The organism is Lysinibacillus sp. FJAT-14745 (assembly GCF_001275675.1).
Classification (GTDB): domain Bacteria; phylum Bacillota; class Bacilli; order Bacillales_A; family Planococcaceae; genus Lysinibacillus.
Genome location: NZ_LITM01000007.1, coordinates 70,539 through 127,446, shown reverse-complemented (window position 1 = coordinate 127,446; position 56,908 = coordinate 70,539). Strand labels below are relative to the sequence as shown.

Below are 56,908 nucleotides of genomic sequence, written 5' to 3'. Positions count from 1 at the left end.
ATCCTATTGAAATTGTAAAGAACCAAACAAGCTCAATGATTAAGCCGATTTATATTGGTGCGAAGTTTGAGTAAATATTGTTATACCCAAAAAAATGCAGCAATCTTCGAATGAAGCTCGCTGCATTTTCTTGTTATAAACCTTTTTCAAAAAAGTCTAAATCCATACGCTTTATTGTAAAAGTTTGAACATTCGACACACCTACATTGTATAAAAACATTAACTCAGTAAGTTTCATTCCATCAATAAAAATTAATGATTTATCAATACTCTTGGAATATTCAATTGCTTCTTTTGTAAAACGAGATTTAGTGATAATAATCCCTTTGTTTTGATTTCTCGCGCTTTTTAAGGTTTTGACCAGTTTTGTTCCAACCTCTCATTAAAATCAAACTTTATACCAAAAGCTACAAAAGTTTTGAGTATCCATCCAAATTTAAATGACCTCAGACAATAGCCGAGGTCATCTCTATTAGATTATTTTAAATTGTTTCACTCTATTATTTAAGTCATCTGATAGCTGACGTAATGCGGTAATTTTCTCGACAACTATTTGAATAGCATGCGTTTGTTCATTTGTTGAAGCGGTTATTTCCTCTGTACCTGCCACATTTTCTTCTAGCATGTGATTTACAGTTTCTACATGTTCAAGGACTTGTTCACCTAATCCTTTTGAATGCTTCATACCTTGGGCTACTTCTTGAAGCTCACTCATGATGCTTCGAACTTCCGTTTCAATGCTTTCAAATGCTGAAGTTGTTTCATACATTGACGTTTTTTGTTTTTCTGCTATTTCAACACCTTGGCGTACTGAATTAGACATATTTTGTACGCCTGTTTGGATGGCACCAACAATTCCGAAAATTTTCTCTGTTGATTTGCCTGTAGCTTCGGATAAATTACGTACTTCTTCAGCTACTACTGCAAAGCCTTTGCCATGATCACCGGCACGAGCTGCTTCAATAGAAGCATTGAGCGCCAGTAAATTCGTCTGCGCTGAAATATTGGCAACAACTCCAGCCATTTCTTCGATTCGTGCCGTATGTTCCATAAAGGTATTTGCTACATCATGAATGACTTTTACCGTTTTAATATTTTCTTCGATCATTTCTTGTTGAGCGGAAATGACTTCTTTTCCTTTATCAATCGCACCAACAGCCAGCTTACCATGATCAACAGAAACTGTTGAGCGCTGTACGTTTTGATTGAAATCGGTATCCATTGTCTCGACAAGTTGCACAGTATGATGGAGTGAATTTGAAACGGATAGGGAATCACTCGAAATTTTTTCTGTGGCACCTGCGACGTGTTCACTGATTTCAGCGAATAGTTTATTTTCACGATCTAAATCATTTGTAAATGTATCTATGTGTCCACTCACGTCACGAATCGCATATAGCAACTGTTTTAATTGGTTCGTCATCGTATCAAATGAACGATTTAACACACCAACTTCATCATTCGATTTATAATGAATAGGCTCCACCATAAGATTTCCAGACGCAATTTCATTGGCATTATGGGCCAGTTTACGAAGTGGTTTCGTAATATTTCTAATAATTAACACTGTAAAGACACTTCCAAATAAAACGAGCAGAATAATGCCAACTAATGAAGTTGTAATAACAAATGTAATTTGCTGTGCTACATCTTTTTGTATATCTTGGTAATGTTCATTGGCATACAAACCTAGCACATGCACATCATTTAAAATGCCTACAATACGTAATCCTTGTGTACGGACATCTGTAACGTTTTTATTGGTTACTGCTTGATTGGCTGCAGTTAAAAAGTCTGTAAATTTTCCTTGCATTTTAGTGAAGATTTCTTCACTCTCTTTGTTATGTAGCAAAGGTTGGATAATTGCTAATTTATCGTTAATCGTACCTTCTAATTTTTTCAATGATTCTAGTTGTTTATCTGTCACACTCTGTGGTTGTGCGACACCAATGGCTGTTGCATAGCTACTTAGCTCATTTTGTGTATTTTTTAACTCGGATTCAATCACTTGAATATTGATAATTTTTGGTAAAATATCTTTGTTCGATGATTGGATGCGTATCATCGCCATTATGACAATGGCTATAAGAGCAATCGAAACCGCAATAAGCGTAAACGAGTTGAATAATATTTTTTTAGTTAATGACATTTTCTTAACTCCTTATTGGCCAAATTGTTGCTGCGATAGTTTGTTTAGTTCATCTTCAATTCTGGTTGCATGATCAATCACGCGCACAGGTGCAAGTTTCATTGCTTTTTCTTTCATACCTAAAGCGATATGCTGCTTTCCGGTTGGTTTCTCTTTCGTATAATTTTCTATAAATTCATAAACGGCTACATCAATATTTTTTAACATAGAAGATACGACTGCTTTTTCTGCATATGTATATTGATCTGTATCAACCCCAATTGCTAAAACGCCACTATCTTGCGCTTGTTGCAATAGGCCAACACCTGTATATCCCGCAGCTGCGTAAAGGACATCTGCTCCTTGAGTAATCATGTCAGCAGCCATGGCTTTTCCAACCTTATCATCTGAAAATGTATCTGCATAAGTCACAATCACTTCAATATTGGGATTGGTTGCCTTTGCTCCTTCAGCAAAACCTTTCTCAAACTTTTCGATTATTGGGTCCACCATTCCACCTAGAAAACCTACTTTTCCTGTTTTTGACGTCATTGCGGCTAATGCACCTGCCAAATAGCTACCTTCATTTTCTTTAAACGTAATAGAGTGAATATTTTCAACGTCTGATTCTGAATCAACTAGAACGAATTGTTGTTCTGGATTTGCCTTTGCAACCTTTTCCAAATCCTCTTGTAGTGAGTAACCTACTGCAATTACTAGATCATTACCCTCTTCCACTAACTCCTTAATTCCTTTTTCATAGTTCGGCTCACTGCCAAGCTCACGGTAATCAAACACGATCCCAAGCTCATCGCGTGCCTTGACTAGACCTGCAACTGCTAAATCTCCAAATGACTGATCACCGAGTCCAACGTCTGGCAACATAATCCCAACTTTAAATCTATCTTCCACACGTAATTCACTTGAATCTTCATTTTGCGCCGTGTTGTTCCCACAAGATGCTAATAGTCCTGCTGTTATAATTAAGGCGAATAAACTCTTTTTCATAAATCGCAACCTCATTCATACTTATTTTTTCCTATACAATTGCACCTGAAAATACATATTTACCTAATTAAGTATATATTAATTTGGGATAATGTGCTTAATAACTATTTTTGATTTATAACAGTATTAAATTATTTTCACACTGGAAATTTTTGTTTCACTCAAATTCGTCCATATTCACCAGCAATCGCTATTGGTTTTTAACGCACAGGGAGGATGAAGGAAAACTAGCTTAATGACAGTGACGCAACAAAGGCGAGATGATCGGGGTCATGGGAGCAGATATGAAATTATCTTCCATTCAAGAGATAGTAGAGAATTTTGCTTCAAATACTGAAGACACATCATTGATAACGAAGATACCGCTGTCATATACCTGGGTAGAAGAAAAGTCCATAAGGAAAAATGCAGCAATCTTAGAATGAAGCTCGCTGCATTTTCTTTTGGGTTATAAACCTTCTAAATCCATACGCTTTATTGTACAGATTGAACGTTCGATACACCTACATTGTATAAAAACATTAACTCAGTAAGTTTCATCCCATCAATTAAAATTAATGATCTATCAATACTCTCGGAATATTCAATTGCTTCTTTTGTAAAACGAGAGGTAGTGATGAAAATCCCTTTGTTTTCTTTGAAGGCTACCAAACTTCCTACAAATGCTTGGATATCGGGTCTTGAAACTGGATTGGCCCAACGTTTTTCTTGTAAGTAGATTTTATCTAATCATAGGACGTCTTCTTTTTTTCTTTTACTCATAAATTCAGCTCCAAAACTAATTAAATTGATATTTAATTAATTTTGATTTTTTTATCAAAATTCTCTGAAGCATTTGCTTTACAAATGAAAACTAGATATTAGGGTTCATTAATACACCTGTTTATCTGACTTACTAAATTTATTAAAAAGAAGTTGAATACTTCCACCTAAAAGACCAACTATAATTACACCTGTCCATGGTACGTTTGCTTTAAATACATTATCTTGTATATGAACATAAACAAGTTCCTGACCAAAAATCGTAGGTTGAAAACTAAAAGATTCTACTTTAAATAACATAATAGCAATGGTTCCTAAAAATGTAATTAAAGTAAAGGCAATAATACTAAATAGAATAGCAACAACAATTTTATATGATTTTTTCATCTCTACTCTATACCTCCTAATTTCTTCTAAATCATTTTGATAATCCTTCTATCAGGGGTAAAACAGGAAAATATTAAGAGTACTTATGATAGGTAAATATTGTACCCCTCAAAAATAAATAAAAATCACAACTAAATTAGCAGTCTCTAAACATGCTATTCGCCCATGGATTTGGAAAGAAATTTTATCAATCCATACACTAATCAATGCTAAATTTAACTTGAAATCAAAAATCCCTCTCTTAAGTAGTACCATACCATTATCCATAAAGGTTTCAAAATCAAGTTTTGTTGAAAATTAAACAAAACTTGATAAAAGTCAGAAAAATAAACTCTACTTTCTAAAATATGAATTTACATTAGGGTGTTTTGCACATAAATGCAGCAGGTATTGAAGTGTGCGATTAGGTGGAGAATGGAGAGGGGTATTTCCAATTTAATTTTCGAGGTAAGATGCTATTAAATATGACAAACTGTCTCATATTTCCAATTCAAAAGGCATCGATACTTTTATTGTTGGGATTAATTTTTCTTTGAAAGAATTAATAGGTTCATCGTATAACTAATAACCAAAATGGAATAGATAGTAAATAAATAATCAATTTTTATAGTAGTGAGCTGTGATATGAGATATAGGATGAAAATCGACAAAAATAAGATAAGGACCGTATGATATGCGGCCTTATTTTGCAGTACCTTCATTCTTTCATCATCAGACTTACTTTCTTCAAAGAGAACAAAATAGGTGAAGGAATAAAAAGATAGAGTAAACAAGTAACTTACTATAGATTGCTTAATAAACATGTCTAGAATACTAAAGATCAATAATACAAAACCCAAAAATAGATATGATTTTTCATGAAAATTACTCCATTTCATAGTCAAATTCCTCCTCGAAAAAATATCTTTAATCTATAGAAAAGATGGATTTACCTACTTCTCTGCTCTTTTCTCAGTTGGATTAAACTCTTTCAAATGTTTGTTAACATATGCTATTTTTGCTGTCCTTCTTCTTAATTTTTTCTTTACCATATCACGATCTATTAAAGTTTTAAAATATCCAACAGGAGCAGACGGTGCTATAAAGGATACTTTAAAAATTCATTTGTTAATTTCCCAATAAATAAGGCATACCTAATAAAGCCATTACTACACCAATTGCAAACACACGAAATAGCTGATAAATTAGGCATTCATAAGTCCAATGTTTCTCGTTATTTAAAGCTTTAACAAAAAGTTGCGTGAAATAGGTCTTTAAATAGATGGGTATATGAGCAGACCTTCACCTTGTGCAAAGATTACTGTTGTCCCTGTAGGAGAAAACCTTTATAACTCTTTTGTCGTTTAAGTAGTATGAAAACAAAAAAAGTAAAAGGAGTGAGAAAATGTATAAACACAAAAATTCGTTCATTGTAGCAACTACAAATATTATTGTTATTTGTTTAGTTCCAATCATTTATGAACTAATCCTTAAAAACACCATTAATCCACCACTTTTTAACCTTGTGATTTTCCCTTTAATTATTGCATTTATTAATATTGTCCTTTGGTTTAGTAAATTCAAACTTAAATTTGAGTACCATATGCTTTGGGCTTATGTAGCTCTCTTTTTGTCTTTTATTGTTTCCTTTGTTTTGATTATAGACCCTACTAAAGAAAAGCCTCCCGGTGAAACTTTGGTAGTACACGCAGATTTTTTAATGATTATATACATCGCAATCGTGCAGTGGATTGTTTTACTAGTATTAACAGGCATTCTTTATATAGTGAAGGTACTTTTTACAAAAAAAAATAAAAAAATTATTTTAGAAGAAGGTTGTTAAACGGTAGTAAATCTCCCTTTACAGAATAGAAGGCAACGACAACTTGCTTTCAAAAAAAATAATTCATTTTAAGGAGAGATTTACATGGCAATTTGGAAAGAAGATGTAACTGGTTTTGATTACGCAAAGAATGGATACGCTATCTACGATAAGTTAACTATCGGTGATGTCAAAAATGCTCGTATCAATACTAAACACCAACGAGCAATCACAATTTCTTTACTACATGGTAATACATTAAGTGAGTGTACAAAATCACTTAAAACATGCTACGACGTGGCTGTTAAGGCTCGAAGCCTATATGCAGGAGCATACCATCAAAACTTCCCTGTTTCAGTATCAGTCACTATATCACTAGCAGACTTACTCAAGTTGGATACTGCAATGGCTTATGCTAAAAAATATTTAGGAACTAATACCTCAGTGGATGATATGGCAAAAGCTATGTCGGGCACAAATATGGCTGGGGCTTTAGGGGACGTCTTTGGTGAACAAATGCTACAACGGTTGCAAATCGTATAGCAAAGGTTTGGCCAGAGACTTCCGTGAAAGATGAACTTGCAAAAGGAGCGAATACGGGCTCTGCTAATATGAGCGCTATTGTTAATAAGGCTGATAATGGTGGGTTTAAATCTGTCACAGTAACGATGACTCGCAAAGAAGCCTACAATTTGGCATCGAAAAGTACTGTTTTGTCAGTCGTTGATTCTGTAACGGCTATTAAGTAAAATAAATAATTTGTACAAATTAAAAACCTGCTTATAACAGCAGGTTTTTTTGTTATTGAATGTCCTTTAAAGCATCGAAAAATTCATCACCGTTTAGAATCGTGTAGTAATAAAGATATTCATCATCTATTTCAGTTGAGTCGTTATTTAAGTCTAGCAACTGTATTTGTTTTTTCTTTTCAAATACGTGTAACGCATATTCTTTATTCAATTTTATGTTGATAAGATAATCAACATCTTTTAACGGAGTGGCATCGTTTGTTTTTTTTAATTGCAAGTTGTTTATTGCATCCATTATTCGTTTTTGCTGTTCTTCGTTCTCGACATTTATTATAGGATGAGGCTCTAGTAGCGTTGATACAACTGCACGGATGTTTAAAGTTGGTTTTTCATTGAAATCTGCATCTTTTAAAATGTCTGATACTGTATAAATTCTTTCAGATTCAGTTTTAGCAATGGCTTCTTGTTTTTTATTTTCATATACATCTAGCCCCATTAAGGCAATGGACGTAATAAGAACAACTGTTATAAAAATATTGCGTTTACGCATATTTCCCACCTTATTTCCCTTTTTTGTTAATTAAAGTATATCAAAATTTGTATTAATTAGGTTGTTAAAAGACTGCTTTTTTCCCTTTATATAGTAAAAAGGAGAAAGGAGAGGATATGATGGGAGATGAATATCAATTTTTAATAGGTTTAATTGGCAGCACAGGATTCCCGATTGTCCTTTTTTACTGATCTTTTGGAAGTTCGATAAATCACTTGGATTGCAAAATCCACGTTAGAAAAATTCAATAACTTAGTTATTTTTCCCATGTTTTGTATTTTGAATCTCAAAGATATGACAAACAAATCCGTCATAATAACCAAGTTAATCGGTTAACGTTAGATAAAGGCATTAACGATGGTGAGAACAAATTTATTGTACAAACTTTGAGAAAAAATAAAAGTATCACAACCATATCTAAATATGAACCCTCTTAATTACAAAAGAAACTACTGGAGCAACACTTAGGGTGTTCTGCACAAATAACACGGCAAGTATTGATGTATGTAACAATCGCTGAGGAATAGATTTTAAAGTATTGCACAACAGACAGGTTGTTAGTAAAGTGAATAGAGAGTGGTTCACTTTGAGAATAGCTACAAAGTAGAAATAATTAATGAAGAGATGAAGCAAGTGATTTTTGCACTTGTGGTAAATTTAGTTTAAGCCGTAGCTCATCAGCATCGCTTTAACAAATAGAAGACGGAGGGTAAATAATGATACAGTTGCATATTGAAAGTAAGAAAAAACCGGAGATTTATCGAAAGTTATTGTTACCGAAGAACAGTAGTTTTTCTATGCTAGATGAAATTATATTACTAATTTTTGATTTGGATGTTTCGGACTATTTTGATTTTGAAATTGTTAAAAAAGATGGACGAGTATCTAAAAAAAAGATTTGTTTTTTGCCTAAAAATGACACGGACTTAGATACGGATGAAGAGTTGGTCGATGAATGGCTTCGCAAATCTGGTGATGAAGCCATTGCGCATGTGATTGATAATAGTGAATCATTTACGATTCGATTAGAGAGCTATGAGGAATTACCGAGTAACTCGGAAACTCCTTTATGTATTGCTGGAGCTGGTAATATTCATACAGGTAAAATGGACAACATTGATTTGGAGGAAATTAATGAACTGATACGGGAGGATGAAGAGGCAAATAGTTTTCTTGAAAGCCTAGAGCCAGATTATCTTACTTTATTGGAGCTTACTAATGAGCTGAAAAAATTAAAGCCATGGCAATATTTAAAGGATGATGAAGTCGTTGCCATTCACTTTGAAGATGTAGATTACAAAGTACTTGTTTCTGTTATGGGAGCTGGTGGTGAAGAGTTTGGATTAATGATTTTTGACATGGAACTTGGCTATAATAGCTTAGCGAAGATTCTCTATGAGAAAAATTTATCGAGCGATTTCTACTTTGGTTTAAATGCTTTAACTGTAAATTTTGTTGATAGAGAAGAGTTAGATACAGCAGATTATCTGCTTATTAAAGATTGTGGGCTGTCATATAGAGGGAAGAAGAACTGGATTCAATTCCGTAGCTATCTGGAGGGAACGCATTCTGAAAGACCAAATTATTTAGAGGTAGAGCTATTAATTGATGTTATAAGTAGGATGATTAATATTACAGAAGCTCGGAAGGCTGGTTGGGAATATCCACAGCTAGCTGAACATCAATATCCAACGTTTAAAGTGCAAATGGATGGTGAGTTACAAGAAATCTATATTTTGCAAATAAATATGGCAAAGCCAACGTATGAGTGCTACGAGGAAATTTCGATGTTTGAAAAAGCAAAATATAAGAAAAAGCCTAAAAGCGCATTGCAATTAGAATATGATTTATTTTATATGCCTTTTGGCGTAGAGATGGAAGAAACGGACCGCACTGTTTATCCGATTGCTGGTATGCTTATTGAACGAGGAAGCAATTTGGTTATTGAACACGAAATGTTCCCTATGCCTAAAACGCCACCGATTGCACAAGGCATGTTATGGGCATTTTTACAAGGCTTAGAGGTAAGACCAAGTAAAATATTTGTCTCTAAAGAGTTAAGACCGATGCTTCAACCACTAGCAAAAATTATCGGGGTAGAGCTTGTAGAAAGTGAACTTCCTGGCATTCGAGATGTGAGAGAATTTATGAAAACCATGCCAATGGATTTATTTGAAGAATAGTGAATAACGAGACCACACATTTCTGTGATTTTAGCACAGTTAAATGTGTGGTTTTTAAAATGAACTTTTTTCTTTGCATTTATTCTATCCCACGATGTACGATTCCAAGATCATGATGAGCATTCGGAAGATACCTTGAATAGTGAGCAGTTAAGTTTGTTTAATAATAAACATACTCATTGTTGTTTAAAATGCCTGTATTTAATTGTAATTAGAAAAAATCGTTGCGCCTGAAGGATTAGGGCGTAATGCGAAGTGGAAGAAGATATAGCGATATAAAATACTAGTATAATAAGCGATGTTGAAAATGTTTATAACCAAATAACTTTCATCATGGCGTGTAGACTAGGTTTGCATGCCATTTTTTATGTTAAATAGACACTCACAAGAAATAATGAACATGGTTTAAGTCGAGTAGTTTCAGCAGTTGATCTTATACATAAGAAAGACGGGAGGGTATTATAAACGGAAGATAAGGGCAATTACAAAATTCCATGGAACATAACAGATGGGATGTATAGCAAGGCAGAAGAACAATTCACTGTAGAAGAAGCGGGATTCAAGGTTTCGATTTAAACTAAGTGGATGTAATATTAGGACCATCTATTTGAATGTATTAAAATCGACTACAGCTATACTTAAGCAAATAGTAGATAATAGATTGTCACCTAACTGATAATAGACTTGTTATGAACATCAAGGGTACACATTTTTTCGATATAATAATAATTCCTATTTTAATAAAATGTTTATTAAGCAAGAGCGGAATTCCAATAAATTGTTAATAAAAAACAGTAAAAAAATACTCATAGCGAGTAAATTTTTACTGTTTTTTTTGCTATTTAAAGATAAATGAAAAAAATGGAGAACTTTTTAAAATTTATGTAGACAAAAAGTCTGGAATCATTTAGTATTTGTTCAGCGGTCTACTTTGTAATGATTATAAAGTGAGATTTATTATTAAAGGAGAGGTGAAAATAGGGCCTATACATGCCATTTTGTCCTATGCTTTGAAGAATTTATTAGAAAGTATTCATTTATGACAAGAAGTGAATTGAAGGATAGAGGTACCAACTTATTGTTTGTGACATCCTTTCCGACATATGAATGTATGAAAGTCGTCAGCAAACACCAATATGTATCTCTCAGAATTTAGAAAGGAGAAAAACATGAAAAAATTAAACATAGTAGTAATCTTATTACTGATCGTATTACAAACAGTACTATCACCGATCTCAGTATTTGCGAGCGAAGCGGATGCTAATGTAGGAGTACCTGCAACAACTGAAACAAAAGAAGAACCAGCAGTACAAGGAAACGGAGCGAATGCCACTGAAGGCGCTAGTGTAAGTGGTGGGGCAGTAGACAAAGAAAACAGTGTTGTTTCTGATAAACAATTAGAAAATCCAAGTGCCCCTATAGACAATTCAAGTACTCAAACAGAAAATCCAAGTGCTTCTATAGACAACTCAGGCTCTCTAGCAGACAGCCCAAGTGCTCCTATAGACAACTCAAGCACTCTAACAGATAGCCCCAATGCTTCTACAGACAAGTCAAGTACTCTTGCAGAAGAATCTAAAACTGTCGGAGAAGATAGTAACTCAGTAAAATCCGAACAAACTCAAACAAATACACCTCCAGTAGGAAAAGCACGAGAACTAAGCAATACAGGCTTTCTTGATAGTGTGAAAATTGCAAAAACAGATTTATTATACGGTGAACAAACAGGTGTCCATGTAACATTTAGTGAAAAGCCTGGTATCAAATTAAAAACGGGCGATACAATTACGATGACATTACCACCTGAATTAAAAGGTTTCAAGACGACTATTAATCTAGAAGATTATGGTTCGTGTGATGTGACTAGCGGACAAGTTGTATGTACGTTCAATAGCAAAGTAGAGGATCGTGAAAATATTACAGGCTTCTTTAATTTCTCTATATTAGGAACAAATGTACAATATGGAATTACAAAAACGATTAATACGAGCTTTGGAACAGATTTAAGTGAGCAAGCTGTAACAGTTACTCACCCAACTAGTGATGGTTCAAGAATCTTTTTCTATAAAGCAGGCGATATTATGCCAGAAAATGCTGATGAAGTTCGGTGGTTTTTAGTCTTTAACGGAAAGCTGGAATCTCTTGATAGTAATATCGAGTTAAAAGATTCTTCAAAAGGCGGTCAACAAATACAGAAAGATAGTCTTTATATCCAAACAAGTGGCTACTTAGGTAATCATAGATTCACACCTGAAGAGTTTGAAAGTAAAGGGTATGGATATGTGCATTTTACGAGTGATAATTCATTTGATGTAATGATTTATCAAGAGGCCGCAAGCAATACATCGGTTATTGTAGGTTATAAAACGACTATTACAGCTGAAGGGTTAAATGAAAAATATCTGAAGAATGAATATGATTTGAGTTACAAACTCATCAACCAATCGTCAGTACAAGAGAACAATGTGGTTCAAGTGAAAAATATTTCAGCCGCTGGTTGGGCTGAAGGGATTTTGCCAGCCAAAGGTACATTAAGAATACTGAAACATATAGATGGCCATAAAGAACAAGTCATTCCAGGTGTTCAATTTAAAGTCTTTTCATCGGATGGTCAACAAATTGGCGATTATTATACAACCGATGGCAAAGGAATTGTAGAAGTACCAAACTTGAAATCTGGTGACTACTATGTACAAGAAGTATCAGCTCCTGAATATGTAACATTTGACAAAAATAATAAAATTCCATTTAAAATAGAAGCCGGCGCTTCAGAAGGTATTGAATTACCAATTGGTAACAGTTTGAAAAAAACTTCGATTGCAGGAACGAAAACTTGGAGCAACGATCGTGAACAAGATCGTCCTTTAGAAATCAAAGTAGATTTACTAAAAGACGGTGCGGTTATTGCTACAAAAACAGTAACAGCAGAAAATGGTTGGAAATATCAATTCGATAACTTAGACCAATACACAATAGACGGTAAAGAAATTAAATATGCTGTGAAAGAGCAACCGGTAGATGGCTATGAGTCTAAAGTTGAGGGTTATGATATTTTAAATACAAAAATTTCTAAAGGTTCAATTGTTTTAACGAAAGTAGATGCTGATACTAAAGAAAAATTAGCGGGCGTTGAATTTACGTTAATGAACAATGAAGGCAAAGTAATTGTAGAAAAAATAGTAACTGACAAAGACGGTCAGATTAAAGTAGATAACCTACGTCCGGGTAAATATACGTTTGTAGAAACAAAAGCATTAAAAGGATATAAAGCTGTACATGAAAAAACGGAATTTACAATTGAGCACGATCAAAAAGAAGATGTTCAAATAATCGTAGAAAATTCCTATAACAAGACAACTGTAGTGTTGATAAAGCATGCTAAAGATGGGCAAGGTCCAGTATTACCTGATGCAGAATTCAAACTCATTAATCAAGAGGGTAAAGTAGTAGTCATAAAATTAGTAACAGATAAGGACGGTCAAATTAAAGTAGATAACTTACGTCCGGGTAAATATGCGTTTGTGGAAACAAAAGCACCAAAAGGTTACCAACTTGATATAAAACCAATCGATTTTGAAATTGGTTGGGTAGACGAAGAATCTCTTATTCAGTTAAATGTAATTAATCAAGCTGAACCAGGTGAAAAACCGATAACTCCAATAAAACCAGTGGAACCAGGTGAAAAACCGACAACACCAGAAAAACCAGTGGGACCAGGTGAAAAACCGACAACACCAGAAAAACCGGTGGAACCGGGTGAAAAACCGACAACACCAGAAAAACCGGTGGGNGACCAGGTGAAAAACCGACAACACCAGAAAAACCAGTGGGACCAGGTGAAAAACCGACAACACCAGAAAAACCAGTGGAACCAGGCGAAAAACCGACAACACCAGTAAAACCGGTAGAGAGTGAAAAAACATATGAACCAAAAAATGAGGGTACTGTAGTAGAGGAACCGAAGACTCAAGAGAAACCAGAAAAACCGGTGGAACAGAATGAAACACCGAAAGACTCAAAAAATGAGAGTAGTGTAGTGGAAGAACCAAAAACTCAAGAGAAGTCAGAAAAACCGGTGGAACTTAGTGAAAAACCAAATGACTCAAAAAATGAAGGTAATGTAGTAGAAATGTCATCAAAAGAGCAAACTAACAAAGTTGTTCAAAATCAAAAAGTTGACAAAAAGGATCAAAATACTCCAAATCAAGCTAAACGCTTACCTCAAACAGGAGAAAGTAATACAATCCTATACCAAGTACTTGGTCTTGTTTTAGTAGCGCTAGCATACTTGTTATTACGACGTAGTAGAAGAGAAATTTAAAATATAATCCCCCTGTTTTGAACGAACAGGGGGATTATTATGTCTAAATAATGGGTTCGTATAAAGTATAAACCTTTTAAAGGTTTTTCTAAACGCTTTTTTGAATTAAGAACGTTCAATGTAAATATATAAAAAAATAAGTGTTAGCTTGGTAGAGTTACGTCGAATATAAGATTGTTGGCTATAAGTACCTGCGGCTAAAAATGTTGTATGCGCAGCACCAAAACGCAAAATAGCTCTTATCCCATATAAACACCATCACATGTATCAGGTGCTGGTTCATAGAAGCAATGATTTTTAAATTGACCAGCAAAAGGTTGACCGTACCATGTTGGAGGACATGGAGCAAATGGATTGAAGTACCAAAGTGCGTATTTCGCTGGATGATCTCGCCAATAATCCAGATTCATTTTTGCTAATCTTTTTTCATTAGATCGAGCTCTTTGGTAAAATAAATTCCCTTTTTGAACAGCTTCAAAAGAATAATTTCCTCCCTGTACCTGATAAATGACATCTTCTACTGTTCTTAAATCTGTAAAGTCTAAACAATTTGCTACAAGACGATTCACAATGACGTTGCCAACATATAACATTCCTTGATTTCCTTCACCTTCAGCTTCCGCTCTCATCATCCTTGCCATTAAATCAACGTCAGCATCTCGATATTTTGCTCTTGGCATTTTTCACCTCCAACATATAGTACGGAAAAATTGCCAACAGTAGTTCATTCGAATTTCTCCCCCCTAAGGTGTTTTTAGGGTTTTGAGGTTTTCCCAACCGATAACTGTTATTTACGGAGAATGAATATTGTTCGCTGGAAGTACCTGCGACTAAAAATGTTGTATTCGCAGCATAAAAACGCAAAACGGCTACCTATCCTTGATAAACACTTTCACATGTATCAGGTGCTGGTTCATAGAAGCAATGATTTTTAAATTGACCAGTAAAAGGTTGACCGTACCATGTTGGAGGACATGGTGCGTATGGATTGAAGTACCAAAGTGCGTATTTCGCTGGATGATCTCGCCAATAATCCAGAGTCAGTTTTGCTAATCTTCTTTCATTAGGTCGCGCTCTTTGGTAAAACATATTCCCTTTTTGAACAGCTTCAAAAGAATAATTTCCTCCCTGTACCTGATAAATGACATCATTAATTGTTCTTAAATCTCTAAAGTCTGGACATTCTGCTATAACACGATTCACAATGACGTTGCCAACATATAGCATTCCTTGGTTTCCTTCACCTTCCGCTTCCGCTCTCATCATCCTTGCCACTAAGCCAATGTCAGAATCTATATATTTTACTCTTGGCATTTTTTCACCTCCACCATATAGTATGAAAAAAAGCCTTCATTATTGAAAATCAAAATTACTAGTTCAGAAAAGATTGAAAAGTCATTTCGAAATACTTTTGTTGAAAGTGAGGTAACAATTCACTTTAGTTTAGATGTTACATTCTATATCGAAAATGCCAAGCACAAGCAGTTATATGTAAAAAAATCATGTGCTTTATAACACATGATTTTTTAATGCTTTTTAACGAACGTATAAATATTTAAAATAACTCCTACAACGAACATAATAATTGCATTTAATGCAAGGATCAACGCCATAAATCCTCCTGCAAAAGCAATTCCTTCTCTTGTGTTATCTGGTTCAAAAGCTTTAGCATAACTGACCCCTAAATATACAAAGCTACCGACTATTACTGGAATTAAAAGTGCCATGCCAATTGCAGAAGCCCATAAAGGGATCTTCTTATTTTTGTATAAATAGGATGCTAAATAATCACAAATTACAATAGATAGTAATAAAACGATCCAAATGATAGCATCCCCGTTCATTACCAACCACCCCTTTGAATACAGGTTAAATTAAATTGTAATTTTTATCAATTTGAGGGATTTTTAACTTCTGTTTTTTACTCATGGCATTTTCGCCCTAAAGATATAGTATGGAAAAAAACTACATTATTGCACCTTGAAATTTTAAATGAAACACCAATCAAAAAAACACGCCATCTATGCTGTCAGCAAAACAACAAGATGGCGTGTTTTTTATTAGAAATTCTTTTTGAAGTACGGTGTTTTTTTCATCACGATACATACCGGAATTGCGATAATTAAACCGACAACGTTTTGGATTACGTCTCCTGGAATAGATGCCATAGGGGCAACCCAGCTGTTGTACATAATCGCTTGCCCGATATAGTAGACCGCAATCATCACGGGCATTGAAACAACTGCCGCTAAAATGTTTAATCGAATGTCGTCGCCTCTATGTCCTTTAGACCAAGCGATTTTTCCGACGATAGCGCCTTGTAATGCGCGGGAGATTATTGTGGTTGGCGCCCAAATTAACCAACCACTTACGATATCGAATAAGCCCATTCCGATAGCCCCTGCAAGTGCCCCTTTTTTAGGACCAAATAAAATCGACGTGATTAAAAGCATGGATGTCCCTAAGTGAATAAGCCCACCTTGCCCGAATGGTAGTTTAATATTGATGAACATTGTTGCGACGAAAACAAGTGCTGCAAGAATTGATGTAATCACTAAATCAAATGTTTTCGTGCGTGATTTTGTATACGATTGACCTTGTATATTTTGCATTTGTATGTCCTCACTATGATGAATTTTTCGATAATTTTAACTTTAGCAAAGGACTGACTATCGTAAAAGTGCCAATTTGATAAAAATATTAAAGGTCAGTTTGTTTTTCTATTCGTGAGTGCATTTTCGCATCTATCTAATTATGATACGATGAAGAGAATACAAGCAGGATTAGTTAGGTGGAGAGTATGATGAAAAAAGTTGCTGTAATTCAGGATATGTCATCCTTTGGGAAGTGCTCGTTAACGGCTGCGATGCCTGTGCTGTCAGTGATGGGTGTTCAGGCGGTGCCATTACCAACTGCGATTTTAACGGCGCAAACAGGGTATTCGAGTTTTTATTGTGAGGATTTAACGTCAAAGATGGACTATTTTGTGGATGAGTGGAGCAAGCTTGGAGCGACCTTTGATGGTATTCATACAGGCTTTGTGACAGGGGAGGAACAAATCGATAACATCTTTCGGTTTTTAAACGTGTTTCACTCAAGCGAAACGACGCTTCTTGTCGATCCGGTAATGGGCGATTTGGGCGAGGTGTATAAAATGTATACAGGCGAGTTGCTTGATCGGATGAAAGCGCTAGTGAAGTGTGCAGACATTATTACGCCTAATATTACAGAATGCTGCTTACTTACAGGTTTGTCGTATGAGAAGCTACAGGGCTATCAAGACGATGCAGATTATCTTCAGGCGGTAGAGGAAGCGGGTCATCAGCTGCAGCAGACGACCGGGGCGAACGTCATTATTACTGGTTTGAATCCGCCGCCAGCAGATCCGAACAAGCGCTATGTAGGCAATATGTATGTCGATGCAGAGCGTTCATTTTCTAGCATCCGAGAATACAACGGCGAGAGCTATTCAGGGACAGGTGATTTGTTTGCATCCGTCATTATGGGTGGCATGATGCGTGGGCAGGATTTAGTTGAATCAATGAAGCTTGCTGAGACGTTTTTAGCCGCTTCAATTGAAGCTACGTCAAAGGAGCAAATTCCGCGCGAAGCAGGCGTGAATTTTGAAAAGTTTTTACGAATGTTACTTTAGAATTCTTAGAGTTTTCATCACACTTTGAGCATGTTACGATGTTGCATGGGTATTCATCAGTTTATTAAGGAAATAATTAATATCATGAATTGGGGAGGTGTATAATGGATTCAATTAGATATTACGTAGTGCAAGTAGATGAGCGCTATTACCAGGGGGAAATAGACCTTCATACATTCACAGATGATGAAGAACAGGCCTTTGCGTTTACGGATATTGTAGCTGCAAACCAGTTGGCTAATGAGGTCAATGGAATCGTCCTGACAAGAGAAGTCAGTTATAAGGAGTTAGAAGACTTTTCAGCACAATATCTGGTTGAGTACGAAGCATTGCCAAAAGAAGAGCGGGACACGATAGAATCATTTTGTAGGGAGCTCAGCATAGGAATGTATGAATAAATGCCGAATCGAATCTTTTCGGCTCTTTTTTATGCAGTTTTCGACTGAGCTTAAGCATTCTATCCCTATGCGTGTAGAACTAATATGAGGTGAGGAAATTGAAACTACTAGATGAACTTGCGGAAGTATTTTTAAATGGAAATGATGATGAAATGTCTTATGTGTTAAACAGTCGAACAGGTGAAATTCTTTTGGATGCGCCAGAAGCTTTAACTGGCGAGCCTGAGATTGATTGGGATGATGAGGAAGTGACTGCGGATTTAGTAATGATTCCAAATGTTTCATCGTCTGAAATGTATGATGTCATGGCTAGTTTTGCTAAAAAGCAATCAGATCCGATTACGATTCATTTAATCAACGTACTTAACGGAAAAAAGCCTTTTCGAATGTTTAAGGAAAAAATTAATGAACTAGGCGTCGAAAATCATTGGTACCAATTTGAACAGGATTATGCTAAGAGTAGAATGACAGAGTGGCTAGAAGAGCTTTCCGAAATAGAAGTCAGATAAGCAATGAAGTGAGGTAGGGAAAGGTTTTAATCCTTGATCAACAGCTTTCGCATCCTCGATTATGAAAAAAGATTTAATCCAAATAGTGATTAAATCTTTTTTATTAAATTTTTCAGTATTTCGCAGAATCAGAATGAGATATCCCAGTGCTCTTAACTTTACCTTTCGCATATGATATTTTGTACTTCCATTTGTATATCTGAGAACTTCGAGAAGCCCTAGTTAAGACTCACCACCAGGGAAAGTAATAGTACTAGGATAGTTTTCAGTTTCGAAAGATTCCCAATCCTTATCCCAATCAACTGCATCATTCGATTCATTAAAATTACTTGTTTCAGCAAAAGAATTACTTCCGGCTGATAATACAAAACCTGCAATTAAGAATGGTGTTAACACTTTTTTGATTTTCATTTAACCACTCTTTTTCTTTTTTATGTGAATACCATACTACTTGCTATAAAACTTTCAAAATCAACTTCTGTAAAGAGTTTAGAAAATTTTGATAAAACTAAAATTCTCGGATATAAGATATATAGACTGTGTATCATTTATATTAATGAAATGATTACTAAAAATCTTATGACATAAGGCATTATAAAGGTATGGTGTAATATGGGAGGTTTTAAAAAGATGAATCAGACAACAAATTGGCGACCTAGAGGTTTTCTTCAGTGGCTGCTCACAATCCTCTCTGTAATAGTAGGTTGTTTTATCATTATAGTGGCATACTATATTTTTAATCCAAGTAATATGGATAAAATAATGAGTCTGCTTGCATGGGGGGCTTCTATATTTCCAAGTATTCTAGTAGTTACAACATTAATAATAATAGTTTTATTAGCTCTTTCTTTTTGGAAGAAAACTTTAATTGCTCTTACAGTTCTAATTCCTATTTTGTTGTTATTAATTTTTTTAATTGTGCAGCCAATTAGTAATATGAAAAGCTATGCCAAAAGCGAGAATGTATCGGTTTCTCTTAGCTCACTTTTTTTCTATAAACAAGATACCTCAACAAAGCCTAGTGTAGATGTGGTGTATGGGAAGACTACGGACGGCATTGAATTAAAGCTTGATGTCTGGCCAGCAAAGAAAAAATCAGAGGATGTTTTAACACCTGTCATTGTTCAAGTGCATGGGGGTGGTTGGGTAAGTGGAGATAAAGGCCAAGTTCAAGACTGGAATCAGTGGATGAATGAGCAAGGGTACACTGTTTTTGATGTCCAATACCGTATGCCTCCTGAAGCAGGTTGGAAAGATGAAGTAGGGGATGTTAAATCGGCATTAGGTTGGATTGTGCAAAATGCAGATACGTATAAGATTGATCCGAACAGAATCATTTTAATGGGAGAGTCTGCTGGGGGGAATCTAGCTATGCTTGCTGCATATAGTATGGGAGATAAGCATTTACCACCATCAACGGATGTTCCGGATGTCCCGATCAAGGCGGTGATTAACATGTATGGACCGTCAGATATGACTGAGTTTTACAAGAACAATCCAAGTAAGCGTTATGTCCAAGATGTTATGAATCAGTACATTGGAGGTTCACCAACTGAATACCCTGAGCGTTATAAAATGCTTTCCCCTATAAGCTATATCCAGAAAAATACACCACCAACAATTACGTTTTTAGGAACGAGCGACCGTATTGTTCCCGTAGAGCAGGCGAACGTATTGGATGAGAAACTGACTAAGAGTGGTGTAGCACATGAACTTTATCTTCTTCCAAAGGTCGATCATGGCTTTGATGCAAATCCAGGTAGTTTGAGCACACAATTTGCCAAGGAGAAAGTAAAAGCATTTCTTCAAACATATAATAAATAATCATTACGCATAGCTCCTAATAGGAAACCTTTGAAGGCATTAACCCTTCAAAGGCTATTCTATTTAGAAAGTACATGTAGAATTGTTATCCGTCTCAAAGTATATATGAAAATGCTTACTGCAATTTGGATTAAAAAGAGTAGCACAATGCTTACAATTTGTGCTATTCATATATTCACGAATCGTTAATTCCTTTTTACATACGCCACAAAATATTGCCTTTTCATCAAAATCCTTGTTCTTCCATGGCTGAATTTTATGATTTGCATTTTCCTCATGACATTTATAGCAAGGATAATACTCTCCACAACATTTAAATTTAATCGAAATAGTATCTACCTTACTAAAATAGTGTTTACATCTTCCTTGAGCATCAATAACATTTCCTAGAATCTTCATATTTCAAACCTCTTTTCATAAATGAAATCTACTTATATGGACATAGTTTTTTCATTTTAAAATGCTAAATTAAAACTTCGCTAGACGTAATCAATCGATTATATTGCTCCGTCATTATTCTAAAATGATGCTTTTCATGGATCGCAAGTAGCTGGATAGATTGAATAAGGTTAGGATAGTGAGCAAGAGGATCTGGAAAAACAATATGCCCGGCAATATCCTCCTCAATATTTTTTACTAATTCTTGCATTGTGCTCGTTTCGTTCACTAGTAATTGTTCAATTTCGTCACTGCTCAACGTAAAACGTATTTTTGAGGGAGGTACTAATATTCCGGGAGCTCTCATGCCTCGTCCTTTTTTGTTTTTATATTCCTCGTAAATATCATGTATTTCAGTGGCGAATGGCTTGTTTCTTCGCATTTTCGCGTAAGGCGTCAGTAGTAAGGAAAACTTTGTTGCTGTTTTAAGCATTTTTAGGATTAGATAAAGGTGATAGAAATGTTCACCGATAGACCATTTTCCTTCTTTCTCCGGATGCCATAGTTGTTCCTGTGAGAGTGAATGTATGCAAGGGAGGTAGTGAGATCGCTGCTCCTGTAATGTATGAAAATGATGCGCCATACTGTTGGATTTCATATTTTTCATTCTCCTTTATGCTGTTATTACCATTTTAGGAAACTATCTTGTGAAAGTACATAAAACACTATTAGGAATTGTCGATAAAAATGAAAAGTATCGTAGGAGGGATAAGAATGAACAGTAGATTTTTAACAGCTGCAGATGCTGAAGCCTATCGGAATTTAAGATTAGAAGGGCTACAAAATAATCCCGAGGCATTTGGCTCTAGCTTCGAGGAGGAGAAGGATTATCCGATCAAGCAGTTTGCCAGCAGATTTGAATCACAGGGTTCTTATACGTTAGGGGTATTTGATCATGAAGAATTAGTAGGCGTTGCGACGTTAGTGCAGGAAAGTAAGCTTAAGTTAAAACATAAAGCGAGTATCTTTGCTGTTTATGTTTCTTCGAAAAAGCGCGGACTTGGCATTGGCAAGCGTTTAATGGTTGATGCAATTAACAAGGCAAAAGAGTTAAAGGAAGTTGAGCAGCTTACTTTAACGGTTGTATCAACGAATGCTGCAGCGAAAAGACTGTATTCTTCTTTAGGATTTGAGCTTTTTGGAACAGAGAAGAGGGCATTAAAAATAGGTCAGGAATATTTTGATGAGGATTATATGGCTTTGTTTCTATAACTTATTTCAGTAGTTCCCGGACGCAATTATGTCGAGGCATAATTGATTGATAAAAACTCCAATAGCTTATTAGCCTTTGGAGTTTGTTGTTTTTTATGGCGAGCCCCAATGAAATAATGAAAACAAGGCAAAGATTAAAATAATGACAGCAATCATAAAAGTGACGTAGCTACAAGCGGTTGCCCGTTTTATTTTTCAGTAGCTTTATACTCAGTACTATATTGATTATTGATAATAGGAATGCTAGCCAAAACCCTAAATGACCTAAGCGTTCAATTTGAATGGGTGATTGATTGTAAAAATAATTATAGGTGATACCAAGAACAAGTAAAATTGCCAGCACAATATTAGTCGTTGCAATTTTATTGTTGCTAATCATAATTGCCTCCAATCGATCCGTTTATTGCTGTATAGTATGCTTGAAAAAATAATGTGCTAAAGAATTTCTAATTCATGGTTTTCATTATTTTAGTAAATGAGGGAGGGACCTAACGCTGTTTATTTCAATTGAATAAAGCCATTTCCAACTTGATTGATTGAGAAGTTTTCCAATGGAAGAGCATGCGACAATAAGTAATCATACACATACATAGGAATCAAATGTGGCTCAGTACGATTTATTATTTTTATAATAAGTGCAGCTGCACCAGCAACAAAAGGCGCTGCCATAGAGGTTCCGGTCAACTCTACATAATCACTGTTTAAATGTGTAGATAAAATATTTTCACCAGGCCCAACAAAATCTAAATTTACATTCGTAAATAAATTACCAAATGTCTTTGGATTAGCTTCTTTATAAATGGAATTACTGAAGAGGAACTAAGAAGGATTAGAAACAATCCGATAAAGGGTATTCGAGGAAACATTGAACTTAATGACAACAGAATCAGTCTATATGTAGCTCAAGTAGGAAAATGTGGGATAAGCGGAGTAAAACTAGCCCCGCGTCAAATGCACGTCCATCACAAAGTTATGTGGAGCGAGACTAAGGATGATAGTTATAGAAATCTGATAATAATTCATCCTTTAATACATCGGATGGTACACGCAACTAACTCAGAAACAATTCGGAAAATCATGAAACAATTTTAATCTCATGGATAAACAGATTGATAGACTTAATAAGCTAGGCGAGTTAGTAGGAAATGTAAGCGTAAGTCAATTACCTGCCAATAATAAATATAAGCGTCAAATGAAATTCATATGAAAAGCAATAAAAGCTGTTACGCATCCGTTGGCTTAATAGATTTAGCTTTCCCTTTTTTAAAAATTCCTAAAAGAAGAAGCACAAGTCCAGTTAAAAATAGAAGTGGAAACATGACCATCATTAGTGCGACCGCCGCAAACCCCTCACCTTCATATCTCCCATACAGAATAGAAACAACCCCTGAGAATAAAGGAGCAATTACTAACATCATAGTTATTCCCCAAATTATATATTTCTTTTTATTCGATTTACCAAGACTTATCATAAAAGCTACTCCTAGTACCAATACTAATCCCAAAGCAACTAATCCAATTCCCAATTTAGACCCTCCCACCCTTCATTTAAATTTCAGCAGATGTTTGAACACCCGCTGACGCCTCGCTTTAAGTACAAAAAATGCTTGCTGATAGAAGTTAAATGTCATGGAATTAATTAGAACCTGGATAGATGAGCCAAAGTTAGAAGGTGCTCTGTCTTTTTTGTACTATTCTGAATTTATTTACTACAATAAAAAATTTGTATTTTATTGAACAAGCGCCCCAGTTCAACATTCGATATTAAGATATATATTTACTTCACTTCCATACAAGAAAAAGCCAGTACAATTAGAATTCGTTGTCTTCTAACAAATTCATCTTCACTAAGTTTGCACGCTTTGATTTGCTAAAGCCTTTTCAACTAGATTATTAACCTCTTCTTGCGTAAACTCTTTAACTTCTGATGTTACTTGTTTTTCAGACATTGTATTCTCTCCCTTTAAAGTATTTGAAGCAACAATTAGTTATGATGTGCTTCATTACTATGTAAAGTGAAATACAACTAAGGTCTAACATTTTCGAGGCAGAACAGTTAGAGTGTTTCTTTATTTTGTTTTGGAAAAAATTAATTTTTAGGACCTATTCGCCCACCTTTTGTTAACCAACTCCAAAACATCTCGAAAAACTTCACCTTTTTTTGTAATAAATAAGGAAGGCCAATAAACAACAAATACAAAAAAGCAAGAACCAACAATCCATTTAATATACTGTTCATCTGTGTAGCAATAAATATACTAAGGATTATTATAAGAAGATATAGTATAGCTATTCTCTTGTAGGCTATCATAAAATTCCCCTCCTGTTCATACAATCATACATTAATTGGATGGAAGATGTAAGGAAATCAGCAATGGAATATTCCGTTAAAAATTAAAACCCACCAAATAAAATTAGGTAGTCTATAACCTAAATTATTTGGTGGGTAAAAAGATCATATTTCATCAGTATGCTGACAATATTCACGCAATAAATTAGAAGAAGTACTGGCATTTTTAATAAGATTTATTAGTAAATCGCGTTCTTTAGGAGAAAGATGGTCATTCGTTAAACAATTTGTATAAAATGATTGAACTTCTCTTGCTTTACAGTAACAAGCCATTAATTTTTCAATTTCCATGTGGATCACCCTCCTTTTTTGTAATTAAGAGATTTTATAACTTCAGATAACTCCATGATGACAGCTTCTAATTTATCTATTTTCTTTTCAAAGCGAATGAACAGATAGACTGTTATGGCAATGGGGAACCCAAAATTTCCTATTAAGCTAATCCACATTGGAACATTTTCCGGTGTCATAATGTAAATCACCCTCCTTCTTACTCCAAAATCGTAATATAAGGTGATACTCGGATTCGAACTGAGGATAAAGGTTTTGCAGACCCTTGCCTTACCGCTTGGCTATATCACCAAAATTTAAACTGTAATATGTAAAGAGGATCCTTCCTTAAAAAAAACAACCTTACAGTTAAAAAATTTTATTTGTAATGGTTTCATTTCTTGTGTTGATCCTCTTTATAGATAAGAGGAGGTCTTTAAGATGAAGTATGCTATAACTGTGTATTCAAGCGATGGATGTCAATTTTGTGTTAAGTTAAAAGAGTGGTTAAGAGAAAATAATATTACTTATATCAATAAGGATATTAATGATGAGCACGTATTAAAGGAGTTCAAGCAATATAATAGTAGCGCAATCCCATTTATTTTATTAATTACAGATAATAAAGAAGAGAGAATTATAGGTTATCAGCCAGAAAAAATAAAAGCTATCTTAGATATTTGAAACAGTTGGATTAAATCACCTTTTTTGTATAAAAGGTGATTTTTTTTATCCTCTTTAAGAACATTTGTTCTTATTTTGGTTTATAATATAGATACTACATTCACTTTATATAGAAAGAAGGCGGATATATAGGAGGGATAATTAAATGGAAAAAGATAATCAAAAAATTGAGGAATTCTTCTATAGAAATAATAAGCAGGTTAACAATCCAATCATAAAAAGCTTTTTGTCAGATTCCAAAAATCTCTATTTGGTGCAAAAAGCGATCTTATATCCAACTGATCGTAATAAGAAACTAGTTGATGAATCATTCCAATCTCACTATAAAAATGTTAGGAAGATCAAATACGTCAGTAATTTAATTTATTTCTTTAGCTTAGATTTTGATAAAAAAAGGAGAAGGCTGCAAAATCGCACTTTATTAATATTAGATAAGGGCTTATCAGAAGAAGGTGGTACGACCGCAAAAGAACAAATAGAAGACGCAAGCAATGAAAAGGAGTTTGAAAATATAGTTGGAGAAAGGTTATTAGACAATATTGAGGATGAACAGCTTTTGAAGTCCTTACAAAAACTAACGGTTAAACAGCTTCAAATTTTAGAGATGATTTATGTAAAAGAGCTATCTATAAAAGAAATCGCTCAAATATTACAAACAACACCACAAAATATATCAAACCTTCACAGAAAGGCTTTAAATAAACTCAATAATACACTCAGAAAAAAGGAGGAATGACTTATGGCGAATTTCGGAAATCAACATAGCGAAGAGGCTCTAACAATTATAGAGAATTTCATACCTAAAATTAAACATTGTTTACACAATACAGACTATCAAGAAAGAGAAGACTTGGAACAAGAAATTAAACTAAAAATTATAGAAAAGCTTGCAACAGTAGAGTTTCAGGATGCGCCTAGCTTTTGGGATTATTTCTACTGAACTGTATCCCTAAGTGGCTCGAGTTGGAAACCTAATCAGTTTGAATTAAAAGCTGATCACATTCTTGGTAAACCCGAGCTTATCGAGTAGCCACCTGATCACTTTCACTGCAAAGCGGAGCGGATCTAGATACAACCCGATCAAATTCTTGTCCAACCCGAGCAGTTTGAGTAGTCACCCGATCACTTTCATAGCCTATCTGATCAGATTGAGTAACAACCCTATTAAATCAAGTAGCCACCTAATTACTTTCGTGACATACCCGGTCAATTTGCAACTCATTGTCGACACCTCAAAAAAATTAAAAAACGATGCACATAGCGAAGACACTATGTACATCGTTTTATTGATTAATATTAGCCTTTTAGGAAATCAGGCTTTGCGAAGTTTGGGTTTGGATATTTATAGAAGCCTTCGCCTGTTGCGCGGCCTAGTTTGCCTTTTTCGATATACTCTGTTTTTAAGAGGTTGGTTAGTTTATTCAAGTTTCCATCACCAGTAGCAGCGGCTTTTACTTCTACAATGTTGAAAGCAGTATTAATACCGACAATGTCAAGGATGGCGAATGGACCTAGTGGTGCTCCTCCACTTTTTTAAAAATACACATTAATTTATACGTGACATTTAATTTTCTATAGCTGCTAATGCTTTATCCATTTGGCGTTCATTATATTTTATTGCATTACTATTAGTGGATTCGAGTCCCTTAAAAGTATATGTAGAATTTTGATAAAACCCAAAGACAAAATCATTAATAGGCGTTTCTTCTTCACCATAGTATCTATTCACTACATATGCCTTGAAAATATTTTCTAGCATATATTCATCATTTTGTACGTCTGCTAAATATTTTTTATTTTTATATTCGGCAATGATGTAATCCTCGAATTCTTTGATTTCAGCCTTTGTAGCTGGATACTTTTTAGCGTAGGCTACAATTGTATCGAACTTTTTAGGAGAAGGGCTATCAAGAGAAGCAACCTCTTTTACTTTCTCCTGCCAAGTTACATCTTCTATTGACTCTACTTTAGCTACTGGTTTTTCTTCATACTTCTCTTTCTTAGGAGATTCCTCTTGGCTTACTATATTAGACTCAGGTAGAAATTCACTAGCACCTAAAGCAGAAAGACATAAAATAATAATAGAAATTCCCGTAAACTTCAGCATTTTAATTGCTTTTATTCTGTCCAATTTTATGAAATTGAAAATTGCAAGAAGAAGGGAAATCACTCCCGTTATACCACTCAATAAAAATATGCCAGAAAGTATTTTAAACAAGTATAAAGCCCCCTTTCTATTTATCAAATATTTTAATATATAAACCAAAATAGAACTACAGTCAGCAGAAAATTTTCCCACAAAAAAAGCCCTTTCAAATAAAATGAGCCTGAATTCGTAGTAAGTATTTCTCAAAAAGACTACAAAAAACTTGATATTTTCGAACAGTCCTTCATATTGGGTATCCGCTACTATCTACTTTATACCTACTAAAGAAAAAACAGATTTACTATTTTTTCTACATAAATATAAAGAGAGATAAAGCAAATTTATAATAGGATATTTATTCAAAGTGAGAAATAATGATACATTTGGTAAGATTTATTAAAAAAACAACCTAATATATCGTAGAAATAATGTGATGTATTTTCTGGGTTAACATGAAGATTTAGTAATTTTTTGTGTTAAGGAATATAGGACTTTCTTATAATTTTGAATAACTTACATAATTTTATAGATTTACTAACGGTTGTTTTAGTACACTAAATTTAGATTTGAAAGGGGAAAGAAGAATGAAAAAGACACTTTTAGCTGGCGCACTTAGTATTGCATGTTTTACAGGAGGTTTCGGGTTACAAGCAAATGCCCAAGAAAATGTAGAACTTGATAGATTTATCCATCCAAAACAGGTAGTTGCAGCGACTGATCAAGTGAAATTAATGACCTACCAAGATGTTTATAAATCTTTTTTACTTGCTAAGTTAGCATATGATGATAAAGATATGTCATTAGTAACAACAAAAGATAGTATTACAGTAAAGATAACCTTAAAAGGACTAATGCAATTTTCTGAAGTGAGTGCACAGGAGCAAAAAGAATTTAAAGAGCTTTTCGGTGACGCTATGCAAATGAAATTTATGCCATCTGGAAATTCATTCAAAACAGAGGTTTTTTCTGAAGGAAAATGGAGATCTTTTAGTAAAAAAGATATGAATTCTTTTATAGTAGGACTTAGTGAAGAAGCTGTAGACTTAAAACCGGGTGGTTACTTCACTGATACTATCGGGCATTGGGCTGAGAGCTATATCCAATTCCTTTACCAAGCTGACATTATAAATGGTACATCTGCTACAACATTTAATCCAAATGGACAAGTAACACGCGGACAATTAGTTTCTATGATTTTCCGTGCTTCTGGTTTAGATGTAAATGAAGATTATGAAGGTCCTGCTACATATAAAGATTTAGCAAATTACAAGGGTGCAAAGGAAGTAGCAATTTTAGAGGAATATGGCTTTATCGATATTTTTGATGGTGTTAATTTTGAGCCAAACAAACCTATTACACGTGAGGAAATGGCATATGTAACAGCAAGATACTTAGAAGGAATGAACTTTGATGTAAGTAAGGTTAGCAAAAATAACCCATTTACTGACAAAAACCAAATGCGTCCGGAAACTGTTGAAGCAATCGGATTATTAAAGCAATTGGGTGTTATTGATGGAGCAAACGGTCAATTTAATCCAAAAGGTAATCTTACACGTGCACAGTTCTCTAAAATACTAACACTTACAATATTGTCACTTCATGACGATAAGAGTAATTAAAAAAGAAGCAATCCACAATATTGGGTGGATTGCTTTTTTATTCGACCAGCATATGAAATGCGTGACTTAATAAATAACCTAATAAAATATAGGCTATAAAGGATTTTCGTGATACTGAACGAATATGATGCAAAATAAATTCTGAAATACTGGCGGTTGCGATTAACGCAATCGATATGCCCATTAGTACTCCTTGTGCCTTATCAGATAACTCCCAATATTGGCCGATCTGTATAAAAATACTAAAGAAAATCGAAAATGCTATAAAATAAATAAAGAGTCTCCATAGCCGTTCTCCTTGCGATAATAATGCTGTTGAAAGGGCAAAGCCTTCTGGTAGATGATGTAGAATAATGGAAGCTGTTATTGCAATACTTAGTGCGGAGTTCCCTAGTAATTGTCCGACAGTAAGACTCATTGGAATAGTATGGATAATTATAGCGATTGCAAGTAGTGATACAGAGGGATTTTGTGTATGGGAAGTGTGAAATAAACTATTAAGTATTTGAAACATTAAATAGCCCATCAAAATTCCAAGAAAAAGGCCGACTGATTTGTACATTTGAAAAGAAGAAGGAATGACATCTACTACAAGTAAGCCAACTAAAAATCCACCACATAGTAATGATAATCCATGAGTTGTATGCTGAAATAGCTTAGAGAATACCCAAGCTAGGGCTCCTCCTATGCTAGCACTAAAAAAAAGAAAACCACCAAGTATCATTGCACTCAACTGCGAAATTCCTCCACCCTATATATTCTTTAAGCCGTTTTAACTTCTTTCAGCGGGTGTCTAAACACCGCTGAAATAGAGGGAACTCAGTCTAAGAACGCCACGTCCTGTGGCAACGACTGAGTGACCAACATCGTGTTGCTGACGCTACGTTGCACTGCGCTTTCGCACAAAAAACATCGTGTTGCTGACGCTACGTTGCACTGCGCTTTCGCACAAAAAACATTTGTTGGCCTAAAGCCTTCGGTGAATGTCACGGAATCTAAAAGGATGTTAGCCTAAAATCATCGCATCCATGCGATAACGGCTAACTGACCTGCATCGGTAAAAACGCCACGTCCTGTGGCATTACCGAAATGACCGACATCGTGTCGGCCCTCGGTAAAAACGCCACGTCCTGTGGCATTACCGAAATGACCGACATCGTGTCGGCCCTCGGTAAAAACGCCACGTCCTGTGGCATTACCGAAATGACCAACATCGTGTTGGCCCTCACGCAGGCCTAAGCACAAAGCTGATTCCGGACGCAATTATGCCGAGGCATAGTTGATAAAATATATGCTAAGTAGAAACGAATATGATAATCGCAAGTTTTAGAAAAATGTCCATTGTATTAATTACTAAAAAGTAAAAGTTTATTTTATCGATAAATCTATTTTTAGGGGTTTTATGATCGAAATTTGCGGTACGGTTTAAATTGACTGAATATTGTTTGAATTCTATACTTTTTAGTAGTAATACCAGATTCATTGATTTAGTAACTACTAATGAAGGTGAGGAATGTAAGTTGAAATGGGATGCGAGTTATGATGTGGTAGTAGTAGGTTCGGGGGCGGCAGGGTTAACAGCAGGTCTGACAGCAAAGCTACAGGGTATGAAATCATTAGTCATTGAAAAGACAGAGCGTTATGGTGGGGCATCGGCCTTGTCCGGCGGAGCACTATGGATTCCAAATAATCATGTGATTAAGGGTGAGGGTGTTCCTGATACACATAAACTAGCGCGTTTATACTTAGATTCAACCATTGGTGATCGTGTACCAGTGGCTTTAAAGGAGGCTTATATTACACGGGGACCAGAAATGTTAAGGTTTTTAAATAATCATACTAGGCATATGCGTTTCCAGTATGCTAAAGGTTATTCAGATTATTATCCTGAAAAACCAGGTGGCTTACCTCAAGGACGGTCAATTGAGCCGCTTATTTTTGATTTGAAGAAAATGGGATCATTAGTAGATACGATGCGTCGTTCAACAATGTCTACTAAAGGCTTTACGATGAATAGCTTTGAATTTCATAAGGTAAATATGGTTAGACGCACAACAAAGGGGAAAACAACTGCGTTAAAATTAGGTGTACGATTAGTGAAGTCGAAAGTTACAGGAAGTCTGCCTGTTGCATTAGGAGAAGCACTAATAGCTCGTTTACGGATGTCACTTGCAGAAGCGAATGGAGAACTGTGGATCTCAACTGCATTTAAAGATTTTATCGTTGAAAATAATCGAGTGACTGGTATCGTAGTTGAACGAGATGGGCAGGAGATGCGGATCGAGGCGAAGCGTGGGGTAGTCCTTTCTTCAGGTGGTTTCTCTCATAATCAAGCATATCGTGAAAAATATTTGCCAGCACCAACAAACGCAAAATGGACTTCTACACCAGAAGGACAAACAGGAGATATTATCGAGCCAAGCGTGAAAATAGGGGCGACACTAGATTTAATGGATAAAGTATGGGGAGCACCTTCTGTTATTGATCCACAAGGGCAGCCTTTCTTCCTTGTTGCAGACCGCGGAGTTCCTAATATGATGGTGGTAGATAGTGCTGGGAAACGTTATTTAAATGAAGCGGCACCTTATCATGAATTTGTAGACAATATGCATATTCACCATCAAAAAACAAACAATGCAATACCTTCTTGGATATTGATCGATGCAACGGCAAAAAGTCGTTATATTTTCACAGGATTATTCCCAGGACAAGCTTTTCCAAAAAGTTGGTTTGATAACGGCATAGTGAAAAGTGCACAAACACTTGAAGAGCTTGCAGAACAAATGAATGTTCCCCCAGGAAACTTAGTGGAAACTGTAGAGCGCTTCAATGCCTTTGCTCGTAATGGTCGTGATGAAGATTTCCACCGAGGAGATAGTGCCTATGATAATTATTATGGAGATCCTACATTGAAGAATCCGAACTTAGCAGAGCTTAATAATGCACCATTTTATGCACTTCGTTTATATCCGGGAGATATTGGGACTAAGGGAGGCTTAGTGGTGGATGAGCATGCTCGTGTTGTAAAGGCAGACGGTACGGCAATTGAAGGGTTGTATGCATCGGGGAATTGTTCAGCCTCTATAATGGGCGAAACGTATCCAGGACCAGGTGCAACATTAGGACCTGGTATGACATTAAGCTATATTGCTACAACGCATATGGCAAATGTAGTTAAGGAAGAATCAACCTTGTTAAATGTATAAAGAGTATTTTTGAATGGTTTTGCGAGATAGAGTTGGAGGTCAATTAACGAATAATGACAAGCTCATAACATTGATATCTTCAATCACAAGGGAAAAATATTGAACATCTAATTAGCACACTAACTTTTGTTTATTAAAAAAATCCTCAGCGTCAATGCAACGACGCTGAGGATTCTTTATGATTAAAAGTGTACACCTGGTTTATCAGTTAGCTTGCAGCCTGTGCCATACTTTGCTTTTAAGGCACCTTTAAAGTTAGTTTGTTCAAGTTCTGGGTATGCCTGTTTCCAAAGTTCAAATACATTGTGACTTGAAGCAGTACCTTCTTTTGTTAGTCGCACAATATGGAAACCATATTCATCGTTGCATCGAGCTAATGGGCGATTTTCACGCACTGTAATGATTCGACCGCTCGCTGTAACATCATATAAGCCCTCGTAACTTGAAATAGCACGTCTTTCTTCATCGAAGTCAGCTGCTTTTTCTACTTTTTCTTTCTTTGCTTCTTTGACTTCATTTTTTTCTACAGGCTTAGCAGCTTCTTTCATTTCATCTTTTTCTACAGACTCAGTTACTTCTTTGACTTCATCTTTCACTACAGATGTAGCCCCTTCTTTATTTAGAGTCTCCACAATGACAAAATCCTTATTAGAAGCTTTGTCGCTCATTGTCGACATCACGTTCATAATGGAACCTACATAGCGCACAGGTTTATCTTTGCCCTCTTCAAATACGAAAATATTATAATCGGTTTTATTCATTTTTTTCATAATAATATTTCCTGTTTTAATAGTAAAACCGATAAATTTGTTCTTTTTAAGTGCTTGTATTGCTTGTTGCTTTGTTAAAATCATTTTTTTAAAATCTCCTAAAGAATTGTTTTTTCTATTTTACCATAAAATCAGTGTTCCTGTTTTTCTTAAATATTGGATGTTTCATTATTGCCCTGATAATACTATAGCCGTGGGAAGAAAGGTGTTGTTTAACTATATAAAACAATCAATCTCTTAAATTTTAAAATGGTAAAATTAGAGTATTATTTAATTATGTAAGTACTAATTGTTTTTTATGGTAAATACCTCATCGTCATAACGTGGGGGTGATGAATTCCATTTTGACTGAGGAGTGATTGGGTAGAGCGTAGAGTTGCTCCGGTAACCCCATAAACTGCTCGGGTAGGGTGAAGAACTGCTCGGGTAGCTCCAAAAACTGCTCGGGTAACCCCGAAAACTGCTCGGGTAGCCCCGAAAACTGCTCGGGTAACCCCGAAAACAGCTCGGGTAACCCCGAAAACTGCTCGGGTGGCCCCGAAAACTGCTCGGGTAGCCCCGAAAACTGCTCGGGTAGCCCCGAAAACTGCTCGGGTAACCCCGAAAACTGCTCGGGTAACCCCGAAAACAGCTCGGGTAGCCCCGAAAACAGCTCGGGTAACTCCGAAAACAGCTCGGGTAGCCCCGAAAACAGCTCGGGTAGCCCCGAGAACAGCTCGGGTAACCCCGAAAACTGCTCGGGTAACCCCGAAAACTGCTCGGGTCCCCCTGGGCAACCGCTCTAACCCTAACTACATAATAAAAAGGAGGATTTAATGATGGCTCAACATTTATTTAATATGAATTTACAATGGTCGGAGGGGAGAAATGGGACAGGTAATATTATAGCGGACAATCTAAATACGAAAATTTCGATTCCCCAAGAAATGAATGGACCAGGGATTGGGACAAATCCTGATGAAATGCTGCTTGGAGCGGCAGCAACCTGTTATTTGATTACATTGGCTACGTTACTTGAAAATTCGAAGATTACTGTGTTGGATTTGTCTATGCAAGCTGAAGGATTTGTGGACGTCACGAATGGTGTTTTTACTTATGAGAAAATCGTACATAAGCCAAGAATTGTTGTACAAAATTTATCTGAGCGAGAACAAAAAAGAATCAATCGACTAGCTGTGAAGGCAGAACAAACGTGTATGATTAGTAAGGCATTAAAAGGAAATGTTGAAATTACATGCGATGTGCAAATTGTACAAGGATAAAAATGAACATTCCCATTAATGGCTGAATATATTTTAAAGATAGGAGTTATTCAAAAATGATTTTGAAATAACTCCTTTTTTATATTTTTTATAGTGGAATACTTCTTAAAAGTAGTTCTATAAATGTCCCAAATGAATATATAAAGTTAAGTGCTAAAAAAATGCAAAGGATGATGTATTGCGCGAGCAGTCAGCTCAGACTATTAATTTGTATAGCCAGTATGGAAAAAGAATTTTTGATATTGCGGGGGCACTCCTATTACTTTTCATTTCCATTCCTCTTATGTTGGTAGTATTCCTCATTTTACTTATTAGCACAGGTCGCCCTGTTTTGTTTAAACAAATCCGTACCGGACAGGATCATCAGCGCTTTATTATTTGGAAGCTACGGACAATGACTATACAGGCAGTTCCAGTGAATATGCCTACTATGTGTGCAGAAGGAATTCCAGACGATTACTTTTTTAAAACTGAACAGGATACACGAATCACGAAGGTTGGGGCCGTTCTTCGGAAGCTAAGTATTGATGAAATTCCACAGCTTATTAATGTCTTAAAAGGAGATATGAGTATTGTTGGACCACGACCAGAAGTGCCAGCCATCACAAATGCTTATAACACTTTACAGGCACGGCGTTTAGAAGTAAAGCCAGGTTTAACAGGGCTTGCTCAAATTAACGGGCGCTCTAATATTTCTCACGGGCAAAAAATTTCATATGACCTAGAATACGTTGAAAATCATTCCTTTTGGATGGATCTTAAAATTATCATCAAAACACTTTACGTAGTGTTAGCGAGAACAGGTGCTTATTAAAAATTAAGGAGTGTTAGGTTCTGAAGATCGTTCAGCTTATTACACGTATGGATAAGATTGGAGGAGCGCAAAAGCATGTAGAGGCACTTGCCCTAAAATTAAAGCAAGATAATCACGAGGTTACTATTGTGACAGGCCTTTATGATCCATCACTGTGGCGCTTTCAAGAAGAAAAAATTGATGTGATCAGTATCCCAGCCATGCAGCGGGCGATTCACCTAAAAAAAGATTTACAGACCTTTTGGCAATTAAGAGCAACATTTAAAAAAATACAACCAGATATTATTGCTGCGCATTCATCGAAGGCGGGCGCAATTGGTCGTGTAGTAGGAAGTCTTTTACGCATTCCAACTGTTTTTACGGCTCATAGCTGGAGTTTTACAGAAGGCGTACCGCACAAAAAAAAGCGGATGTATAGTCGAATGGAAAAATCCGTTCAGCCGTTAACAGCTAAAATTATTACGGTATCTGAATATGATCGCAAGCTAGCATTAACGAAAAAAATTGCACCTGCTCATAAAATGCAGACGATTCATAATGGGATCTACCAAATAGAGAAGCGAGTAGCACCTATTAAAAAGACTGAGGAGCATCCATTAATCGTGATGGTTGCTCGTTTTGAAGTGCCAAAAAGACAGGATTTATTGCTAGAGGCTTTAGCGGAGCTTTCTGATGTACCTTGGCGCCTGCAATTGATAGGTGATGGCTCACTTCGCCCTAGTTTAGAAAAATTCGTTGCCGATCAAGGCTTAATGGATCGTGTCTCATTTTTGGGCAATCAATTAGATGTCACATCTTTACTTGAGGAAAGTCATTTATTTGTCTTGCTATCAGATTGGGAGGGCTTACCGATTTCCATTATTGAAGCTATGCGAGCAGGACTTCCGATTATCGCCACGAATGTAGGTGGTGTCAATGAGTTAGTGTCTGATAATGAGAATGGATTTTTAATTAACCGAGATGATAAGGACTTATTAGAGAAAAGGCTTAAACAATTGTTAATGGATGAGAGCTTACGTCAAAAAATGGGGGACGCAAGTGAACGTCGCTTTTTAAGGAATTTTACGTTTCTACCAATGTATCAGAAAACTCTATTTGTCTACGAACAGGCTGTATTAAAGTCGGCTAAGAAAGGTGATTAATTTGCAATTAATTCGCATTCGAACTGATGATGAGCTTATGTGGTACAAGGATATTTGGGATGAAATTTTAGCAGCGGAGGACAATGATAATCCATTTATAGAATTTGCTTGGTTTTATAACTGGTGGCAAATTGTTGGGCGAAGAGAGCGTGTTGAGCTCTATGCTGTTGAAGAAAATGGTACTATCATTGCCTTTTTCCCCTTCTTAGTTCAACTTCGATGGGGAGTACGAATTTATGCCTTTGTGGGAGAAAATATTGCAAATTATTCAGGTGTTGTAGCGAAAAAAGAATGGCTGTTGCCCGCTACAACCTTTGTGTTTGATCAGCTCATTGAAAAGTATAAACATCTACTATTTTCGTTTCACGGATTATTGGAAAGCAAAGAATCTACAAAGGTTATTGAGCAATATTTTGTTGAAAGGCAGTTACGTCCGAGTATTTTTCGTGTAGTGACTCCGTATCTTGCCTTTCACGATGTAGATTTTTCTAACTATTTCAATCAACGTAGAAAAATGCATGGTGTAGATAGAAGAGAACGGAAGTTACGGAAATTAGGCTCATTATTGAGGAAAATCCCTTCACAGGAAGAGCTTTGGCAAATGTTTAAATTATTTGATCGACGATGGGCTAAAAAAATAGATACAAGTGATTTTACGAAAGGTAAGAAAAAGGATTTTTTCGAACAGTTAACGCTTCTTAAAGGAGAGGCATTGCAAGTCGAGGTAGACGCACTTGTTTTTGAAGACCAATGGATTGCCTTCACCTACGGAATTTGCTGTCGTGGACGTTATGTAACTTACGCACTTGCACATGAGCCGACATTTAATATATTTGGGCCTGGCAGATTAGTGAATCAGGAAACGATTAAGCGAACCTATTCTGAAAACTATCGCTTGTTCGATATGAGTATTGGCTACGAGCCATATAAGTTCGATTGGCGTTCTAATATTGATTTTACAAGGCGTATGCTCGTAAGCAGTGGAACGAAACGAGCAAGGCTGTTGGCGGGTCGTTTTACGCTGAAGGAACGACTCAAGGAATTTTTAAAAGGCAATCACCATGTCGTTGAATGGAAACGCAATACGCTAGGTCAATTACGTTACTTAGTAAAGTATGGAAAAGTAAAAGATTGGCTACAATATGGACAACTGTTCGTAGAAAAATTTATTCGTTTTAAGCAAGTGGATTTGTATGAATTATCCCCATCAGATAATGTTACACCGCAACGACCTGTAGGAGATTTGTTTGAGGAATTGTCGATACAGGAGGCGATGCAACTCGATAAGGAAGAAATTATTTCTCTATTTTATAAGGGATACTCCATTTACAAAGATTCTTATGCAGAAACGAATAAGCCTGCGTTTGCGTTACATGCGGTAAACTGGCGTGTAGATGAATTGCAAATTGTTGAAGCGTTGCCGAAGCAGACCTATTTTTTAACCTATGATGTTTATAAAAATATCGATATTATCACAGCCTTTTTCCAAAAAATGAAACCTGCACAATCACTATGGGTTACTGCAAGCTTTTGGCAATGGCGAAAGCGTAAACGATTATTGCAGCTAGGCTATAAACGTATTTCTCGAATGAAACATTTTAAATGTGCTCGTTATGAGCGAAATCATGTAGAAAAATACACAGAGAGTGGGGGCGATGTTCATTCTGTCCATTAAAAGTAAGCGATGGAATATCGCAATGCAGCATTTTTATTTTGTAGAGAAGCCAGCCAATGTTAGAAAATCAATGAAGGTTGTTGGATATACAAATTCACTTGTACCGAGCCGTAAGCTTGTTAAAAGTGAAACGGTTCATATTCACCTTACAGATAGTGAGTTATCATTGTATCTTGCTCTTTCAGAAAGTAATCGAAAAATTCTTCGTCGGGCACAAAAAGAGTCCTATCAAGTTTTTATTTATAAAGAACCATCAGATGAAAATTTACGAGCCTTTCAACAGTTTTATAATAATTTTGCAAAAAGGAAAAAACTCGAGCTAATTAGTAAGTCACAAATGGAAGCTATTACGCTCTTAAAAAATAATGGAGCGCTATGGTTGTCTGAGATTCGCAGTATTTGTGGACAAACACTATGCTATAGACTCGATATTGTTTACGCTAAAAAAGCGATGTCCTATTATGTAGCGACTTGTCATTCACAATCGATGCCAGATCATGTAAAAAGACCAGTTCGTTATGCAAATCGATTCTTACTTTGGCACAATTTATTGCATTTAAAGGAGCGAGGCTTTGTTTTATATGATATGGGAAAGCTGACAGATGACCAAAATGTTCGTGCATTTAAGCTTGGCTTCGGTGGACAAGTCGTCGACGTATACTCCGGCTACATTACCCAATCAAAAATACGTGCACTGTTACTGGGCGTGCAAAAATGGAGGAAGTAGTAATTGGAGTAAATCGTGGAGGTCTTGTTATATCATTGGATTTTGAGCTGAATTGGGGTGTCCACGATGTATTTAAGTACGGACAATACAATAAAAATTTATATGGCGTACGTGAGGCATTGCCTAAAATACTAGAGTTGTTTGAACAGTATGGCATTCATGCGACTTGGGCCACAGTGGGTCTATTGTTTGCAGAAACAAAAGCTGAAATGGCTCATTACTTAAGAGGTATTCCAATAAAATATAAAAACATGAGTTACGCGGCACATACACAACTTGCAAAAGTAGGAGAAAATGAGCAAGAGGACCTTTTACATTTCGGTAAATCTTTAATTGAGAAGATTAAACGTACGCCACATCAAGAAATTGGCAGTCATACATTTTCGCATTTTTACTGTTTAGAAAATGGACAAACTGAAGCAAATTTCCGTGCAGATCTACATGCTACTGCAATGATATGTGAAGAAAATATCGCACCGATGAAATCGATTGTATTTCCGCGTAATCAAGTGAATGAAGCATATTTCCCAGCCTGTCAGGACGTAGGATTTGTATGTTATCGAGGAAATGAAAAACATCCATTGTATGATCCTCAAAAATTCACGAAAAAAAGTCGGCTATTAGGTGCAAAAAAATGGCTGGATACCTATGTTAATGTAACAGGAAATCATCTTGTAACGCTAGAAGAATTGCAAATGGATTCCTTTATTAACATTCGTTCAAGTGCTTTTTTAAGACCCTATTGTAGGCCATTACGATTTTTGGAAGGCTTAAAGATCAAACGTATTAAAGAGGGAATGCATGCAGCAGCGAGTTCTAAAGCTTTTTATCATTTATGGTGGCACCCTCATAATTTTGGCAAGAACATTGAAAAAAATTTAGCTATGCTTGAGGAACTTTTACAGTATTATCAGGAATTAAGTCATCAATATAATTTTCAAAGCTATACGATGCACGAGGTCGCAGAGCTTTGCCAAACTCTATCCCGTAAAAGCCCGATTGGTGAAGACTAATAATCGCAGGGGGGAAGAAGCCCCTTTTATCCCAACATAAAAAGTAGCAAACTAGAAAAGTGCCTAGTTTGCTACTTTTTTGTGTTTATAGGGGTAAATGAAGTGTGGAGATTTTTAAAATTAAGAGGGAAAATACCGAACTTTGACGAAATTGTATGTACTAATGGTACTATGATATTGAAGGAAATTCTTTGGGTATATTTGTAATAAAATAGCATAGGGAAATTGACTTCAATTTGGCTCATCACCAAAATCGGGGATGACAATTTGTTAAACATATATCATGTGGATAAGTTGATTGGAGTGGAGGCTGGGCGACTCCTCGGGGATTAGCGATATAGAGGAACGAAGGCTAAAAACATCACGTCCTGTGATAACGCCTTCGTGACCTACATCGTGTAGGCCCAAGCGGCTCATCGGACGCCCCCAGGAAGCTCTGCTCTGCGCGAAAGCGAAGCCTCAGCGGCAAATGTTTTAACTGTGCGAAAGCAAAGCGGCAGCTACAAATGTTTTAACTGCGCGAAAGCGAAGCGTCAGCGGCAAAGCGCCCAGTCGGAACGGAAATCAACCCCACGTTATGATAGTTAAAAATGCATGAAGGTGGTCGGTTAACATGTTTATTCAACCAGAATGGCAGTATAAGCAAGAAAATGGTTCAGCTATGCATCAATGGATTAAGCAAAAAGAAAATCCACTTCCAAGTGATGTAGATATTATTTTGTATGGTGCTTTATTATCGTATGCTAGTAAACCCTCCGAAAAAGCACTATATCCAACAGCATTTCGAAAGGCTTGGCCAAGCTTTCAATCCTATAATTTAGATGAGCAAGTAGATTTGCGCTCGTTGGCAGTCATTGATGTAGGTGATGTAGCCATCCACGAGATGGATAGAATGCTTTCTGAGTCAGCTGTAGAAGCTGCGGCAGAGAGCTTAAGCACCGCATATTCTAAAAGTTTTACCTGTCTTTTAGGTGGTGATCATGCGATTACAGCTTGCTCCCTAAGAGGGATAAAGAATGCTTTTCCAAAGGAGCGTATAGGGATTATTCAAATTGATACGCATTTGGATGCCCGCAATCAGGATGAAATTGGTTTAGCCATGGATTCTCCAATACAGAAGCTCATTGCAGCAGGCGTCGTAGAGGGGAAACATGTTTATAATGTCGGGTTACACGGCTTTTTTAATTCACCAGAAATGATTCACTACGCGAAAGAACAAGGGATTCATATGATTACGTTAAAGCAAATGCGTCGTGATGGCATTCAATTAACAATTCGCGAAATGCTCCGTCAGCTTATGTATGAGGTGGATCGTATTTATGTATCTGTAGATTTGGATGCACTCGATATTGCATTTGCCCCAGATGTACCTGCAGCAACACCAGGTGGATTAACGGCCTATGAATTATTTGATATTCTAAAGCTCATTGGAGAAAATGAAGGGGTTCGCCATATTGACTTTGTCTTCGCAGATCCAAAGGAGGGGGACCTACGTCCGGAAACAGTTAAGATGGGCGTGACAGCATTTTTGCAATGGTTAACAGGTATTCGACTGGATTACCGCAATCGTATCTCAAAGAAGAGCAACCTCATAAGTAGATAATTATAAAATGAAACGGGGAATGATGGCTTGTATATATTTACAATGAAGTTTGATGATAGTTTGCTATAATAGAACAATGCTTAATATTATATTATGGCAGGTTTGTTGATTAAGAAGATAAAGGGTTTTTATTGACCGACAAAATATTTTTTTGTAGATACTTTGCTTATGATGCCCATTTTTAGCTGATTGTAGCGTGAGGGCTACTCGACTCCCGTGGGAAAAGCGAGACAGACGAGACCTTGCACGAAGCGGCTTGACGCTCGCCCGTAGCGGAAATCAGGTTTTCTTATTATGAAAGTGAATGCAAATGATAATCAACACACCTGGTATTATAGATTAATACATCATTGTATTGTTATAGAGAGGACTATTTATCATGACAACAAAACCAAAATTATTAATTGTTGATGGCATGGCGCTATTATTCCGTTCATTTTTTGCGTCGGCTGCGATGGGGCATTATATTCGCCTTGCGGATGGGACACCTTCAAATGGTGCCCAAGGATTTGTGCGTCATGTATTGACGGCACAATCTATTATGAAGCCGACCCATCTTGCCGTTTGTTGGGATATGGGTGCACATACATTCCGTAACGAATTATTTGATGGCTATAAGGCTAATCGTCCATCACCACCAGAGGAAATGCTACCACAATTTGATATGGCGAAAAATTTATCTCAACAAATCGGCTGGCAAAATTTTGGTGTTAAAGGGATGGAGGCAGATGATTTAATTGGCTCAATGATTACAAAATTTCAGGATGAGGCTGACATTACGGTAATTAGTGGAGACAAGGATTTACTGCAGCTTTTAAGACCGTCTGCGGAAATTGCTTTTACGAAAAAAGGCTACACAGAGTATGACGTTTATACGCATACTCGCTTTCAAGAGGAATATGGCATCGAACCTATTCAATTTGCACAGGTTAAGGCTTTTATGGGGGATAATAGTGACGGTTATCCAGGTGTTAAAGGTATTGGACCAAAGCAGGCACTTACGTTAATTCAAACATATGGTTCTATCGAGAATGTTCTTACATCAATAGACGAATTAAAGCCTGGGCAACGTACGAAAATTAAAGAAAATCTAGATATGCTAAAATTGTCACACGAACTTGCAACAATTCAAACGAACGTACCAATCGAGGCAGAATTAGCGAGCTTAGTATTACCTAATTACGAGCCTCAAACGTTCAAAGAAATAGAAGAACGTGGCTACACATTAATCGCCAAGCAGGCACGCTCACTGTATTCACTTATTTAACTTCTTTCAGCGGGTGCCCAAACATCCGCTGAAAGAAGTTAAAGCCTCCGGCGGATGTCACGGAAATCGGAAAGGAGTTCTTTGTGCACAAAGCCGATTCCGGACGCAATTATGCCGAGCCATAATTGATTAACAAACATCAAGTTATCCACGCAGAGTATAGAAATATGCTCTGTTTTTATTATACAAATTTTAGTAAGCTTTAAATTATTGATAATAAAAGAGCGTGTCTAACATTGCAGGTACGCTGTCACTTAGTTCGGTGTAATTTTTACAAAGCTCAACACTTTTTCATTATCTTTAAAAGGAGCCGTTCGAATTTTACTTTCACGATTAGGGCCGCCATTATCATGGAATATTAACCACAGTTCATCATTGCGTATTTCATAGCCAATGAGTGGTACCCAATGATAGACGAAGGTAGATTTTTTATCGCGCCAGTTTAAGCTGAAATATCGGTCAAAGCGTATGGCGACAGGGCGACCTGCATCGATTTCCTGCATTGCTTCCTTTAAAGTACAATCACGGATATCCCATGTTGGACGAAGCCGGCGAAGGTTACGAATTAGACGCCATTTAAATAATCCGATTTTTGTGCCACCGAGAAGTTTATAAAGCTCATTTACCGAAGGAGCTTGATCTTCAAAATAGTTTAAGATTACGTGTATAGTTGTAGGTCCACATGCAGAATTACGATAGTTTGGTGAAATGGATGCATCATATTGTGATTTTCCAAGTAGCGACAATGGCTGGTGCATCATAATCTCCTTTCTAAAAAGAGCCGCATTTCAAAAAGAAATGCAGCTCGTTTTTCCATTATTGTTGTGCAGATAAGAAATCTGTTACTTGCTGAGGTGATTTAGCATTAGCACTATGTAAGTGTGCTAATTTTTCACCGTTTTGGAAAATTAGTAGGCTTGGAATACCCATTACATCATATTTGTCCGCAATTTCTGGAAGCTCATCGCGATTAAGTTCATACCAGTCATATTGGTTGTACTCTTCGATAATTGGATCGATGAACATATTCATACGTGTGCAATCTGGGCACCATCCAGCGTAAAATTTCACTAGTACTTTTTGATCACCAGAGATCAGTTCATTAAATTGTTCAGCAGTTGTAATTGTTTTCATTAGTATTTCACTCTCCTTGCTTTTCATTCTACACATTTTTCTCGCAACCTGAAAGTTTTCTGTTTGGAATAAACGATATCTACTTATTGTCTTGTTTTCGCTCGCAAAAAACAAAAAAAGTTGTATATTGCAAAAATAATTGGAGGAAAATGATTGCTAAATTAAACAAAATAATCTACACTAAAAACAGAAAAAGTAGTTTTATCTTTATTCAGCAGAAGATATTTACCTCTGAATCATAATGGTAGCTGAACGAAGATAAGCCTCAGTTGTATGTCACAGATTACGCTTACAATTATCTGGACAAAAATACACTAAGGCAAACTTGATATTTTTTTGGTCAAAAAATGAATGGCTATTCATTCAATGGGAGAATAAGGGGGAATTGCTTGTGACTTACAACATTAAAAAAGCAGCTGTTCTAGGATCTGGGGTAATGGGCTCTGGAATTGCGGCACATTTAGCAAACATCGGTATTCCAACATTATTATTAGACATTGCGCCGAAGGAACTAACAAAAGAGGAAGAAGCGAAGGGGCTTTCCTTAGAGCATTCTGCTGTAAGAAACCGTATCGTCAACGGAGCTCTTCAAAAGTTATTAAAGCAAAAGCCAGCACCACTTACTTCTAAGAAAAATTTATCACTACTAACGGTTGGTAACTTTGAGGACGATTTAGATAAATTAAAAGATGTAGATTGGATAATTGAAGTTGTCGTTGAAAATTTAACGATTAAACAAAGCCTATATGAAAAAATTGATGCTGTTCGTAAGCCTGGCACAATTATTAGTTCAAATACATCTGGCATAAGTATCGATGCAATGGCAGAAGGTCGTTCAGAAGATTTTAAAAAGCATTTCCTAGGAACTCATTTTTTCAACCCGCCACGCTATTTGAAATTACTCGAAGTCATTCCGGCAAATACAACGGCGCCAGAGGTTGTAAGCTTTATGAAAACATTTGGCGAAGATGTGCTCGGAAAAGGTGTCGTACTTGCGAAGGATACACCGAACTTCATTGCCAACCGTATCGGAACGTACGGTTTACTAATTACTTTACAAGAAATGCTGAAGGGTAGCTATTCAGTTGGTGAGGTGGATTCTGTAACTGGTCCACTAATCGGTCGTCCAAAATCGGCAACCTTCCGAACGTTGGATGTTGTTGGTTTAGATACATTTATCCATGTAGCGAAAAACGTTTATGATCAAACAACTGGTGAAGAGCAGCAAGTATTTGCAGTACCAGAATTCCTACAGAAAATGGTCACAAACGGCTGGCTAGGAGCAAAATCAGGTCAAGGTTTCTTCTTAAAGCAAGGTAAAGAGATCCTTGAAATTGATCCAAACACACTGGAATATAGCCCAGCGAAAAAATTAAAAACACCTTCTATTGAAATGGCAAAACAAACTCGTGGATTAGCAAATAAAGTAAAAGCACTAACATATGCTAAAGATCGAACTGGAGAGTTATTATGGAGTATCTTCGCTCCGACCCTAATTTACTCTGCACAGCTACACGGTGAAATTGCGGATGATATTGTTGCCATCGACAATGCAATGAAATGGGGCTTCGGCTGGCAGCAAGGGCCATTTGAAATATGGGATGCAATTGGCGTCAAAGGGTCTGTAGCTAAAATGGAAGCTGAGGGTCGTGAGGTGCCGGCATTTGTCAAAGATATGTTAGCAAGCGGCTTTGACACTTTCTATTCGGAAATTGACGGCGACTTAGCGTATTATAATGGCTCTGAATATGTAAAAGTGCCAGTTAATGAAAAGGAAATTAACTTAAAACGCTATAAGAAAAAGCACGGTGTTATTAAATCAAATACTGGTGCTAGCTTAATAGATTTAGGTGACGGAATTGCATTACTTGAATTCCATTCCCAATCAAATGCAATTGGCTTAGACATTATTCAAATGATTAACTTTGCAGTCGATGAAGTAGAAGCTAATTATAAAGGCTTAGTCATCGGTAACCAAGGGAAAAACTTCTGTGTTGGTGCGAATCTAGGAATGATTTTAGTAGAAGCACAGGATGATAATATTTTTGAGCTAGATTTCGTAATTAAAGCATTCCAAGATGCAATGCAAAAAATTAAATACTCGCGTAAGCCTGTTGTGGCAGCGCCTTTTGCTATGACACTTGGTGGAGGATCAGAGGTTTGCTTACCAGCTGCACATATTCAAGCAACGATGGAAACGTATATGGGCTTAGTAGAAGTCGGCGTAGGATTAATTCCTGGAGGCGGCGGTAATAAGGCACTATATCAAAAATTCCTTAAAGGGCTACCAAATGGCGTTGAGGTAGACTATCAACATATCGCTAATAAAGTATTTGAAACAGTTGCGATGGCAAAAGTTTCGACATCTGGCGAAGAAGCACGTGAAAATAACTTCTTAAACTTTGCTGATGGGATTTCTGTTAACCCAGATCACCAACTATATGATGCAAAACAAGCTGCACTAGCGCTTTATGAGGCAGGCTATCAAGCACCTGTACCTGCGAAAGTTCCTGTAGTCGGTGCATCAGGCTACGGTACGCTACTCATCGGTGCGCAAGGAATGTTTGAATCAGGCTATATTAGTGAACACGATTTAAAAATCGCTAAAAAATTAGCGTATGTCATTGCTGGTGGTAAAGTTCCATATGGCACATTAGTAGATGAACAGTACCTATTAAACCTTGAGCGTGAGGCGTTCCTAAGCTTAGTTGCAGATCCGTTGTCTCAACAAAGAATGCAGCACATGCTTTTAAAGGGAAAACCACTGCGTAACTAATTTCAAGACTGTGACCATACTTGCACATGAAACAAAGGGGGATTAATACGATGCGTGAAGCCGTTATTGTAGCAGGAGCACGAACTCCGATTGGAAAAGCGAAGAAGGGTTCTTTAGCAACAGTTAGACCAGATGATTTTGGAGCAGTTGTTGTCAAAGAAACATTAAAAAGAGCGGGCTATGAAGGTCCGATTGACGATTTAATTTTAGGATGTGCAATGCCTGAAGCTGAGCAGGGCATGAACGTCGCGCGTAATATAGGAGCGCTTGCTGGGTTACCAGATACAACACCAGCGGTGACAATTAATAGATTCTGTTCATCAGGTTTACAGGCAATTGCTTTTGCAGCAGAGCGTATTATGCTAGGACATTCTAAGGCAATTCTTGCTGGTGGGGTCGAGTCTATGAGTATGGTGCCAATGGTAGGTAATACACCTCGCTTAAATCCAACGCTAGCAGAAACTGCTCCTCAATATTATATGGGGATGGGGCATACAGCTGAGGAAGTGGCACGTCAATACAATGTAAGTAGAGAAGATCAGGATGCATTTGCTGTGCGTTCACATGAGCTTGCGGAAAAAGCGATTAAAGAAGGTAAATTCAATGATGAAATCGTACCAATCGAAGTGGAGCAACATTATGTAGACGATAACAACAAACCACAAGTGAAAAAGTTCACGTTTAGCATGGATGAAGGTGTACGTCCAGGTACATCTGTAGAAGGTTTAGCGAAGCTCCGTCCAGCTTTCCATGTAAAGGGTAGTGTTACAGCTGGTAATGCCTCTCAAACTTCTGATGGTGCAGCAACAGTACTTGTGATGGATCGTGAGGAAGCAGAAAAGCAAGGGCTTACACCAATGGCGAAGTTTTTAGGCTTTGCAGTTGGTGGTGTACCTCCTGAGGTGATGGGTATTGGACCAATCGTGGCAGTACCTAAAGCACTTGAAATTGCAGGGCTAGCAATTGATGACATTGATTTATGGGAAATTAATGAAGCATTTGCGTCACAATCCTTACAAGTCGTACGTCATTTAGGCATCGACCAAAACAAAGTAAATGTCAATGGTGGAGCAATTGCCGTAGGTCACCCACTTGGTGCAACTGGAGCCATTTTAACATTAAAGCTTATTCATGAATTGAAGCGTCAAGGTAAGAAATATGGTGTCGTGACAATGTGTATTGGCGGCGGAATGGGTGCTGCAGGAGTATTTGAAATTCTATAATTTTTGCTAGATCAGCTTGGAGTGCTGCGTTTTCGGTTGCCTCCGAACACGGTGCTTCAGGCTTTTCTATATATTGGGGATAAATACTATTAAAAATAGATATATAGGGAGGAATTTAGAATGACAGAAAAAACAACGGATTTCATTAAAGGCGGCGGATTTATTATTGAAGATGTGGAATTAGATCGTGTCTTTACACCAGAAGATTTCACAGATGAGCATAAAATGATTGCTAAAACTACTGAAGAGTATGTAGCAAATGAAGTGTTACCAGTCGTTGAAAACTTGGAACACCATGAATTTGAGCATTCGGTTCGTCTACTAAAAAGTGCAGGTGAGCTCGGCTTACTAAGCGCAGATGTACCTGAAGAATATGAAGGTCTAGGGTTAGACAAAGTTTCTTCTGCATTAATCGCAGAAAAAATGGCAGTTGCTGGCGGCTTCTCTATTACGCATGGTGCACACGTAGGTATTGGTTCTTTACCAATCGTACTTTTCGGAAATGAAGAGCAAAAGCAAAAGTATTTACCAAAGCTTGCGTCAGGTGAATTAATTGCTGCTTACGCATTAACTGAGCCAGGTTCAGGTTCTGATGCATTAGGTGCTAAAACAACTGCAAAATTGAATGATGCAGGGACACATTATATTTTAAATGGTGAAAAGCAATGGATTACAAATGCAGGCTTTGCAGATGTATTTGTTGTCTATGCAAAAATCGATGGCGATAAATTCTCAGCATTTATCGTAGAACGTGCCTTCAATGGCGTTTCAGTTGGCGCAGAAGAGAAAAAAATGGGGATCAAATCTTCATCGACACGTACATTAATACTTGAAGATGCAGAAGTGCCTGTTGAAAACCTTTTAGGTGAAGTAGGACGCGGACACGTTATCGCCTTTAATATTTTAAATATCGGTCGCTATAAATTAGGGGTTGGAACAATTGGTGGCTCGAAGCGCGCATTAGAGCTTGCTATTCAATATACAAACCAACGTCAGCAATTTAAAACGAAGCTGTCTGATTTCAATTTAACAAAAGAAAAATTATCGACAATGGCTTCACAATTATATGCGTCTGAGTCATTAAACTATCGTACAGTAGGTTTATTTGAAGACCGTTTAAGTCAGCTAAGCCCAGAAGAGCAAAAGCAAGGGAAAGTGATTGCTGGTGCCATTGCTGAGTATGCTATTGAATGTTCTATTGCTAAAGTATTTGGTTCTGAGACTTTAGATTACATTGCAGATGAAGCGGTTCAATTACACGGTGGTTACGGCTTTATGGCTGAATACGAAGTAGAGCGTATTTATCGTGATTCTCGTATTAATCGTATTTTTGAAGGTACTAATGAAATTAACCGCATGATTGTACCAGGTACATTTATGAAGAAAGCATTAAAAGGTGAATTGCCATTACTACAAGTCGCTCAAAACTTACAACAGGAGCTACTGATGTTAATGCCTGAAGATGTAGGCACAGAGCCGCTAGCACAGGAAAAATATCTTGTGAAAAATGCGAAGAAAATTGCTGTATTAGCAGCAGGTTTAGCAGCACAACGCTACGGCGCGAAGCTTGATCAAGAGCAAGAAGTATTGGTGAATATTGCAAATATCGCAAACCAACTATTCGCTATGGAATCAGCTGTATTGCGTACAGAAAAAGCGATTGCTCGTGACGGTGCTGAAAAAGCTCATCAAAAATTACTATACACTCAAATCTTCTGCCAAGAAGCATTTGCAGAAATTGAAAAAGAAGCAAAAGATACAATTCTTGCTTCAGCAGACGGCGATGCTGCACGCATGACATTGTCTGCACTACGTAAATTAACTCGCAACAACCCATACAACTTAATCGCGAAGAAACGCGAAGCTTCTGTTAAATTAATTGAAGCAGATAAATATGTAGTTTAATGTAACAGACCTAACCTAGCTATCCGCATAGATGTGATAGCTAGGTTTTTTGTTGCAAATAAAAGTAAGGCTCTTCGGCAAAGCGAGTGGTTGATTTCCGTTCCGACTGGGCGCATGACATAGGTTTTAACAAAATGTCATCCAACTTTTTAGTTTTATCGCCCAACTTTTGAATTTTATCAACTAACTTTCACGTTTTATCTACTAACTTTTGAATTTTATCTACTAACTTTTACGTTTTATCACCCAACTTCTAAATTTTATCGACATCTACCTTCTAAAGAGCAAAAAAGGATTCATACAAAAACGGTGTGTGAATCTCACTCCAATCAACTAATACATAGCGTGTATCCTCTGACATGTCGTTTTATAACAAAGGGTTTCATCTGTGCGAAATTGAAGCGATAGCAACAACGAAATGCATAAATTTTATAAAAGTTCTACACTATTGCTGATTGGAGTGGAAGGCTACTCGACTCCCGTGGAAGCGGCTCGACGCTCGCCCACAGGAAAGCCTACACTTTAGCATGAAGAGTTTCATTTTGGCTCGTAACGGTTAAGATGGTATACTACAGAAAATGAGGGAGACACTGAAAATATAGTGTCCTAATAATGATAGTAGAGGAGCCTATAAATGACGATTCAATTTATTCATTATCCAAAATGTACTACTTGTAAAAAAGCTCAAAAATGGCTAAATGACAATAAGGTTTCATACGAAGAGGTACACATTGTCGAACAAGCGCCTACAAAGGACGAATTATCAAACATATGGCAAGCTAGTGGACAACCGTTAAAGAAATTTTTTAATACTTCTGGTATGAAATATCGAGAGCTGGGCTTGAAGGATAAACTTGCTGAAATGACTGAAGAAGAGCAGCTTGAATTGCTTGCATCAGATGGTATGTTGATTAAACGTCCGATTGTAACCGATGGAAAAAAAGTTACTTTAGGGTTTAAAGAATCAGATTTTGAGCAAGCTTGGAAATAACAGCTTTTAATCTTGTTTTTATGGAAGAAGTATGGCACACTGAAAATGAATATATTACATATTTATGGAGGGGTTTTTTGCATGAGCACACCTAAAGACTTACGTTACTCTGAAGAGCATGAATGGGTAAAATTGGAAGATGGTAAAGTACGTATCGGTATTTCTCATTTCGCACAATCTGAACTTGGAGATATCGTTTTCGTTGAGCTTCCACAAGTTGGCGACGAAATCAAAACTGATGATCCATTCGGTAGCGTAGAATCTGTAAAAACAGTTTCTGAATTATACGCACCAATCTCAGGTACAGTAGTTGAAGTAAATGCAGATTTAGAAGATAGCCCAGAATTCGTTAATGAATCACCATATGAAAAAGCATGGATGATCGTTGTAGAGCCAGCTGATGTATCAGAAATTGAAAAGCTTATGACAGCTGAGCAATACGATGAAATGATTGCTGAATAAGACAAGCCCTAATAATAAAACGTCGGAAATCACCGGCGTTTTTTATTATCTTTATTCCTTCCACCACTATAGTTGGGGAGAGGAATGCAGTTGTAGTCCCTTATCAATGGGTGTCTTATATGATCATCGACAGAGTGTAATGGATATAATGAGCATAAAGGATATGTCTAATTGGGGGTGGCGTGATGGTCGAGGGAAAATGCTTAATTGTTGAAGGTCGATCGGATAAGCTTCAAATTGAACCTATTTTAAATGAAGATGTTAAAATACTTTGTACGAATGGTACAATTGGTGTGCATCAATTAGAAGAGCTACTTGATCCATACGAGGGTTGTGAGCTTTATACGTTTTTTGATGCAGATACATCGGGTGATAAACTACGAGCATTAATGGACAGACATTATCCAGAGGCTGAGCATTTACGTACAATGCCAACATATAAGGAAGTTGAGACAACTCCAAAGAAGGTGTTAGCAGCGATATTGCTTCGTGCACACTTCTCAATCCATAATGAATATATTTTGTAAGGTTGCGTGAAAAATGATGGAAGAATGGTCAAAAGAGCAGTGGGACGCGGTTGTCCAGTCAGGTGAAAAGGCTGCCTTTTATTTATATACGCCTATGTGTGGAACGTGTGCAGTTGCATCGAAAATGATGACGGTTGTTGAGCAATTGCTGCCACAGCTACAGGTCGGTAAAGCGAATATTAATTTTATAGAGCAAATAGCTTATGCTCATAAAATCGAAAGTGTACCATGTTTACTCGTATGTGAAGGCGGAGAAGTGACAGAAAAGGTTTATGCCTTTCAATCCGTACCATATTTATACGAATTATTAAAAAATTAATTGACTGAATTTTAATCGCGTGGTAAAGTAACAAATATATTAAAAAAACAATAAATATATCGAACTCTTATAAAGAGCGGCGGAGGGAAGTGCCCTATGAAGCCCGGCAACCATCACAATCGTGAAAAGGTGCCAAATCACTCAAAGATTTATCTTTGAAAGATGAGAGAACGGTTTAACGTATAAGTTACGTGACCCCTTCTACTTATCTATGAGTGAAGGGGTTTTTTAACTTCTTTCAGCGGGTGTCACGGAATCGGAAAGGAGTGCTTAAAGGATGTTAGCCTAAAATCATTGCATCCATGAGATAACGGCTAACTGACCTGCATCGGTAAAAGCGCCACGTCCTGTGGCATTACCGAAATGACCAACATCGTGTTAGCCTTCGGTAATAACGCCACGTCCTGTGGCATTACCGAAATGACCGACATCGTGTTGGCCCTCGTGCAGGCCTAAGCACAAAGCCGATTCAGGGCGCAATTATGCCTCGGCATAATTGATATGAGAAAAGGAGAATTCGCTATGATCAATATTCAAAATATTACGAAGAAATACAAAACAGCGAGTGGCGAATTAACTGCAGTTAAAGAAGTCAACCTTTCTATTAATAAAGGTGAAATTTTTGGCATTATCGGATACAGTGGCGCTGGTAAAAGTACAATGATTCGCTTGTTAAACGGTTTAGAAAAGCCTACATCTGGTACGGTGACGGTTAACAATCAGGAATTTTCATCCATAAAGGGGCAAAAGCTCAGAGATGCTAGACAAAAGGTCAGTATGATTTTCCAACATTTCAATTTACTGTGGTCTAGAACTGTTGCAGAAAATATCGCCTTTCCATTAGAAATCGCAGGTGTTCCAAAGGTAAAACGTGAAGCACGTGTGAAAGAATTGATTACTTTAGTTGGTTTAGAAGGGCGCGAAAAAGCATATCCATCACAACTATCAGGGGGACAAAAGCAACGTGTAGGTATCGCTCGTGCGCTTGCTAATAATCCAGAGGTATTGTTATGTGATGAAGCAACATCCGCACTCGATCCGGAGACAACAGATGCTATCCTTGATCTCCTTGTCGATATTAACGAACGATTAGGTCTAACGATTGTGTTAATCACACATGAAATGCACGTTATTCGCAAAATTTGTCATCGTGTAGCGGTTATGGAAGCTGGAGAAATTGTGGAACGTGGTGAAGTATTACAAGTATTCCAAGCACCACAAGCAGCCATTACGAAAAAATTCGTTTCTCAAATTACAGATACGAAGGAAACACAGGAAACCGTGGCACAAATTAAAGCAAATTATCCTAATGGACAACTTGTTAAGCTAATCTTTGTAGGAGAAAAAACAGAGCAGCCTGTCATTTCACATTTTGTGAAACAGTTTGATGTAGAAGTAAGTATTGTACATGGTAATATTTCGCAAACGAAAAATGGCGCGTACGGTACACTTATTGTGCAAATTGATGGCTTAGAGGCCAATGTTGCTGCTGCACTTAGTTACTTAAATACAGTCGAAGTACAAACGGAGGTGATTGCAAATGCTAACTAGTCTTTTTCCGAATGTCGACTGGGAAAAAATGTGGGACGCTACGTATGAAACATTGTACATGACAACAATTTCTACGGTTATCACATTTATACTTGGATTAGTGATTGGAATCTTATTGTTTTTATCAAGTCCCAACCAACTATGGGCCAATAAAATTGTGAACTTTTTAACAGGCTCAATCGTTAACATCTTCCGTTCGATTCCATTTATCGTTTTGATAATCTTGTTAATTCCATTTACGAAATTTTTACTTGGCACAATTCGTGGCGCAGATGCGGCTTTACCAGCACTAATTATTGGAGCTGCACCATTCTATGCACGAATGGTATTAATTGCTTTACGTGAAATTGATAAAGGAGTTATTGAAGCAGCGCGTTCAATGGGTGCCAAAACGTCAACGATTATTTGGAAAGTATTAATTCCGGAATCGTTACCAGCACTTATTTCAGGCATTACAGTTACTGCCGTAGCACTTGTTGGCTATACTGCGATGGCAGGTATTATCGGTGCAGGCGGTCTAGGAAACTTAGCATTCTTAGATGGCTTCCAACGTAATCGCACAGATGTAACATTAATGGCGACTATATTAATCTTAATAGTTGTATTTATTATCCAATTTATTGGCGACATGATTACAATCAAAACAGATAAACGCTAAAAAGAACATTTCGCTACATCTAAGAGGTTATCTCGGTTTTATACCGCTAACATATTAAGAAAAAAGGGAGAGTAATAAAATGAAGAAGTTATTAGCAGGATTATTTTTATCAGTATTAGTACTGGCTTTAGCCGCTTGTGGTGCTGGTAAAAAAGAAGATACAAGCTCAGGTTCATCATCTAGTGATAGTAAAGAAAAAGTAACGTTAACAGTAGGTGCTTCGAATACACCTCATGCGGTTATTCTGGAAAAAGCAAAACCAATTTTAGCTAAAGAAGGTATCGATCTTAAAATTGAAAAATATCAAGATTATGTATTACCAAACCAACATTTAGAATCTGGCGACCTTGATGCAAACTATTTCCAACACATCCCTTATTTAGAGAAAGAAATTAAAGAAAAGGGTTATGATTTTGTAAACGCTGGTGGTATTCATATTGAACCAATCGGTATCTATTCTAAAAAATATAAATCTCTTGAGGATTTACCAAATGGTGCAACAATTTTACTTTCTAACTCTGTTGCAGATCACGGGCGTATGCTTTCATTATTAGAAGCTAAGGGCTTAATTAAACTTAAGGATGGAGTAGATAAAACATCTGCTGAACTTAAAGATGTTAAAGAAAATCCTAAAAACTTAAAATTCGATGCAAATACAGCGCCTGAAATGCTTGTACAAATGTATGAAAATAATGAAGGTGATGCGGTTCTAATTAACTCGAACTTTGCAATCGACAACGGACTAAATCCATTGAAAGATGCAATTTCTCTTGAAGATAAAGAATCTCCGTATGTAAACATTATCGCTGTACGTGCTGGTGATGAAACAAAACCAGAAATTAAAAAATTAGTAGAAGTATTAAAATCTAAAGAAATCCAAGACTTCATTCTTAAAGAATGGAAAGGCTCAGTTGTACCAGTTAAATAATTAAAATTTATCAAAAAGGGAATGTAAGTATGAAAGCTTATGTTCCCTTTTTTCTTGCCCTAAAAAAGCTTTTTTCAGAAAAATACTTTTTTTCATCAAAAGAGTTTTTATTCTGTAGTTTACTACAAAAATATAATAATATTTTAAAAGTAATCGAATTACCATAAATTTTGTATAGAAATTGTTAAGTCATCTTTATTACTATAGTTGTTGTGTATATAAATCAAGAGAATGATAGAAAAATAATGAGGGAGAATGAAATACTTCTTACATCCACTGGAGTGAATACTAATGAATAAATTAATCATTGCAGAAGACCTCATGCAGGAGCATGAGGTGAAGGGTTATTTTGAGATTTTGCGTGAGAGTGTTATTCGCTCGCGTTTAACAATGACAGCAGTCTTTTTTAAATTAGCTAATTCCTCACAAGGAACTGATATAGAACGTCATCATGTGAATCATCAAATTTCAGCTTTTCTAAAATCAAAAATACGAAAAACAGATTTACTTTTCCAATTAGCAGATGGCGTGCATTGGGGAATATTTTTTCTGCAAAGTAGTGAAGTAGAGGTAAAGGCGTTTTTAAAACGGATTTTTGCAATTCTAAAGCAAGAAAGGGAATTTAGACAAATCGCGTTAAAAGCCTCCATTACTGAAATAAGAAATAATAGCGTTAACTTTGAAACTTTGTTAGAAAAAAATAAACAAAAACTAGCAAATAGCGAACAGCCGACTTGGTCAATAGAACAGATTACAGATTATAGTGAACAACCAACTGAGCAAGTAAAGGTAAGCATTATTGAACAAAATGCAATTTTTAGAAAAGTGCTAGAAACAACGCTCAATCACTTAGACATTCCTCATTTTACTTTAGACGTGGCTACATATGAAGATGGCTATAGTTTTTTACAGTCCGATAGTTATAAAACAGGTCATATGCATTTAGTTGTGATGAACGATATTTTACCACGTAAAAATGGCTTAGAAATTTTGCACATTTTGCGAGAAATGCCGAATGAGAAAAAATTCATCATTTATATGATGTCAGAACGAAACTCTGAAGGGGCGACACTGAATGCTTATGAAGGTGGCGTCGATGAATATATCGTAAAACCATTTAATTTACGTTTGTTAGAAGCAAAAATTAAGCGAACTTTTGCGAGGTTTTGGCTATGATCAAGCTGTCGCTTTCTTTTCTTTTAACGGTCATCGTTGTTTTATTAGTAGTTCTATTTATATTTACGATATATCTACTTTTTCAGCGTCAACGGGAGATTCGTTTTGCAGAAATGCGTGATACTTTTTTACAAAACTATTCACAGCATTGGTACAACTATTTAATCAATGATGAAATTTTCTCTATAGTGCTTGTACCCCGCCAAAGAGCTCAAGTAGCAGCTGTAGAAATAATCTTTTCATCTTATTTGAAAAATATCATGAATGACAAAGTTGAACATAAAATCAAAGAGTTTTCTAATCTCTATTTAAAACAGTTTTATGAAAAGGATTTAGCAAGTAAACGTTGGAGCATTAGGATGAATGCTTTATATCGTATTGCTGATTTGCAGATAGAGGATTTATTAGATACTTGTCAACAATTCGAGAAAACCAAAATTTCGGAAGAAGAATATTTTCAGCTGTTAAAAATATACTCTCTCTTTCAACCAGAATTGTTTATCGGAAAAATTAAAGAATCGAGCGTTCATTATTCTGAAAGCGAATATAGAAGATTATTTGTATTGTTAGAGGATGACGTATTTATTCGATTATTTGAAGACTTTGATAGTTGGACGAAAAATATCCAATTTGCTGTAATTGATACTGCGGCTGTAAAAAGAAATATGCAGTATATTGATAAGCTAAAACAGCTATTAATCCATGAGATTCCAGAAATAAATATAAGAGCATTAAAGGGTCTTTATGAAATTGGTGTAATAGATGAAATAGATCCTTATGTTCCATTT

The 56,908-nt window shown here is 36.5% G+C and carries 60 protein-coding genes, 1 tRNA gene, 2 pseudogenes and 1 riboswitch (1 of these 64 running past the window's edge); of the genes and pseudogenes, 38 read left to right on the top strand and 25 right to left on the bottom strand.

Annotated elements, in window-relative coordinates:
• Positions 1–133: 133 nt before the first annotated feature.
• From AMS59_RS24330 to AMS59_RS13610, 5 genes are all read right to left on the bottom strand, one after another.
• Complete coding sequence (locus tag AMS59_RS24330; protein ID WP_082337508.1) at positions 134–364, bottom strand: restriction endonuclease; 231 nt, start codon at positions 362–364, stop codon at positions 134–136.
• Positions 365–472: 108 nt separating this feature from the next.
• Positions 473–2,149: a methyl-accepting chemotaxis protein gene (locus AMS59_RS13620; RefSeq protein ID WP_053484287.1), complete on the bottom strand. Its 1,677-nt coding sequence runs from the start codon at positions 2,147–2,149 to the stop codon at positions 473–475.
• Between the two features lie 12 nt (positions 2,150–2,161).
• Positions 2,162–3,136 carry a BMP family protein gene (locus AMS59_RS13615; RefSeq protein ID WP_053484286.1) on the bottom strand — a complete coding sequence of 325 codons (975 nt, stop codon included), beginning with the start codon at positions 3,134–3,136 and terminating at the stop codon, positions 2,162–2,164.
• Positions 3,137–3,610: 474 nt separating this feature from the next.
• Complete coding sequence (locus AMS59_RS24325; protein ID WP_369814332.1) at positions 3,611–3,856, bottom strand: restriction endonuclease; 246 nt, start codon at positions 3,854–3,856, stop codon at positions 3,611–3,613.
• A 150-nt stretch (positions 3,857–4,006) separates the two neighbouring features.
• On the bottom strand, positions 4,007–4,285 hold the full coding sequence (locus AMS59_RS13610) for a hypothetical protein (protein WP_053484285.1): 279 nt from the start codon (positions 4,283–4,285) through the stop codon (positions 4,007–4,009).
• Between the two features lie 1,384 nt (positions 4,286–5,669).
• Between AMS59_RS13610 and AMS59_RS13600 the strand changes: the two genes are divergently transcribed.
• From AMS59_RS13600 to AMS59_RS26345, 3 genes are all read left to right on the top strand, one after another.
• Positions 5,670–6,107: a hypothetical protein gene (locus AMS59_RS13600; RefSeq protein ID WP_053484283.1), complete on the top strand. Its 438-nt coding sequence runs from the start codon at positions 5,670–5,672 to the stop codon at positions 6,105–6,107.
• An 84-nt stretch (positions 6,108–6,191) separates the two neighbouring features.
• A complete protein-coding gene (locus AMS59_RS26350; protein WP_082337507.1) occupies positions 6,192–6,629 on the top strand; it encodes a hypothetical protein in 438 nt (145 codons plus the stop codon).
• Between the two features lie 68 nt (positions 6,630–6,697).
• Entirely contained in the window at positions 6,698–6,835 is a 138-nt protein-coding gene (locus tag AMS59_RS26345; RefSeq protein WP_234007774.1) for a hypothetical protein, read from the top strand.
• Positions 6,836–6,887: 52 nt separating this feature from the next.
• Here the strand turns inward: AMS59_RS26345 and AMS59_RS13590 are convergent, their stop codons facing one another.
• Entirely contained in the window at positions 6,888–7,385 is a 498-nt protein-coding gene (locus tag AMS59_RS13590) for a hypothetical protein (RefSeq protein WP_053484282.1), read from the bottom strand.
• 716 nt (positions 7,386–8,101) lie between these two features.
• Between AMS59_RS13590 and AMS59_RS13585 the strand changes: the two genes are divergently transcribed.
• From AMS59_RS13585 to AMS59_RS27020, 3 genes and pseudogenes are all read left to right on the top strand, one after another.
• Positions 8,102–9,568 carry a hypothetical protein gene (locus AMS59_RS13585; protein WP_053484281.1) on the top strand — a complete coding sequence of 489 codons (1,467 nt, stop codon included), beginning with the start codon at positions 8,102–8,104 and terminating at the stop codon, positions 9,566–9,568.
• Positions 9,569–10,704: 1,136 nt separating this feature from the next.
• A pseudogene (locus AMS59_RS27025) lies at positions 10,705–13,358 on the top strand (SpaA isopeptide-forming pilin-related protein); the annotation flags it as partial.
• A 339-nt stretch (positions 13,359–13,697) separates the two neighbouring features.
• The gene (locus AMS59_RS27020) at positions 13,698–13,889 is read left to right on the top strand and encodes an LPXTG cell wall anchor domain-containing protein (RefSeq protein ID WP_369814331.1); all 192 of its coding nucleotides are present in this window, start codon (positions 13,698–13,700) and stop codon (positions 13,887–13,889) included.
• A 239-nt stretch (positions 13,890–14,128) separates the two neighbouring features.
• On the opposite strand, the gene AMS59_RS13570 is transcribed toward AMS59_RS27020, so the two are convergent.
• The 4 genes from AMS59_RS13570 to AMS59_RS13555 form a co-directional block, all read right to left on the bottom strand.
• Entirely contained in the window at positions 14,129–14,569 is a 441-nt protein-coding gene (locus tag AMS59_RS13570; protein ID WP_053484278.1) for a cell wall hydrolase, read from the bottom strand.
• A 193-nt stretch (positions 14,570–14,762) separates the two neighbouring features.
• Positions 14,763–15,203, bottom strand: coding sequence for a cell wall hydrolase (locus AMS59_RS13565; RefSeq protein ID WP_053484277.1), 441 nt, complete (start codon positions 15,201–15,203; stop codon positions 14,763–14,765).
• Between the two features lie 212 nt (positions 15,204–15,415).
• Entirely contained in the window at positions 15,416–15,733 is a 318-nt protein-coding gene (locus tag AMS59_RS13560; protein ID WP_053484276.1) for a hypothetical protein, read from the bottom strand.
• Positions 15,734–15,949: 216 nt separating this feature from the next.
• Positions 15,950–16,501, bottom strand: a complete 552-nt coding sequence (locus AMS59_RS13555; protein ID WP_053484275.1) for an ECF transporter S component — start codon at positions 16,499–16,501, stop codon at positions 15,950–15,952.
• A gap of 191 nt (positions 16,502–16,692) precedes the next feature.
• On the opposite strand from AMS59_RS13555, the gene AMS59_RS13550 reads away from it, so the two are divergent.
• The 3 genes from AMS59_RS13550 (at position 16,693) to AMS59_RS13540 (ending at position 18,448) form a co-directional block, all read left to right on the top strand.
• On the top strand, positions 16,693–17,541 hold the full coding sequence (locus AMS59_RS13550) for a pyridoxamine kinase (protein WP_053484274.1): 849 nt from the start codon (positions 16,693–16,695) through the stop codon (positions 17,539–17,541).
• A 104-nt stretch (positions 17,542–17,645) separates the two neighbouring features.
• A complete protein-coding gene (locus AMS59_RS13545; protein WP_053484273.1) occupies positions 17,646–17,939 on the top strand; it encodes a hypothetical protein in 294 nt (97 codons plus the stop codon).
• 98 nt (positions 17,940–18,037) lie between these two features.
• Positions 18,038–18,448 carry a UPF0158 family protein gene (locus tag AMS59_RS13540; RefSeq protein WP_053484272.1) on the top strand — a complete coding sequence of 137 codons (411 nt, stop codon included), beginning with the start codon at positions 18,038–18,040 and terminating at the stop codon, positions 18,446–18,448.
• Positions 18,449–18,670: 222 nt separating this feature from the next.
• On the opposite strand, the gene AMS59_RS13535 is transcribed toward AMS59_RS13540, so the two are convergent.
• A complete protein-coding gene (locus AMS59_RS13535) occupies positions 18,671–18,859 on the bottom strand; it encodes a hypothetical protein (RefSeq protein WP_053484271.1) in 189 nt (62 codons plus the stop codon).
• Between the two features lie 219 nt (positions 18,860–19,078).
• Between AMS59_RS13535 and AMS59_RS13530 the strand changes: the two genes are divergently transcribed.
• Positions 19,079–20,272, top strand: coding sequence for an alpha/beta hydrolase (locus AMS59_RS13530; RefSeq protein ID WP_053484270.1), 1,194 nt, complete (start codon positions 19,079–19,081; stop codon positions 20,270–20,272).
• A 63-nt stretch (positions 20,273–20,335) separates the two neighbouring features.
• Here AMS59_RS13530 and AMS59_RS13525 read toward each other — a convergent pair whose 3' ends face one another.
• The gene (locus AMS59_RS13525) at positions 20,336–20,671 is read right to left on the bottom strand and encodes a CHY zinc finger protein (RefSeq protein ID WP_053484269.1); all 336 of its coding nucleotides are present in this window, start codon (positions 20,669–20,671) and stop codon (positions 20,336–20,338) included.
• A 64-nt stretch (positions 20,672–20,735) separates the two neighbouring features.
• Positions 20,736–21,308 (bottom strand): DinB family protein, encoded by a 573-nt coding sequence (locus tag AMS59_RS13520; RefSeq protein ID WP_053484268.1) that lies wholly within the window; start codon positions 21,306–21,308, stop codon positions 20,736–20,738.
• Positions 21,309–21,424: 116 nt separating this feature from the next.
• Between AMS59_RS13520 and AMS59_RS13515 the strand changes: the two genes are divergently transcribed.
• Positions 21,425–21,922 carry a GNAT family N-acetyltransferase gene (locus AMS59_RS13515; protein ID WP_053484267.1) on the top strand — a complete coding sequence of 166 codons (498 nt, stop codon included), beginning with the start codon at positions 21,425–21,427 and terminating at the stop codon, positions 21,920–21,922.
• Between the two features lie 169 nt (positions 21,923–22,091).
• Here AMS59_RS13515 and AMS59_RS13510 read toward each other — a convergent pair whose 3' ends face one another.
• Complete coding sequence (locus tag AMS59_RS13510) at positions 22,092–22,301, bottom strand: hypothetical protein (RefSeq protein WP_156304659.1); 210 nt, start codon at positions 22,299–22,301, stop codon at positions 22,092–22,094.
• Between the two features lie 119 nt (positions 22,302–22,420).
• Complete coding sequence (locus tag AMS59_RS24305) at positions 22,421–22,723, bottom strand: S8 family serine peptidase (protein ID WP_304438251.1); 303 nt, start codon at positions 22,721–22,723, stop codon at positions 22,421–22,423.
• Between AMS59_RS24305 and AMS59_RS27015 the strand changes: the two genes are divergently transcribed.
• Positions 22,688–23,014, top strand: coding sequence for an HNH endonuclease signature motif containing protein (locus tag AMS59_RS27015; RefSeq protein WP_369814330.1), 327 nt, complete (start codon positions 22,688–22,690; stop codon positions 23,012–23,014). The two genes, AMS59_RS24305 and AMS59_RS27015, sit on opposite strands and share 36 nt — an antisense overlap.
• A gap of 131 nt (positions 23,015–23,145) precedes the next feature.
• On the opposite strand, the gene AMS59_RS13505 is transcribed toward AMS59_RS27015, so the two are convergent.
• The 4 genes from AMS59_RS13505 to AMS59_RS13490 all read right to left on the bottom strand — a co-directional run bounded on the left by AMS59_RS13505 (position 23,146) and on the right by AMS59_RS13490 (position 24,854).
• Complete coding sequence (locus AMS59_RS13505) at positions 23,146–23,448, bottom strand: hypothetical protein (protein ID WP_053484266.1); 303 nt, start codon at positions 23,446–23,448, stop codon at positions 23,146–23,148.
• Positions 23,449–24,377: 929 nt separating this feature from the next.
• Positions 24,378–24,563, bottom strand: coding sequence for a hypothetical protein (locus tag AMS59_RS13495; RefSeq protein WP_053484264.1), 186 nt, complete (start codon positions 24,561–24,563; stop codon positions 24,378–24,380).
• A 5-nt stretch (positions 24,564–24,568) separates the two neighbouring features.
• Positions 24,569–24,742: a YvrJ family protein gene (locus AMS59_RS24300; RefSeq protein ID WP_082337503.1), complete on the bottom strand. Its 174-nt coding sequence runs from the start codon at positions 24,740–24,742 to the stop codon at positions 24,569–24,571.
• A gap of 41 nt (positions 24,743–24,783) precedes the next feature.
• A tRNA-Cys gene (locus AMS59_RS13490) sits at positions 24,784–24,854 on the bottom strand.
• A gap of 129 nt (positions 24,855–24,983) precedes the next feature.
• Between AMS59_RS13490 and AMS59_RS13485 the strand changes: the two genes are divergently transcribed.
• The 3 genes from AMS59_RS13485 to AMS59_RS13475 all read left to right on the top strand — a co-directional run bounded on the left by AMS59_RS13485 (position 24,984) and on the right by AMS59_RS13475 (position 26,166).
• Positions 24,984–25,226 carry a glutaredoxin family protein gene (locus tag AMS59_RS13485; RefSeq protein WP_053484263.1) on the top strand — a complete coding sequence of 81 codons (243 nt, stop codon included), beginning with the start codon at positions 24,984–24,986 and terminating at the stop codon, positions 25,224–25,226.
• Between the two features lie 145 nt (positions 25,227–25,371).
• A complete protein-coding gene (locus tag AMS59_RS13480; protein ID WP_053484262.1) occupies positions 25,372–25,962 on the top strand; it encodes a sigma-70 family RNA polymerase sigma factor in 591 nt (196 codons plus the stop codon).
• Positions 25,963–25,965: 3 nt separating this feature from the next.
• The gene (locus AMS59_RS13475; RefSeq protein ID WP_053484261.1) at positions 25,966–26,166 is read left to right on the top strand and encodes a hypothetical protein; all 201 of its coding nucleotides are present in this window, start codon (positions 25,966–25,968) and stop codon (positions 26,164–26,166) included.
• A gap of 356 nt (positions 26,167–26,522) precedes the next feature.
• Here the strand turns inward: AMS59_RS13475 and AMS59_RS24295 are convergent.
• Positions 26,523–26,750: pseudogene (locus tag AMS59_RS24295) on the bottom strand (3-hydroxyacyl-CoA dehydrogenase family protein); the annotation flags it as partial.
• 40 nt (positions 26,751–26,790) lie between these two features.
• Entirely contained in the window at positions 26,791–27,444 is a 654-nt protein-coding gene (locus AMS59_RS13470) for a hypothetical protein (RefSeq protein WP_053484260.1), read from the bottom strand.
• A 512-nt stretch (positions 27,445–27,956) separates the two neighbouring features.
• Here AMS59_RS13470 and AMS59_RS13465 point away from each other — a divergent pair.
• On the top strand, positions 27,957–28,991 hold the full coding sequence (locus tag AMS59_RS13465) for an S-layer homology domain-containing protein (protein WP_053484259.1): 1,035 nt from the start codon (positions 27,957–27,959) through the stop codon (positions 28,989–28,991).
• Positions 28,992–29,028: 37 nt separating this feature from the next.
• On the opposite strand, the gene AMS59_RS13460 is transcribed toward AMS59_RS13465, so the two are convergent.
• Complete coding sequence (locus tag AMS59_RS13460) at positions 29,029–29,715, bottom strand: ZIP family metal transporter (protein WP_234007788.1); 687 nt, start codon at positions 29,713–29,715, stop codon at positions 29,029–29,031.
• A 365-nt stretch (positions 29,716–30,080) separates the two neighbouring features.
• Between AMS59_RS13460 and AMS59_RS25885 the strand changes: the two genes are divergently transcribed.
• Both AMS59_RS25885 and AMS59_RS13450 read left to right on the top strand, forming a co-directional pair.
• Positions 30,081–30,230, top strand: a complete 150-nt coding sequence (locus AMS59_RS25885; protein ID WP_199777752.1) for a hypothetical protein — start codon at positions 30,081–30,083, stop codon at positions 30,228–30,230.
• Between the two features lie 281 nt (positions 30,231–30,511).
• Positions 30,512–32,197, top strand: coding sequence for an FAD-binding protein (locus tag AMS59_RS13450; RefSeq protein ID WP_053484256.1), 1,686 nt, complete (start codon positions 30,512–30,514; stop codon positions 32,195–32,197).
• 182 nt (positions 32,198–32,379) lie between these two features.
• On the opposite strand, the gene AMS59_RS13445 is transcribed toward AMS59_RS13450, so the two are convergent.
• Positions 32,380–33,051 carry a hypothetical protein gene (locus tag AMS59_RS13445; RefSeq protein WP_053484255.1) on the bottom strand — a complete coding sequence of 224 codons (672 nt, stop codon included), beginning with the start codon at positions 33,049–33,051 and terminating at the stop codon, positions 32,380–32,382.
• Between the two features lie 734 nt (positions 33,052–33,785).
• On the opposite strand from AMS59_RS13445, the gene AMS59_RS13435 reads away from it, so the two are divergent.
• The 8 genes from AMS59_RS13435 (at position 33,786) to AMS59_RS13400 (ending at position 42,470) form a co-directional block, all read left to right on the top strand.
• A complete protein-coding gene (locus AMS59_RS13435; RefSeq protein WP_053484253.1) occupies positions 33,786–34,229 on the top strand; it encodes an SACOL1771 family peroxiredoxin in 444 nt (147 codons plus the stop codon).
• A gap of 178 nt (positions 34,230–34,407) precedes the next feature.
• On the top strand, positions 34,408–35,043 hold the full coding sequence (locus AMS59_RS13430; protein WP_053484252.1) for a sugar transferase: 636 nt from the start codon (positions 34,408–34,410) through the stop codon (positions 35,041–35,043).
• Positions 35,044–35,090: 47 nt separating this feature from the next.
• The gene (locus AMS59_RS13425) at positions 35,091–36,185 is read left to right on the top strand and encodes a glycosyltransferase family 4 protein (protein ID WP_053484251.1); all 1,095 of its coding nucleotides are present in this window, start codon (positions 35,091–35,093) and stop codon (positions 36,183–36,185) included.
• A gap of 1 nt (position 36,186) precedes the next feature.
• Positions 36,187–37,860, top strand: coding sequence for a GNAT family N-acetyltransferase (locus AMS59_RS13420; RefSeq protein WP_053484250.1), 1,674 nt, complete (start codon positions 36,187–36,189; stop codon positions 37,858–37,860).
• Entirely contained in the window at positions 37,841–38,587 is a 747-nt protein-coding gene (locus tag AMS59_RS13415; RefSeq protein ID WP_234007773.1) for a hypothetical protein, read from the top strand. The genes AMS59_RS13420 and AMS59_RS13415 overlap by 20 nt, the downstream gene beginning before the upstream one ends.
• A complete protein-coding gene (locus AMS59_RS13410) occupies positions 38,575–39,600 on the top strand; it encodes a polysaccharide deacetylase family protein (protein WP_053484249.1) in 1,026 nt (341 codons plus the stop codon). Before AMS59_RS13415 ends, AMS59_RS13410 begins: the two co-directional genes overlap by 13 nt.
• Positions 39,601–40,213: 613 nt before the next feature.
• On the top strand, positions 40,214–41,203 hold the full coding sequence (locus tag AMS59_RS13405) for an agmatinase family protein (protein WP_053484248.1): 990 nt from the start codon (positions 40,214–40,216) through the stop codon (positions 41,201–41,203).
• 379 nt (positions 41,204–41,582) lie between these two features.
• A complete protein-coding gene (locus AMS59_RS13400; protein WP_053484247.1) occupies positions 41,583–42,470 on the top strand; it encodes a 5'-3' exonuclease in 888 nt (295 codons plus the stop codon).
• Positions 42,471–42,724: 254 nt separating this feature from the next.
• Here the strand turns inward: AMS59_RS13400 and AMS59_RS13395 are convergent, their stop codons facing one another.
• Together AMS59_RS13395 and AMS59_RS13390 are read right to left on the bottom strand one after the other, a co-directional pair.
• Positions 42,725–43,228 carry a C39 family peptidase gene (locus AMS59_RS13395; protein WP_053484246.1) on the bottom strand — a complete coding sequence of 168 codons (504 nt, stop codon included), beginning with the start codon at positions 43,226–43,228 and terminating at the stop codon, positions 42,725–42,727.
• Positions 43,229–43,286: 58 nt separating this feature from the next.
• Entirely contained in the window at positions 43,287–43,631 is a 345-nt protein-coding gene (locus AMS59_RS13390; RefSeq protein WP_369814329.1) for a thioredoxin family protein, read from the bottom strand.
• Between the two features lie 364 nt (positions 43,632–43,995).
• On the opposite strand from AMS59_RS13390, the gene AMS59_RS13385 reads away from it, so the two are divergent.
• The 12 genes from AMS59_RS13385 to AMS59_RS13330 all read left to right on the top strand — a co-directional run.
• Positions 43,996–46,380 carry a 3-hydroxyacyl-CoA dehydrogenase/enoyl-CoA hydratase family protein gene (locus AMS59_RS13385; RefSeq protein WP_053484244.1) on the top strand — a complete coding sequence of 795 codons (2,385 nt, stop codon included), beginning with the start codon at positions 43,996–43,998 and terminating at the stop codon, positions 46,378–46,380.
• Positions 46,381–46,430: 50 nt separating this feature from the next.
• Positions 46,431–47,603, top strand: a complete 1,173-nt coding sequence (locus tag AMS59_RS13380) for an acetyl-CoA C-acetyltransferase (RefSeq protein WP_053484243.1) — start codon at positions 46,431–46,433, stop codon at positions 47,601–47,603.
• A 120-nt stretch (positions 47,604–47,723) separates the two neighbouring features.
• Positions 47,724–49,508, top strand: coding sequence for an acyl-CoA dehydrogenase family protein (locus AMS59_RS13375; RefSeq protein WP_053484242.1), 1,785 nt, complete (start codon positions 47,724–47,726; stop codon positions 49,506–49,508).
• A gap of 634 nt (positions 49,509–50,142) precedes the next feature.
• A complete protein-coding gene (locus tag AMS59_RS13370; protein WP_053484241.1) occupies positions 50,143–50,499 on the top strand; it encodes an arsenate reductase family protein in 357 nt (118 codons plus the stop codon).
• 81 nt (positions 50,500–50,580) lie between these two features.
• On the top strand, positions 50,581–50,961 hold the full coding sequence (gcvH, locus tag AMS59_RS13365) for a glycine cleavage system protein GcvH (protein WP_053484240.1): 381 nt from the start codon (positions 50,581–50,583) through the stop codon (positions 50,959–50,961).
• Between the two features lie 185 nt (positions 50,962–51,146).
• Entirely contained in the window at positions 51,147–51,488 is a 342-nt protein-coding gene (locus tag AMS59_RS13360; protein ID WP_053484239.1) for a toprim domain-containing protein, read from the top strand.
• A gap of 16 nt (positions 51,489–51,504) precedes the next feature.
• Entirely contained in the window at positions 51,505–51,807 is a 303-nt protein-coding gene (locus AMS59_RS13355) for a thioredoxin family protein (protein ID WP_053484330.1), read from the top strand.
• Positions 51,808–51,871: 64 nt separating this feature from the next.
• A riboswitch (SAM riboswitch) is annotated at positions 51,872–51,976 on the top strand.
• A gap of 353 nt (positions 51,977–52,329) precedes the next feature.
• Positions 52,330–53,358, top strand: coding sequence for a methionine ABC transporter ATP-binding protein (locus AMS59_RS13350; RefSeq protein WP_053484238.1), 1,029 nt, complete (start codon positions 52,330–52,332; stop codon positions 53,356–53,358).
• A complete protein-coding gene (locus AMS59_RS13345) occupies positions 53,348–54,016 on the top strand; it encodes a methionine ABC transporter permease (protein WP_053484237.1) in 669 nt (222 codons plus the stop codon). Before AMS59_RS13350 ends, AMS59_RS13345 begins: the two co-directional genes overlap by 11 nt.
• A 79-nt stretch (positions 54,017–54,095) precedes the next feature.
• Positions 54,096–54,944, top strand: a complete 849-nt coding sequence (locus AMS59_RS13340) for a MetQ/NlpA family ABC transporter substrate-binding protein (protein ID WP_053484236.1) — start codon at positions 54,096–54,098, stop codon at positions 54,942–54,944.
• A gap of 291 nt (positions 54,945–55,235) precedes the next feature.
• Positions 55,236–56,120: a response regulator gene (locus tag AMS59_RS13335; RefSeq protein WP_053484235.1), complete on the top strand. Its 885-nt coding sequence runs from the start codon at positions 55,236–55,238 to the stop codon at positions 56,118–56,120.
• On the top strand, positions 56,117–56,908 hold the 5' portion of the coding sequence (locus tag AMS59_RS13330) for a HEAT repeat domain-containing protein (RefSeq protein WP_053484234.1). It continues 255 nt past the right edge of the window; the window shows 792 of its 1,047 coding nt (coding positions 1–792); it begins with the start codon at positions 56,117–56,119; its stop codon lies off the right edge, out of view. The genes AMS59_RS13335 and AMS59_RS13330 overlap by 4 nt, the downstream gene beginning before the upstream one ends.

Coding starts and splice junctions, on each gene's coding strand:
- AMS59_RS13495 (WP_053484264.1), bottom strand. CDS start 24,563: ATGGAAATTGAAAAATTAATGGCTTGTTACTGTAAAGCAAGAGAAGTT.
- AMS59_RS13405 (WP_053484248.1), top strand. CDS start 40,214: ATGTTTATTCAACCAGAATGGCAGTATAAGCAAGAAAATGGTTCAGCT.
- AMS59_RS13465 (WP_053484259.1), top strand. CDS start 27,957: ATGAAAAAGACACTTTTAGCTGGCGCACTTAGTATTGCATGTTTTACA.
- AMS59_RS13585 (WP_053484281.1), top strand. CDS start 8,102: ATGATACAGTTGCATATTGAAAGTAAGAAAAAACCGGAGATTTATCGA.
- gcvH (WP_053484240.1), top strand. CDS start 50,581: ATGAGCACACCTAAAGACTTACGTTACTCTGAAGAGCATGAATGGGTA.
- AMS59_RS13480 (WP_053484262.1), top strand. CDS start 25,372: ATGGAAAAAGATAATCAAAAAATTGAGGAATTCTTCTATAGAAATAAT.
- AMS59_RS13345 (WP_053484237.1), top strand. CDS start 53,348: ATGCTAACTAGTCTTTTTCCGAATGTCGACTGGGAAAAAATGTGGGAC.
- AMS59_RS13445 (WP_053484255.1), bottom strand. CDS start 33,051: ATGATTTTAACAAAGCAACAAGCAATACAAGCACTTAAAAAGAACAAA.
- AMS59_RS13390 (WP_369814329.1), bottom strand. CDS start 43,631: ATGAAAAGCAAGGAGAGTGAAATACTAATGAAAACAATTACAACTGCT.
- AMS59_RS13545 (WP_053484273.1), top strand. CDS start 17,646: ATGGATTCAATTAGATATTACGTAGTGCAAGTAGATGAGCGCTATTAC.
- AMS59_RS13375 (WP_053484242.1), top strand. CDS start 47,724: ATGACAGAAAAAACAACGGATTTCATTAAAGGCGGCGGATTTATTATT.
- AMS59_RS13520 (WP_053484268.1), bottom strand. CDS start 21,308: ATGAAATCCAACAGTATGGCGCATCATTTTCATACATTACAGGAGCAG.
- AMS59_RS24300 (WP_082337503.1), bottom strand. CDS start 24,742: ATGACACCGGAAAATGTTCCAATGTGGATTAGCTTAATAGGAAATTTT.
- AMS59_RS13395 (WP_053484246.1), bottom strand. CDS start 43,228: ATGCACCAGCCATTGTCGCTACTTGGAAAATCACAATATGATGCATCC.
- AMS59_RS25885 (WP_199777752.1), top strand. CDS start 30,081: ATGACCGACATCGTGTCGGCCCTCGGTAAAAACGCCACGTCCTGTGGC.
- AMS59_RS27020 (WP_369814331.1), top strand. CDS start 13,698: ATGTCATCAAAAGAGCAAACTAACAAAGTTGTTCAAAATCAAAAAGTT.
- AMS59_RS13400 (WP_053484247.1), top strand. CDS start 41,583: ATGACAACAAAACCAAAATTATTAATTGTTGATGGCATGGCGCTATTA.
- AMS59_RS13350 (WP_053484238.1), top strand. CDS start 52,330: ATGATCAATATTCAAAATATTACGAAGAAATACAAAACAGCGAGTGGC.
- AMS59_RS26350 (WP_082337507.1), top strand. CDS start 6,192: ATGGCAATTTGGAAAGAAGATGTAACTGGTTTTGATTACGCAAAGAAT.
- AMS59_RS13335 (WP_053484235.1), top strand. CDS start 55,236: ATGAATAAATTAATCATTGCAGAAGACCTCATGCAGGAGCATGAGGTG.
- AMS59_RS13415 (WP_234007773.1), top strand. CDS start 37,841: ATGTTCATTCTGTCCATTAAAAGTAAGCGATGGAATATCGCAATGCAG.
- AMS59_RS13510 (WP_156304659.1), bottom strand. CDS start 22,301: ATGATTAGCAACAATAAAATTGCAACGACTAATATTGTGCTGGCAATT.
- AMS59_RS13380 (WP_053484243.1), top strand. CDS start 46,431: ATGCGTGAAGCCGTTATTGTAGCAGGAGCACGAACTCCGATTGGAAAA.
- AMS59_RS13370 (WP_053484241.1), top strand. CDS start 50,143: ATGACGATTCAATTTATTCATTATCCAAAATGTACTACTTGTAAAAAA.
- AMS59_RS13530 (WP_053484270.1), top strand. CDS start 19,079: ATGAATCAGACAACAAATTGGCGACCTAGAGGTTTTCTTCAGTGGCTG.
- AMS59_RS13485 (WP_053484263.1), top strand. CDS start 24,984: ATGAAGTATGCTATAACTGTGTATTCAAGCGATGGATGTCAATTTTGT.
- AMS59_RS13535 (WP_053484271.1), bottom strand. CDS start 18,859: ATGAAAATCAAAAAAGTGTTAACACCATTCTTAATTGCAGGTTTTGTA.
- AMS59_RS13340 (WP_053484236.1), top strand. CDS start 54,096: ATGAAGAAGTTATTAGCAGGATTATTTTTATCAGTATTAGTACTGGCT.
- AMS59_RS13555 (WP_053484275.1), bottom strand. CDS start 16,501: ATGCAAAATATACAAGGTCAATCGTATACAAAATCACGCACGAAAACA.
- AMS59_RS13525 (WP_053484269.1), bottom strand. CDS start 20,671: ATGAAGATTCTAGGAAATGTTATTGATGCTCAAGGAAGATGTAAACAC.
- AMS59_RS13435 (WP_053484253.1), top strand. CDS start 33,786: ATGGCTCAACATTTATTTAATATGAATTTACAATGGTCGGAGGGGAGA.
- AMS59_RS26345 (WP_234007774.1), top strand. CDS start 6,698: ATGAGCGCTATTGTTAATAAGGCTGATAATGGTGGGTTTAAATCTGTC.
- AMS59_RS13600 (WP_053484283.1), top strand. CDS start 5,670: ATGTATAAACACAAAAATTCGTTCATTGTAGCAACTACAAATATTATT.
- AMS59_RS13515 (WP_053484267.1), top strand. CDS start 21,425: ATGAACAGTAGATTTTTAACAGCTGCAGATGCTGAAGCCTATCGGAAT.
- AMS59_RS13570 (WP_053484278.1), bottom strand. CDS start 14,569: ATGCCAAGAGCAAAATATCGAGATGCTGACGTTGATTTAATGGCAAGG.
- AMS59_RS13355 (WP_053484330.1), top strand. CDS start 51,505: ATGGAAGAATGGTCAAAAGAGCAGTGGGACGCGGTTGTCCAGTCAGGT.
- AMS59_RS13410 (WP_053484249.1), top strand. CDS start 38,575: ATGGAGGAAGTAGTAATTGGAGTAAATCGTGGAGGTCTTGTTATATCA.
- AMS59_RS13550 (WP_053484274.1), top strand. CDS start 16,693: ATGAAAAAAGTTGCTGTAATTCAGGATATGTCATCCTTTGGGAAGTGC.
- AMS59_RS13475 (WP_053484261.1), top strand. CDS start 25,966: ATGGCGAATTTCGGAAATCAACATAGCGAAGAGGCTCTAACAATTATA.
- AMS59_RS13460 (WP_234007788.1), bottom strand. CDS start 29,715: ATGATACTTGGTGGTTTTCTTTTTTTTAGTGCTAGCATAGGAGGAGCC.
- AMS59_RS13360 (WP_053484239.1), top strand. CDS start 51,147: ATGGTCGAGGGAAAATGCTTAATTGTTGAAGGTCGATCGGATAAGCTT.
- AMS59_RS13590 (WP_053484282.1), bottom strand. CDS start 7,385: ATGCGTAAACGCAATATTTTTATAACAGTTGTTCTTATTACGTCCATT.
- AMS59_RS13620 (WP_053484287.1), bottom strand. CDS start 2,149: ATGTCATTAACTAAAAAAATATTATTCAACTCGTTTACGCTTATTGCG.
- AMS59_RS13425 (WP_053484251.1), top strand. CDS start 35,091: ATGGATAAGATTGGAGGAGCGCAAAAGCATGTAGAGGCACTTGCCCTA.
- AMS59_RS13615 (WP_053484286.1), bottom strand. CDS start 3,136: ATGAAAAAGAGTTTATTCGCCTTAATTATAACAGCAGGACTATTAGCA.
- AMS59_RS13610 (WP_053484285.1), bottom strand. CDS start 4,285: ATGAAAAAATCATATAAAATTGTTGTTGCTATTCTATTTAGTATTATT.
- AMS59_RS13565 (WP_053484277.1), bottom strand. CDS start 15,203: ATGCCAAGAGTAAAATATATAGATTCTGACATTGGCTTAGTGGCAAGG.
- AMS59_RS13560 (WP_053484276.1), bottom strand. CDS start 15,733: ATGAACGGGGATGCTATCATTTGGATCGTTTTATTACTATCTATTGTA.